Origin of the sequence: Arachnia rubra (assembly GCF_019973735.1) — a bacterium.
Taxonomy (GTDB): domain Bacteria; phylum Actinomycetota; class Actinomycetes; order Propionibacteriales; family Propionibacteriaceae; genus Arachnia; species Arachnia rubra.
On the sequence record NZ_AP024463.1, the window covers coordinates 1305080 to 1362750 of the forward strand.

49 protein-coding genes, 1 tRNA gene, 2 pseudogenes and 2 riboswitches (2 of these 54 running past the window's edge) are annotated in these 57671 nt (G+C 65.5%); of the genes and pseudogenes, 32 read left to right on the plus strand and 20 right to left on the minus strand.

Annotated elements, in window-relative coordinates; all coding sequences use genetic code 11:
• Nucleotides 1–1648, plus strand: the 3' portion of a protein-coding gene (locus tag SK1NUM_RS05925; protein ID WP_396020920.1) for a UPF0182 family membrane protein. It extends 878 nt beyond the left edge of the window; only the last 1648 of its 2526 coding nucleotides appear in the window; its start codon lies off the left edge, out of view; the stop codon is at nt 1646–1648.
• Between the two features lie 108 nt (nt 1649–1756).
• Here the strand turns inward: SK1NUM_RS05925 and SK1NUM_RS05930 are convergent, their stop codons facing one another.
• The 6 genes from SK1NUM_RS05930 to SK1NUM_RS05955 form a co-directional block, all read right to left on the minus strand.
• Nucleotides 1757–3097, minus strand: coding sequence for a M16 family metallopeptidase (locus tag SK1NUM_RS05930; RefSeq protein ID WP_212326578.1), 1341 nt, complete (start codon nt 3095–3097; stop codon nt 1757–1759).
• Nucleotides 3094–4362: a M16 family metallopeptidase gene (locus SK1NUM_RS05935; protein WP_212326580.1), complete on the minus strand. Its 1269-nt coding sequence runs from the start codon at nt 4360–4362 to the stop codon at nt 3094–3096. Before SK1NUM_RS05935 ends, SK1NUM_RS05930 begins: the two co-directional genes overlap by 4 nt.
• Before the next feature lie 3 nt (nt 4363–4365).
• Nucleotides 4366–4755 carry a DUF3040 domain-containing protein gene (locus SK1NUM_RS05940; RefSeq protein ID WP_212326582.1) on the minus strand — a complete coding sequence of 130 codons (390 nt, stop codon included), beginning with the start codon at nt 4753–4755 and terminating at the stop codon, nt 4366–4368.
• A 93-nt stretch (nt 4756–4848) separates the two neighbouring features.
• On the minus strand, nt 4849–7014 hold the full coding sequence (locus SK1NUM_RS05945; RefSeq protein WP_212326583.1) for a transglutaminase family protein: 2166 nt from the start codon (nt 7012–7014) through the stop codon (nt 4849–4851).
• The gene (locus SK1NUM_RS05950) at nt 7011–8261 is read right to left on the minus strand and encodes a DUF58 domain-containing protein (protein WP_212326585.1); all 1251 of its coding nucleotides are present in this window, start codon (nt 8259–8261) and stop codon (nt 7011–7013) included. Before SK1NUM_RS05950 ends, SK1NUM_RS05945 begins: the two co-directional genes overlap by 4 nt.
• Nucleotide 8262: 1 nt before the next feature.
• The gene (locus tag SK1NUM_RS05955; protein ID WP_212326587.1) at nt 8263–9234 is read right to left on the minus strand and encodes an AAA family ATPase; all 972 of its coding nucleotides are present in this window, start codon (nt 9232–9234) and stop codon (nt 8263–8265) included.
• A 173-nt stretch (nt 9235–9407) separates the two neighbouring features.
• On the opposite strand from SK1NUM_RS05955, the gene mraZ reads away from it, so the two are divergent.
• The 21 genes and pseudogenes from mraZ (at nt 9408) to pyk (ending at nt 29984) form a co-directional block, all read left to right on the plus strand.
• A complete protein-coding gene (mraZ, locus tag SK1NUM_RS05960) occupies nt 9408–9842 on the plus strand; it encodes a division/cell wall cluster transcriptional repressor MraZ (RefSeq protein ID WP_212326589.1) in 435 nt (144 codons plus the stop codon).
• Nucleotides 9843–9986: 144 nt separating this feature from the next.
• Complete coding sequence (gene rsmH, locus SK1NUM_RS05965) at nt 9987–10937, plus strand: 16S rRNA (cytosine(1402)-N(4))-methyltransferase RsmH (RefSeq protein ID WP_212326596.1); 951 nt, start codon at nt 9987–9989, stop codon at nt 10935–10937.
• 108 nt (nt 10938–11045) lie between these two features.
• Entirely contained in the window at nt 11046–11465 is a 420-nt protein-coding gene (locus SK1NUM_RS05970) for a hypothetical protein (RefSeq protein ID WP_223927854.1), read from the plus strand.
• Nucleotides 11462–12439: a penicillin-binding protein 2 gene (locus tag SK1NUM_RS05975; protein WP_223927856.1), complete on the plus strand. Its 978-nt coding sequence runs from the start codon at nt 11462–11464 to the stop codon at nt 12437–12439. The genes SK1NUM_RS05970 and SK1NUM_RS05975 overlap by 4 nt, the downstream gene beginning before the upstream one ends.
• Nucleotides 12378–13349, plus strand: a complete 972-nt coding sequence (locus SK1NUM_RS05980) for a peptidoglycan D,D-transpeptidase FtsI family protein (protein WP_223927950.1) — start codon at nt 12378–12380, stop codon at nt 13347–13349. The genes SK1NUM_RS05975 and SK1NUM_RS05980 overlap by 62 nt, the downstream gene beginning before the upstream one ends.
• The gene (locus SK1NUM_RS05985) at nt 13340–14863 is read left to right on the plus strand and encodes a UDP-N-acetylmuramoyl-L-alanyl-D-glutamate--2,6-diaminopimelate ligase (RefSeq protein WP_212326602.1); all 1524 of its coding nucleotides are present in this window, start codon (nt 13340–13342) and stop codon (nt 14861–14863) included. Before SK1NUM_RS05980 ends, SK1NUM_RS05985 begins: the two co-directional genes overlap by 10 nt.
• Nucleotides 14860–16296, plus strand: coding sequence for a UDP-N-acetylmuramoyl-tripeptide--D-alanyl-D-alanine ligase (locus SK1NUM_RS05990; RefSeq protein WP_212326603.1), 1437 nt, complete (start codon nt 14860–14862; stop codon nt 16294–16296). Before SK1NUM_RS05985 ends, SK1NUM_RS05990 begins: the two co-directional genes overlap by 4 nt.
• On the plus strand, nt 16293–17363 hold the full coding sequence (gene mraY, locus SK1NUM_RS05995; RefSeq protein WP_212326614.1) for a phospho-N-acetylmuramoyl-pentapeptide-transferase: 1071 nt from the start codon (nt 16293–16295) through the stop codon (nt 17361–17363). The genes SK1NUM_RS05990 and mraY overlap by 4 nt, the downstream gene beginning before the upstream one ends.
• Nucleotides 17345–18814 (plus strand): UDP-N-acetylmuramoyl-L-alanine--D-glutamate ligase, encoded by a 1470-nt coding sequence (gene murD / locus SK1NUM_RS06000; RefSeq protein WP_212326616.1) that lies wholly within the window; start codon nt 17345–17347, stop codon nt 18812–18814. Before mraY ends, murD begins: the two co-directional genes overlap by 19 nt.
• Before the next feature lie 8 nt (nt 18815–18822).
• A complete protein-coding gene (gene ftsW / locus SK1NUM_RS06005) occupies nt 18823–20052 on the plus strand; it encodes a putative lipid II flippase FtsW (protein ID WP_212326618.1) in 1230 nt (409 codons plus the stop codon).
• Nucleotides 20049–21146: an undecaprenyldiphospho-muramoylpentapeptide beta-N-acetylglucosaminyltransferase gene (gene murG, locus SK1NUM_RS06010; RefSeq protein ID WP_212326620.1), complete on the plus strand. Its 1098-nt coding sequence runs from the start codon at nt 20049–20051 to the stop codon at nt 21144–21146. The genes ftsW and murG overlap by 4 nt, the downstream gene beginning before the upstream one ends.
• The gene (gene murC / locus SK1NUM_RS06015) at nt 21143–22594 is read left to right on the plus strand and encodes a UDP-N-acetylmuramate--L-alanine ligase (RefSeq protein WP_212326622.1); all 1452 of its coding nucleotides are present in this window, start codon (nt 21143–21145) and stop codon (nt 22592–22594) included. Before murG ends, murC begins: the two co-directional genes overlap by 4 nt.
• Entirely contained in the window at nt 22591–23310 is a 720-nt protein-coding gene (locus tag SK1NUM_RS06020) for a cell division protein FtsQ/DivIB (protein WP_212326624.1), read from the plus strand. The genes murC and SK1NUM_RS06020 overlap by 4 nt, the downstream gene beginning before the upstream one ends.
• Nucleotides 23311–23431: 121 nt before the next feature.
• Nucleotides 23432–24404, plus strand: a pseudogene (gene ftsZ / locus SK1NUM_RS06025) (cell division protein FtsZ); the annotation flags it as partial.
• Nucleotides 24405–24720: 316 nt separating this feature from the next.
• A complete protein-coding gene (locus SK1NUM_RS06030; RefSeq protein ID WP_212327534.1) occupies nt 24721–25257 on the plus strand; it encodes a cell division protein SepF in 537 nt (178 codons plus the stop codon).
• 3 nt (nt 25258–25260) lie between these two features.
• Nucleotides 25261–25545 (plus strand): YggT family protein, encoded by a 285-nt coding sequence (locus tag SK1NUM_RS06035; RefSeq protein ID WP_212326640.1) that lies wholly within the window; start codon nt 25261–25263, stop codon nt 25543–25545.
• A gap of 119 nt (nt 25546–25664) precedes the next feature.
• Entirely contained in the window at nt 25665–26621 is a 957-nt protein-coding gene (locus SK1NUM_RS06040; RefSeq protein WP_212326642.1) for a DivIVA domain-containing protein, read from the plus strand.
• 82 nt (nt 26622–26703) lie between these two features.
• Complete coding sequence (locus SK1NUM_RS06045) at nt 26704–27123, plus strand: TraR/DksA family transcriptional regulator (protein WP_212326644.1); 420 nt, start codon at nt 26704–26706, stop codon at nt 27121–27123.
• Complete coding sequence (lspA, locus tag SK1NUM_RS06050) at nt 27087–27614, plus strand: signal peptidase II (protein ID WP_212326646.1); 528 nt, start codon at nt 27087–27089, stop codon at nt 27612–27614. Before SK1NUM_RS06045 ends, lspA begins: the two co-directional genes overlap by 37 nt.
• Nucleotides 27611–28531, plus strand: coding sequence for an RluA family pseudouridine synthase (locus tag SK1NUM_RS06055; RefSeq protein ID WP_212326649.1), 921 nt, complete (start codon nt 27611–27613; stop codon nt 28529–28531). The genes lspA and SK1NUM_RS06055 overlap by 4 nt, the downstream gene beginning before the upstream one ends.
• Nucleotides 28532–28553: 22 nt before the next feature.
• Nucleotides 28554–29984, plus strand: a complete 1431-nt coding sequence (gene pyk, locus SK1NUM_RS06060) for a pyruvate kinase (protein ID WP_212326656.1) — start codon at nt 28554–28556, stop codon at nt 29982–29984.
• Nucleotides 29985–30040: 56 nt separating this feature from the next.
• On the opposite strand, the gene SK1NUM_RS06065 is transcribed toward pyk, so the two are convergent.
• Nucleotides 30041–30125, minus strand: a tRNA-Leu gene (locus tag SK1NUM_RS06065).
• A gap of 127 nt (nt 30126–30252) precedes the next feature.
• Between SK1NUM_RS06065 and SK1NUM_RS06070 the strand changes: the two genes are divergently transcribed.
• Nucleotides 30253–30840: an ANTAR domain-containing response regulator gene (locus SK1NUM_RS06070; protein WP_212326658.1), complete on the plus strand. Its 588-nt coding sequence runs from the start codon at nt 30253–30255 to the stop codon at nt 30838–30840.
• A gap of 144 nt (nt 30841–30984) precedes the next feature.
• On the opposite strand, the gene SK1NUM_RS06075 is transcribed toward SK1NUM_RS06070, so the two are convergent.
• A complete protein-coding gene (locus SK1NUM_RS06075; protein WP_212326660.1) occupies nt 30985–31422 on the minus strand; it encodes a PaaI family thioesterase in 438 nt (145 codons plus the stop codon).
• Between the two features lie 31 nt (nt 31423–31453).
• Here SK1NUM_RS06075 and polA point away from each other — a divergent pair, with 31 nt between their 5' ends.
• The gene (polA, locus tag SK1NUM_RS06080; RefSeq protein ID WP_212326662.1) at nt 31454–34126 is read left to right on the plus strand and encodes a DNA polymerase I; all 2673 of its coding nucleotides are present in this window, start codon (nt 31454–31456) and stop codon (nt 34124–34126) included.
• A gap of 19 nt (nt 34127–34145) precedes the next feature.
• On the opposite strand, the gene SK1NUM_RS06085 is transcribed toward polA, so the two are convergent.
• Nucleotides 34146–34862: a class F sortase gene (locus SK1NUM_RS06085; protein WP_212326664.1), complete on the minus strand. Its 717-nt coding sequence runs from the start codon at nt 34860–34862 to the stop codon at nt 34146–34148.
• A gap of 245 nt (nt 34863–35107) precedes the next feature.
• On the opposite strand from SK1NUM_RS06085, the pseudogene rpsA reads away from it, so the two are divergent.
• Nucleotides 35108–36557 (plus strand): annotated as a pseudogene (rpsA, locus tag SK1NUM_RS06090) (30S ribosomal protein S1).
• A 102-nt stretch (nt 36558–36659) separates the two neighbouring features.
• Here the strand turns inward: rpsA and gcvP are convergent.
• Genes gcvP through gcvT form a run of 3 tightly spaced genes read right to left on the minus strand, consistent with a single transcriptional unit; the run spans nt 36660 to nt 40975 of the window.
• A complete protein-coding gene (gene gcvP, locus SK1NUM_RS06095) occupies nt 36660–39488 on the minus strand; it encodes an aminomethyl-transferring glycine dehydrogenase (protein WP_212326673.1) in 2829 nt (942 codons plus the stop codon).
• Nucleotides 39488–39847, minus strand: a complete 360-nt coding sequence (gene gcvH, locus SK1NUM_RS06100) for a glycine cleavage system protein GcvH (protein WP_212326675.1) — start codon at nt 39845–39847, stop codon at nt 39488–39490. Before gcvH ends, gcvP begins: the two co-directional genes overlap by 1 nt.
• 12 nt (nt 39848–39859) lie before the next feature.
• On the minus strand, nt 39860–40975 hold the full coding sequence (gcvT, locus tag SK1NUM_RS06105; RefSeq protein WP_212326677.1) for a glycine cleavage system aminomethyltransferase GcvT: 1116 nt from the start codon (nt 40973–40975) through the stop codon (nt 39860–39862).
• Nucleotides 40976–41023: 48 nt separating this feature from the next.
• Nucleotides 41024–41099: riboswitch (glycine riboswitch) on the minus strand.
• Nucleotides 41100–41185: riboswitch (glycine riboswitch) on the minus strand.
• A gap of 80 nt (nt 41186–41265) precedes the next feature.
• Between gcvT and SK1NUM_RS06110 the strand changes: the two genes are divergently transcribed.
• Nucleotides 41266–41556, plus strand: coding sequence for a putative quinol monooxygenase (locus SK1NUM_RS06110; protein WP_212326679.1), 291 nt, complete (start codon nt 41266–41268; stop codon nt 41554–41556).
• Between the two features lie 12 nt (nt 41557–41568).
• Nucleotides 41569–42177: a dephospho-CoA kinase gene (gene coaE, locus SK1NUM_RS06115; protein ID WP_212326681.1), complete on the plus strand. Its 609-nt coding sequence runs from the start codon at nt 41569–41571 to the stop codon at nt 42175–42177.
• Nucleotides 42178–42179: 2 nt separating this feature from the next.
• On the opposite strand, the gene uvrB is transcribed toward coaE, so the two are convergent.
• The 3 genes from uvrB to SK1NUM_RS06130 form a co-directional block, all read right to left on the minus strand.
• On the minus strand, nt 42180–44225 hold the full coding sequence (gene uvrB, locus SK1NUM_RS06120; protein WP_212326683.1) for an excinuclease ABC subunit UvrB: 2046 nt from the start codon (nt 44223–44225) through the stop codon (nt 42180–42182).
• A 14-nt stretch (nt 44226–44239) separates the two neighbouring features.
• Complete coding sequence (locus SK1NUM_RS06125) at nt 44240–44944, minus strand: LppU/SCO3897 family protein (protein WP_212326685.1); 705 nt, start codon at nt 44942–44944, stop codon at nt 44240–44242.
• Between the two features lie 140 nt (nt 44945–45084).
• Entirely contained in the window at nt 45085–45780 is a 696-nt protein-coding gene (locus SK1NUM_RS06130) for a maleylpyruvate isomerase family mycothiol-dependent enzyme (protein WP_212326687.1), read from the minus strand.
• A gap of 55 nt (nt 45781–45835) precedes the next feature.
• On the opposite strand from SK1NUM_RS06130, the gene uvrA reads away from it, so the two are divergent.
• A complete protein-coding gene (gene uvrA / locus SK1NUM_RS06135) occupies nt 45836–48691 on the plus strand; it encodes an excinuclease ABC subunit UvrA (protein ID WP_317988075.1) in 2856 nt (951 codons plus the stop codon).
• Between the two features lie 10 nt (nt 48692–48701).
• On the opposite strand, the gene SK1NUM_RS06140 is transcribed toward uvrA, so the two are convergent.
• Nucleotides 48702–49307: a response regulator gene (locus SK1NUM_RS06140; protein WP_317988076.1), complete on the minus strand. Its 606-nt coding sequence runs from the start codon at nt 49305–49307 to the stop codon at nt 48702–48704.
• A 50-nt stretch (nt 49308–49357) separates the two neighbouring features.
• Nucleotides 49358–50182 carry a sensor histidine kinase gene (locus SK1NUM_RS06145; protein ID WP_212326689.1) on the minus strand — a complete coding sequence of 275 codons (825 nt, stop codon included), beginning with the start codon at nt 50180–50182 and terminating at the stop codon, nt 49358–49360.
• A 131-nt stretch (nt 50183–50313) separates the two neighbouring features.
• On the opposite strand from SK1NUM_RS06145, the gene SK1NUM_RS06150 reads away from it, so the two are divergent.
• The 3 genes from SK1NUM_RS06150 to SK1NUM_RS06160 are packed head-to-tail and all read left to right on the plus strand — an operon-like array spanning nt 50314 to nt 52437.
• Complete coding sequence (locus tag SK1NUM_RS06150; RefSeq protein WP_212326691.1) at nt 50314–51015, plus strand: ATP-binding cassette domain-containing protein; 702 nt, start codon at nt 50314–50316, stop codon at nt 51013–51015.
• Entirely contained in the window at nt 51012–51788 is a 777-nt protein-coding gene (locus SK1NUM_RS06155) for a hypothetical protein (RefSeq protein ID WP_212326699.1), read from the plus strand. The genes SK1NUM_RS06150 and SK1NUM_RS06155 overlap by 4 nt, the downstream gene beginning before the upstream one ends.
• A 1-nt stretch (nt 51789) precedes the next feature.
• Nucleotides 51790–52437 (plus strand): hypothetical protein, encoded by a 648-nt coding sequence (locus SK1NUM_RS06160; RefSeq protein ID WP_212326701.1) that lies wholly within the window; start codon nt 51790–51792, stop codon nt 52435–52437.
• Between the two features lie 85 nt (nt 52438–52522).
• Here SK1NUM_RS06160 and SK1NUM_RS06165 read toward each other — a convergent pair whose 3' ends face one another.
• The 3 genes from SK1NUM_RS06165 to SK1NUM_RS06175 form a co-directional block, all read right to left on the minus strand.
• Nucleotides 52523–53761, minus strand: coding sequence for an ATP-binding protein (locus tag SK1NUM_RS06165; RefSeq protein WP_212326703.1), 1239 nt, complete (start codon nt 53759–53761; stop codon nt 52523–52525).
• 145 nt (nt 53762–53906) lie between these two features.
• Nucleotides 53907–56690: an FAD-binding and (Fe-S)-binding domain-containing protein gene (locus SK1NUM_RS06170; protein WP_212326705.1), complete on the minus strand. Its 2784-nt coding sequence runs from the start codon at nt 56688–56690 to the stop codon at nt 53907–53909.
• Nucleotides 56687–57151 carry a MarR family winged helix-turn-helix transcriptional regulator gene (locus SK1NUM_RS06175; protein WP_212326707.1) on the minus strand — a complete coding sequence of 155 codons (465 nt, stop codon included), beginning with the start codon at nt 57149–57151 and terminating at the stop codon, nt 56687–56689. Before SK1NUM_RS06175 ends, SK1NUM_RS06170 begins: the two co-directional genes overlap by 4 nt.
• 99 nt (nt 57152–57250) lie before the next feature.
• On the opposite strand from SK1NUM_RS06175, the gene SK1NUM_RS06180 reads away from it, so the two are divergent.
• Nucleotides 57251–57671, plus strand: partial view of an AMP-dependent synthetase/ligase gene (locus SK1NUM_RS06180; protein ID WP_212326709.1) — the 5' portion only. The gene runs 1409 nt beyond the window's last position; 421 of the gene's 1830 nt are visible here — the first part of the coding sequence; its start codon is at nt 57251–57253; the stop codon falls past the right edge of the window.

The window sequence follows — 57671 nt, forward strand, 5'->3', positions numbered from 1 at the left end:
GACGGACGCTGTCGTCGCCGCCCGCGAACTCGACCTGAACGCCGTTGAGGCGGGCAACACCTGGAACAACATGCACACGGTCTACACGCATGGCTACGGTCTGGTGGCGGCCTATGGGAACCGGCGTGAGTCGAATGGGGAGCCCAACTACTTCTCAGGTGGTATCCCGACCGAGGGATTGATCCAGCAGGAACAGCCCCGCATCTATTTCGGTGAGGAATCCAAGCACTGGGTTATCGCTGGCGCTCCTGAGGGAGCCGAGCCGGTTGAGCTCGATACCCCCGGCGGGGGCCAGGAACACACCGAGACGAAGTACACCTACCAGGGCAGTGGCGGCGTGCCCATCGGGGACTTCCTGAACAAGACGGCCTTCGCTGTCCGCTTTGGCGACATCAATCTGCTGCTCTCTGAGCGGGTGAACTCCAACTCACGGCTGCTGTTCAACCGGGTGCCCGCCGACCGGGTCAAGGAGGTGGCGCCCTTCCTGACGGTCGATTCCGACTCCTACCCGACCGTGGTCAACGGGCGTATCGTCTGGGTCATCGACGCCTACACCACCACCGCGGAATACCCGAACTCCACCCGGGCCGACTGGCCTCAGGCCACCAAGGACACCCGCACCACCTCTGAGCGAGCCACCGCTGGCGACCTGGTCAACTATGTCCGCAACTCGGTGAAGGCGACGGTGGATGCCTACGACGGCACCGTCACGCTGTATGGCTGGGATGAGTCTGATCCCATCCTCCAGACTTGGTCGAAGGTCTATCCAGGGCTCATCACCCCGAAGTCCGAGATCAGCCCTGAGCTCATGTCCCACCTGCGTTACCCGCAGGACCTGTTCAAGGTCCAGCGCCAGATGCTTGGGCTGTATCACACGACGAACCCCTACACCTTCTTCCAGCAGTCGGACATCTGGGAGGTTCCCTCCGATCCCGTCAACGGTGGGGAGAGCGGGACCAAGGAGCCGCCGTATTTCCTAACCATCAAATGGCCGGGGGAGGAGCAGGCGCATTACTCCAACACCACCGTCTTCGTCCCCAGGGGGCGTGAGAACCTCTCGGTCTACATGGCAGTGAATGCCGACGCCACCAGCCCGAACTATGGCCAGCTGCGCGCACTCAAGCTGTCAGATGCCAAGCAGATTCCCGGGCCAGGACAGACCTTCAACGCGATCTCGACGAATGAGGCCGTGGCGGAGCGGCTGCTTCCCTACAACCGGCAGGGCAATGCCAAGGCGATCTATGGGAACCTCCTCACACTGCCGGTGGGTGGGGGTCTGATGTACGTGCAGCCGATCTACAGCGCCACCAGCGGCGGCTATCCTGCGCTGCGGTTCGTCGTGGTGCGCTTTGGTGAGCACGTCGGGATCGGGGACACCCTGAAAGCGGCGCTGGACCAAGTCTTCAAGGGAGACGCGGGCGCCGAGACCGGCGAGAAGCCCGTCGAACAGAATCCCGAGGGGCAGCAGAAACCACCGGCTTCCGAAGGTGACGCCAAAGAGCAGGCGAAGGCGCTCCTCAAGGAGAGCATGGATCTTTTCGCCGCCGCCGACGAGGCTTTGAAATCCGGTGACCTGGCCACCTATCAGCAGAGGGTCAACGAGGCAAAGGCAAAGGCGGAGCAGGCCCTCGCGCTGTTTGACCAATAAGGATAAAGAGGCTTTCTCTAGGCGGGGAGCGCGCGGTTTGACATGCTCCCGCCCCTGATGCGCCCGCCGCACGTCCGGTGGGTCTTCCTCGCAGCCAGGCCAGCTGGCTCAGGCATCGTCTTCATCGGTGGGGCCGCCTGCGAGAACCTGTGCATCGATCCCGGCGGCCTGGAGCCGCGGCGCCAGCAGCGCTGCCGGGCCCCCGATTGCGATGGTGGTGTTATCGGGACGGATATGGGTGCGCCAGGCGGTGTTGACCTGTCCGGTCGTGGTGGTGCTCAGCGCCGCCTGGTAGCGGTTTACGAAACCCGTGTCGAGCCCGGCTGCGGTCAGGGCGGCTGTCTGAGCCGTGATGTCGGCTGCGGTCTCGTAGTGCAGCGGCGACACCTGCACTAGGTAGTGTGCAGCGTCCAGGATCTCGTTGTCGGAGAAGGGGGTCTCCAGTGCGAGTGCGTCCAGCAGGCGGGCCGTGGCATCGGCTGCTGACTCGTTGCTCAGAGCGGTTTCGATGCTGAGAGCACCTCCCCCACGGCGGGGTGAGACGCCTCCCGAGATGCCATAGGTGTAGCCGAGGCGTTCGCGGAGCTCCAGGTTCAGCCGGCTGGCGAAGGCCCCGCACATGGCGTGACCGCCAAGTTTCAGGGCTGTCCAGTCTGAGTGCTCCCGTCCGGGAGTCGGGATGAAGGCCTGCACCACGGTCTGTGCCGCCTGGGGCAGGTCAACCAGCACGATCCCGGGCGGCCCGGGAACCCCCTGCGGCGCTGGGGCGGGGGAACGGCTGCCGGACCAGACCTCGAAAGGCGCCGTCAGGTCGTCCTCGCGGTTCTCAGCCAGGTCTCCCGCGATGATCAGGGTCGCTCCTTCGGGAACCCAGGTGCGGGCATGCCAATCCTGGACGGCCTTCCTGGTGATGGCCGCCAGGGTCTCGGGCGTGCCCGCTATGGGGCGTCCCTCCCGCTGGTTCATGCCGAACAGTGAGGCTCTCAGAGAGTCCCGGGTCATGGCGCTGGGAGAGGCTCGCCGGGTCTTCCAGGCCGCGATCTGGTTCTCGATGTGGTGTGCCACGTCGGTTTCGTCGAAGGCCGGTTCCCTGATGACGGACGCGAAAAGCTCCAGCACCTGCGGCAGGCGGCGTGCTGGGGCGCTCAGCCCCAGCCGCGTGTGTCCCCAAGCCGCATGCCCGCTCAGCGCAGCCCCCTGGAGCTCCAGGCGTTCCACGATGTCAGGAATCGTCACCGTGGCCTCGTCGCAGGCGTGTAGACCCACGTTCGCGATGCCCTCCAGGTTCCGTGGTTCAGCTTCGAGGGGCGTGGGCAACACCAGCTCCACCGAGGCCAGGGCCTGTCCGGGCACCTGGATGAAAGCCAGCTCCAGACCTGAGCTGAGTGTGCTCTTCTCGGGTGTGGGGAAGAGCCAGGGCTGGGGCTCGGCTATGGCGGGACGTCTCACGAGGCATCCTTCGGGAGATAGTGCAGCTGGCTCAAGGATGGCTGGTTGGCTAGGACGCGCGACACATCGTCGGGGGTGACGGCCGCGAGGTCTGCCAGCCTACGGTTGACCAGCGCAGGGTCGCCCCAGGTAGCCCAGGCCTCGGCGGCAGCCTCGGCGCGATCTTCGACGGTGGCGAGTTCCGACAGCCAACTGCGCTCATACTGGGCCTTGGCGCGGTCGAGTTCCTGTTCGGATGGGGAATCCAGGACAGCTAGCTCATGCGCGAAGGCCTCGGCAAGGTCCCTGGTGTCCACCCCATCGGCAGGCCTGGCGCTGAGCGAAGCGATGGAGGGTGCACGCAGGTGTCCGAGCACCGTCCCATGTACCTCATGCGCGAGACCGCTTTCCCGCACCAGGCGGCGATGGAGTCGGGAGGCGTGGCCCTCAGACAGGATCGACAGGCCCAGCTCGAGTGCCAGCTGGTCCGGGTCACCCGCGGCCGGGGCCTGCCAGGAGCAGTACAGTAGGGGGTGGGGTACATCCCCGGTCAGGGTCAGGTCTCCACCGTCAAGGGTGGGAGTGGTGATGGTTTCCCGGGGGGGTGGTGAGGCATTCTCAAGGTCGCTGAAATGCTGTTCGACCAGGGCGATGGTCTTTTCGGCGTCGATGCCCCCGCAGATCACCAGCTTCGCATGGGAGGGGCGGTACCACGTCGCGTGGAAGGCCGCCACATCGTCCAGGCCTGCTGCGGCCAGATCCTCCATGGAGCCTATGGGCAGGTGCCCATAGGGGTGGTCAGGCCCAAAGTGCTGCCCCACCAACTCCGCCAGCAGATCCCCGTAGGGGCGGTTGTCGTAGCGTTGGCGTTTCTCCTGGGTGACCACGTCACGCTGGGCGTCGAGGTTCTCCTGGGTCACCGCGAGACTGCGCAGCCGGTCCGCTTCCAGCCAGAGCACCAGCTCCAGCGCTCCTATCGGCACGCACTCATGGTAGACGGTGCGGTCAGTGGAGGTGAAAGCGTTGACGTTACCGCCGGCGGCCTCAATCATGGACATGTGCTCGCCGGAGGCGACCTGGGCTGAGCCCTGGAACATCATGTGCTCGAAGAGATGGGCGAAACCCGTGCGGCCCGGTGTCTCGTCAACGGAGCCGACCTGGAAGCTGAGATTCACCGCGACGGCTGGGGTCTCGGGGGCTGGGAGCAGCGCCAGCTCCAAGCCATTGGTCAGGCGGTATCTGATGACGGTGAAACCGGAGGAGGCTGGAAGTCGTGATTCGGCCACGGCTCAGAGGTCGCCACCCTGCTGGCGCTTGCGCCAGCGTTCCTCCAGTTTGCTCATGAAGTCTTCTGCTCCGGATGACGAGGCCTGGCCCGAAGGCTTTGAGGGCCGCTTCGTCTCCTCCTGGCCCTCAATCCGCGACCAGGCGCTGATGCCGACGATGGCGGAAACAAGCATCATGACGAAACCCGCGATGGAGATCGCCGGCTGGATCTGCACCCCGATCACCAGCGCGGCGAGACCGGCCACGAAGGCCAGCCCGGCCAGGGCCGCTCGCCTGCGCTGAACCCGGAACTGGGAGTTCCCCCTCAGGGTGTCCGCGAATTTCGGGTCCTCAGCGAGCAGCGATGCCTCTAACTGTTCCAGGCGCTTCTGCTCCTGCTCAGACAAAGCCATCGTGGCCTCCTGTCGTGTTTCCTTGGGCACCCCGCCCTGAGAGGCCCATTGTAGGTGCCTTGCCAGATAGGTGGAAAACCACCTCCGAGGTGCTCAACGAGCTCGCCCGCCTCGCCGCCACAGGGACGCTGGAAGCATAGTTGCGAGGAGACGTTTCAGGCGTGGAATACCGAGTCTAAGTTCGCGGCTCAGCTGCTTGACCTGGGCAGGAAGCTGGTCTACGGCAGGGCTCTGCCTGGCGAACTGGCTGCGCTGCACGACCTCAGCCACCTCGATGAGGTGTCCTGCAGTTGCTGGAGGCAGGGTCTGACCCATGGCTTTGGCCGCCGCGACGGGGGATCCCGTGGCGAAGTCCAGTCCGAGGTCGGTGTACACGGCAGCCAGCTCCCGCCACGCGGCGGCGGGAGCCGCGACCGGCGGCTGGCCGGTGCGTAGGCGCCAGAGTCTGAGAGCCAGCCGGATCCCGGCGGGCGCAGCCAGCAGCAGCACCACGGGAAGCAGCCAGAGCAGTCCCGCCGCGTTTCTGGTTCCTCCGCTCCCAGGGGTTTGCGTCTCGGGTGACTTGGGTGAGGGCGAGGGCGCTGCTGGAGCCGACGAAGGTGGGGCCGGCTGAGTCTGGGACGCCTCGTCGCTGGGCTCCGGGATCGGCGATGTGCTGGGTGCGGAGCTCGGCGGAGCCGAGCTGGTTCCGCTGTCCGAAGAGGAGGCGCCGATGGACTTGGTGGGCTCGAAAGGCACCCACCCCAGGCCCTCGAAATACAGCTCGGGCCAGGCATGCATGTTGTCTGTGGTCACCTGGTAGCGATCCCCGGCAGGCGTGCCACTGGTGAATCCGATTGCGATACGCGACGGGATTCCCAGGATCCTGGCCATCACAGCCATGGAGGTGGCGTAGTGGATGCAGTAGCCAGCGCGGTCCTGCAACAGGAAGGTGCTGACGGCATCCGCCCCGGTCGATGTGGGGGCCTGCAGGGTGTAGGTGAACTCGTCGGAGTTCAGGTAGGCCTCGATGGCCTGCGCCTTGGCGCCGTCACTGGCCGCGTTCTGGGTGATTCTCTCCGTCAGGGAGCGCACGTCGTCGGAGAGGCCGTCGGGTACCTTCAAGGTCTCCCCGCCCCCTGGGTCGGTTCCCGCGCGGGCGCCCGCCACGGCTGACCCGGCCTCGGGCACCACCGATGTGACCTGGTAGTCGAGATTCGAGGTCTGCGCCGGGCCCTCGTTTCCCGTGGCGACGACGGAAAGGGTGTTCTGGTCGAATCCCCAGTTTCCCTGCGCGTCGAAACCTTCCACGGCGAATGGCGCCGGCAGGTATTGGGAGGGGAATCGCATCGAGACATCCACCTCGACCCTGGTCCCGGGCGAGTCGTAGGCCTCAGCGAGTCCTGAGGCGCGCAGCCTCATGGACTCCAGCTGGGCGCCCTCGGTGGTCAGGCGGGTCAGCGCGGTGGTTCGTAGGTAGTGGGGTTTCCCATCGTTGGCGCGGTAGCTGAGGACATCCACAGGTGTTGGGCGCTGGAGATTGCGGCTCAACTCAATGGTGGGGTCGCTGAGCTGAATTGGCTTGTCAGAGCCGTTGTTCAACCACGGCTGCTTCTGCCCCATGGGCAGGGCGGAGGTGACGCTGAGAGTCAGGGCCGCGGCCAGGGCGGCTGCGAGCAGGCCGGTGATTCCCCGGGCCGACTGGAACCCGGCTCCACCCCCGGTCAGTCCTGGGCCGCCAGCCGTGAGCAGGACCGCCGTGTAGCCGGCCGCGACCAGCAGGAATCCCGTGACGCTGAGATCCGCTGGATGGACGAGGGCGGCGATGCCGTAGGGCAGCGCTAGGGGGGCCAGCGTCCAGGCTGGCTGTTCCAGCGCATCGGCCAACAGGTAGGAGATCAGCCACAGGGTGAAAGCGAACAGCAGGAGCAGCCAGCTGAGCGCTGGGTTGTCGGGCATCGGCGGACGGGATTCCCGCAGGACCTGCACTCCGGTTGTGAAGAGGCCGGGGACAGCCCGTAGGGGGTCGGTGCTGCCGGCCGTGCTGCTCCCCAGCCAGCACAGCAGGCAGCCTCCGGCGATCAGGGGCAGAAGTATGGTCCAGCCGCGTCTCAGCTTCAGCAGCGAGGTCACAGCGGCGAGAAGGCCCGGCACGCCCACAGTCAGCATGAGGTTGGTTGTTAGGACAGGGGCCGTGAACAGGGGCGCTAGAGCCAGCATTCCCAGGGCCACGGCCACCGAGATCACCATGGGGAGCAGGGCCGGGGGTCTTCTGGTCATCGGGCCTCCTGGCGGGCGATGAGCTGGCCCCATCCTTGAGGAACTGTTGTGCCGGGGCCGAAGGCCGACACATTCCAGCCAGAGGCCACCAGCAGCTGGCAGGCCTCCTCATGGGCGGCTGTCACTGCCGTCGGGAGCTTAAAGGCCCGCGGATCGGGAACTAGGGCATCGAGTTCGGCTATCCGGGCGGTGGCGGCAACCAGCGACGCGGCGTCACGGGAGTTGAGCAGGCCGAGCCCGGCCACCACCGTCTGCGCAGTGCCGAGGGCATCCGGATCCGCCAGGCAGTCCTCCAGGGAGGCGCGGCCGGATGGCTCCACGTCGGTCACCGTGGCCAGCAGCCGGGTTGCCGCTCCCATGGACTCGCCGTGGATGGGGCGGAAGATCAGTCCGTCTGCGCTGAGGAGGCTGACCCGAAGCCGGTCGTTGAGCAGCTCGGTGGCCAGCGAGGCCGCAAGTGAGAGCACCCACTCGAGTGTGGATCCGGGGCCCTCCCCGATGTGGGCTGTGGAACGCGTGTCGACGATGATTGTCATGGCGGGGTCCCAGGGCTGTTCCTCCAGCCGCACCATGAGCTCGCCGCGTTTCGCGCTCATCCGCCAGTGCACGCGGCGCATCCCGTCGCCATGACGGTGCTCCCTCACTAGTACGTCATCCGTGCCGGCGTGCCCGATGCGCTGGGGAGTGGCGTCTCCGCTGGCGCCCGAGGTGCGGCCGCCCCGGGGCAGCGCCAGCGGCCATAGGCGTGGCGTGACGCGCAGTGATGTGGTGCGCCCGGTTGCCTGCCAGCTGCGCCAGGCGACGCCGAAGGCATCGAGGTTACGCACCCTGAGAGGTCCCAGCTGGAAATGGCCACGCTGCTGGGCGAACACGTCGTATCCGGCTGCCTGGTGCCACCGTCCCAGCCCCCGGATGAGCTCGAAGGTGGCGTCCCTGCCCAGCTGGGACGGCAACTGGTCCCGGAAGCTGAGCGCCGAGAAAGAGATAGTCCTCCGGCTGGCGACCAGGAGGTTCACACGCGCGGTCTCCCCCACCGGCAGGGACTCGGGCAGGACTGAGCGTTCGCAGGCCAGGCGGGGCGGCAGCGCCAGCACGGCGACAAGGCCCACTATGGGCAGGGCAGCGACGAAGACCCCCACCCATGCCAGGTCGGGCTCTCCGATGACTGATGCGCCTGCCGCCAGGAGGCTGCCGATGGTCAGCATGGCCAGGCCGCGTCCTGTCAGGCCGAAGCGGAACCCCCGCATCTCAGCTCCGGTGCGGCGGCTGGGTGGAGGCGACGATGTGCTCGATGACGGTCTCATTCGACTGCCGCGCGACCTGGGCATCGACTGTCAGCAGCACCCGGTGGGCCAGCACCGGGACAGCCAGATTGCCGACATCCTCTGGGATGACGTAGTCGCGTCCCTGGAGAGATGCCTCGACCCGTGCGGCGCGCATCAGATGAACGCAGCTGCGGGGACTTGCACCGAGGCGGAGCTCCGGGTGCCCGCGGGTGGCGGCCACCAGGCGCACGATGTAGTCGTTGATCACGGGAGCGACGTAGATCCTCTGTATCGCCGCGATGGCCCGCTCCACGTGGGCGACATCTGTAACGGGCTGGACGGTGGCGAGCTGATCGCCCTCGGCCTGTGCTGTGAGCATCGCCACCTCGGATTGGTGGCCGGGGTAGCCCATCTCGATCCTCGCCATGAAGCGGTCGCGCTGGGCCTCGGGCAGGGGATAGGTGCCCTCCATCTCGATGGGGTTCTGCGTGGCCACCACCATGAAGGGCCGCTTGAGCCGGTAGGTCTGGCCGTCTGCTGAGACCTGTCCCTCGGCCATCGCCTCCAGCAGAGCCGACTGGGTCTTGGGCGAGGCCCGGTTGATCTCGTCCCCCAGCACGATGTTGGCGAAGATGCCGCCGGGCTTGAACTCGAACTCGCGGGTCTGCTGGTTGAACACAGACACGCCGGTGACATCGCTCGGAAGCAGGTCGGGCGTGAACTGGATGCGGCTGACCGCGCCCGCGATGGAGCGGCCAAGAGCCCTGGCGAGGACTGTCTTGCCCACCCCCGGGACGTCTTCCAGCAGCAGGTGGCCTTCGGCAAGCAAGACCAGCACAGCCATGTGGATCTGGTGCGGTTTCCCCTCGATGACGATGCCGATTGACTGCTTAATCCGGTTTGCCAGGGCGCTTACCTCGGCCAGGGCCAAGGGGGCGGCAGCGGTCTGGGTCATGGGGCTCCTAGGGACTCGCGACGCTTTCTCGACGTGGATGAAGCCTAGGGCATTGATTCAACACGCCCAATGAGCATGACATGGCCGAGGTGGGGTCTGAGTGGAGGAAAGTGGGGTAATGTGGTGCTAAGTGGAGCGAAGTGGGGGCTTTGTGGAGGAGAGGGGGTTTCCGGTTGTTCCTGGGCACTCACACGCCGAAGCTGGACGAGAAGGGACGTCTGATCCTTCCTGCGAGGTTTCGGGAAGCCCTCGAAGGGGGGCTGGTCGTGACGCGCACCCAGGAACGGGCACTCGCCATCTACCCCAAAGACACTTTCGAGGCACTCATGGCCCCCGTGAGCGCTGCGCCTTCCACGCTGAAGCAGGTCCGTGACTATCAGCGCATGCTGACCGCAGGAGCCAGCTTCGAGGTCCCAGACCGGCAGGGCAGGATCACGATTCCCCCGATCTTGCGCGCCTATGCGGGTCTGGAACGCGACGTCGTGGTGATCGGTGCCATGAACCGGGCTGAGATCTGGGACGCCGAGCACTGGGCCGAATACCAGGCGGAGCAGGAGTCAGGTTTCGCCGAACTTGATGCCGAACTGCTGTCCCAGCTGGGGCAGTGAGCCCCCGAGGCGGTGGTCCATCACCGGGGCGACCCTGGCCTTTCTTCCCCGAGGCCAGGTGCGACTCCGGTGGAGGAACCTCCGCCCCGGGCACCGGACCGGCAACACCACTGGGCACACGAGACGAAGGGAGGGAAGCGGAGGATGAGCACGGACGTGCATGATCCGGTCATGATCGGCCGGGTCATCGAGCTGCTTTCCCCGGCCCTCGTCGCGCCCGGTGCCGTCTGTGTCGACTGCACCCTTGGGCTCGCCGGACACGCACGCGGCCTTCTAGAGGCAGCGCCCTCGGCCCGGTTCGTCGGCATCGACCGTGACCCTGATGCCTTGGCTGTCGCGCGAGAAAGGCTTGGGCCCCTCGCGCGGCGGGTGACCCTGGTCAAGGCCGTCTACGACGAGCTACCCGATGTGCTCGCCGGTCTCGGGATTGGTCAGGTCCAGGCAGTCCTGGCCGACCTTGGGCTCAGCTCCCTCCAGATCGACCGCCGGGACCGGGGCTTCGCCTACCGGGTGGACGCCCCCCTCGACATGCGCATGAGCGCCGGTGAGGGGCCCACCGCCGCCGACCTGCTCAACACCGCTCCCACGACAGAACTCACCCAGATCCTGCGCCGCTACGGCGAGGAGAGGTTCGCGGAACGCATTGCCACCGCGATCGTGCAGGCGCGGGGAAGCGAGCCCCTCACCTCGTCAGCTCAGCTCGTCGAGATCATCTCCAGCGCTATTCCCGCCGCTGCCAGGCAGGCTCCTGGACACCCTGCGAAACGCACCTTCCAAGCGCTCCGGATCGCGGTCAACGACGAGCTGGCCGTGCTGGGACGCTTCCTGCCCGCCGCCACGGGAGCCCTGGCAGTCGGTGGCCGGATCGCGGTCCTGGCCTATCACTCCCTGGAGGACCGGATGGTGAAGCAGCATTTCGCGGCCCTGGTTGCCGACGGGGCGCCGCGGGACATGCCGGTCGTCCCCGAACACCTCCAACCCAGGTTCAAGCTCCTGACGAGGGGGGCGGAACGGCCCGCTGAACAGGAAACCCAGTCCAACCCTCGTGCGGCATCCGCCAGGCTGCGCGCCGCAACCCGAATCAAGGAGGCATAGTGAGCGCCCTCGCCGCTGAAGCCGAGCACCACGACCGGGAACCGTCACGTCCCCGGCTGCGACTCGTCCCCCCCGGTCAAGGCAGGTGTCTCCACCTTCGGGTTTCTGGTGATTCTCGCGGTCCTGGTGGTGGTCGGGATGGGGGCCGTCATGGTGGTCACCACCCAGGTTGGTGCGCAGTCCCGTGACCTGACGAACCTCCGTAAGGAGGCCAACCAGCTCTCCTACAAGGCAGCTGCGCTCCGCACCGAGCTCCAGGGAGTCTCCAGCAGCGGGTCCCTGGCCCTGCGTGCCTCGGAACTCGGGATGGTGCCGAACCCGTTCCCGGCGTTCGTGGATCTGTCAAACGGCAGTGTCCTCGGAGAGCCCACACCGGTCAGCGGAAACGAGGCTCCTTATCTGACAGGGCGGTCCCCGTCCCGCCAGCCCGCGGCCACGGCAACCCCGGACCCCACCCCGCCGGCAGCCCAGCAGACGCAAGAGTCGGCAGGGCAGGCGACTGCGCAGACTGAGATGGGTGAACAGTGAGTCCGCGTCCACCGGGCCGCTCCCGGAGCGGGCCGGCAACCCGCAGGGCGTCGCATGGCCGGCGTTACCGCCGCGTGTGGCGGATGCCCCTGGGCCGTTCCGGCATGCGCATCCGCGCGTTCATGATGGCCCTGCTGCTGCTGGTGGTCGTCTGCGTTGGGCGTGCCGTCCAGCTGCAAGCCCTGGAGGCCCAGACATTCGCCGCGCAGGCGGCGGAGAAGATGCAGAACACGCGCGAGCTGCTGCCCGACCGGGGGATGATCGCCGACCGCAACGGAGTGGTACTCGCTGCCACCGAGCCGGCGATGCACATCACAGCCGACCCAGAGATGGTGCAGTCCAATGGTGCAGACAAGCGCTACGCGGTCAGTGCCAAGAAGCAGGAGGAGGCGGAAGCGGCGCCGCAGGCCGTCGCCAAGATCCTCGCCACGCATCTGGGGGGCAGCGAGTCGAAGTACCTTGAGATCCTGCTGACCAAGGATTCCAAGCATGCGGAGATCGCCAGGCATGTCCCGGCAGCCACCTGGACCGAGATCGAGAACGACATGCGCAAGGGAATCGACGGCGACGGCAAGCGTCGCTGGTATGGGTTGTTTGCCCAGCCCGACCCCATGCGCACCTACCCGAACCGGGCGCTGGCGAGCAACGTCGTCGGTTTCGTCAACGGCGAGGGAAAGGGCTCCGCGGGGCTTGAGGGCCTGCTCGACTCGCAGCTGGCGGGCACCCCTGGCCAGGAAGTCTATGAGCACTCCACCTACGGGCGTATCCCGCTGGGGACTAATGTTCTCACCCCCCCCGGTGAACGGCATCAACTACTCCCTGACGCTGGATGCGGACCTGCAGTGGTTCTCGGAGCAGGCGCTGGCCGATGGCATTGCGAAGGCCGGGGCGAAGACGGGATCCATCCTCGTGATGAACCCGAACAACGGCGAGATCCTCGCCCTGGCGACGGCGCCGTCCTTCGACTCTGCTAACCCTGGGGCCGCTGATCCAGGGAACCTGGGGAACCGCACCGTGACGGAGGCCTTCGAACCGGGATCCACCGAGAAAGTCCTGACCATGGCCGCTCTCGCCGACTCGGGCCTGGTCACGCCAGACACAAAAGTCGACATCCCGGCCCGGATCGCTTCCGGGGGTGGGTACGTCACCGACTCATTCGAGCACGGGCAGATCAAGCTGACCGCACGTGGCGTGATGGCGCAGTCCTCCAACATCGGCACCATCAAACTGACCCGCCAGATGGACAGGGAGAAGCTGCACGAGTACCTCACGTCCTTCGGTCTCGGTTCGGTCCCGGGGGTGGGACTGCCCGCCGAGAGCGCCGGGTCAGTGCCCGCAGCCGACATGGCCGACTATACGCGCGACCAGATCTCCTTTGGGCAGGGACTCTCGGTCACGACCGTCCAGATGGGGGCCGCGCTGTCAGCCGCTGTGAACGGAGGCACCTATCACCAGCCGCAGATCATCCGCTCGGCGACGAATCCCGACGGGACCCCGGTGTCACTGGCCGCTCCATCCTCACACCGCGTGATCTCCGAGGAGGCCTCTGGCATGGTGGTGAACATGATGGAGGCTGTCATCACGAGCGCCAGCTCAGAGCGGGCCATCCCCGGCTACCGTACGGCTGGCAAGTCGGGTACTGCCCAGCGGTATGACCCCAGCTGCAAGTGCTACAACGGCTACACCTCATCCTTCGTGGGTGTCGCCCCGGCGGACAAGCCGCAACTGCTCGTCTATGTTGTGCTCGACCAGCCCACCAACGGCAACCTCGGCAGCCAGCTGGCCCTTCCCGTGGTCAACAACGTGCTCCAGATGGCGCTGCCCAGGTATAACGTGGTGCCCTCCAGCACACCGGCCCCGAAAGAACCTCTGACATGGGAGTGAACACGCTCCGGCCCGCTGTGGTTCCCGCAGCCGGGCTCGGTGACGTCCTCGAGGGACTCGGCGTCTGCGGTGATGCCGGGGAGGTCCTCGTCACGGGGGTGTGCCTGGACTCACGCCTGGTGCGGCCTGGTGACCTCTACGTGGCGCTACCGGGGCTGCATGCCCATGGAGCGGGGTTCACCGGGCAGGCGGTGGGACGCGGGGCGGTCGCTGTCCTCACCGACCCTGAGGGGGCCAGTGCCGCTGGTGACCCGGGGGTTCCCATCCTGGTCAGCGAGAGGCTGCGCCCGGTGATGGCCGCGGTGAGTGCGCGGGTCTATGGTGAGCCGGCGCGGGGACTTGAGCTCTTCGGGGTCACCGGCACCAACGGCAAGACCACCACGGTTGCCCTGCTGGAGGCCACGCTCGCCGCTATGGGACGGCGGGTTGGCACCATCGGGACCCTGGGATTCCGCATCGGCGGCAGAGCCCTGGCCTCCGGCCGCGGGACAGTCACCACTCCGGACTCCCCGGACCTCCAGGGACTGCTGGCGGTGATGAGGGAGCAGGGCGCCGAGGCCGTGGCGATCGAGGTCTCCAGCCATGCCATGGCCATGGCCAGGGTCGACGCGATCAGGTTCGAGGTTGCTGCCTTCCTGAACCTGGGGCGAGACCATCTCGATTTCCACCACACCGTGGAGGAATACTTCGAGGCCAAGGCCTCGCTGTTCACCCCGGAACACACCAGGGCCGCCGTCGTCTGGATCGACGACGAGCATGGCCGCCAGGTGGCCGCCCAGGCCCGCGCAGCCGGTCTGCCGGTCGCGACAGCCGGAACCGGCGACGAGGCTGACTACCGCCTCACGGGCTACGAACCGGTTGCCCCGCTGGGTGGTCGTGCCCGGCTTCGCACCCCCTCCGAGGAGGTGACGGTGAGTCTCGGGCTGCCTGGCTGGCACAACATGGTCGATGCGGCGGTCGCCATCGCGATGCTGGAGCGGGCGGGGGTCCCCGCCGGCCTCGCATTGCCTGGCCTGGCCCAGGCTCAGGTGCCAGGACGGATGCAGGTGCTGCCGCTGCCCGGCAACGCGCCCACCGTGATCGTGGACTTCGCCCACACCCCGCAGGCGGTGGCGGCCACCCTAGAAGCCCTTCAGGGGTTCGCGCAGGTGATCACCGTCGTCGGATGCGGGGGGGACCGGGATCCGGACAAGCGCCCCATGATGGGACACGCGGCGAGCAGCCGCAGTGACATTCTGATCATTACCGATGACAATCCCCGGAGCGAGGATCCGGCCAGTATCCGGGCTGCGATGATTGCTGGAACCGCGGATTCCCGGGCGCGGGTCATCGAGGTGGGGGGACGGGGCCAGGCGATCGATTTGGCCCTTGCCACCGCTGGCCGCGATAGTGTTGTGGCGATTCTCGGGAAGGGCCATGAGCAGGGCCAGCAGATAGGAGACCGGATCGTGGCCTTCGACGATGCCGTAGTTGCTCTCGAGGCCTGGCGACGGATGGAAGGAAGTGGTCGATGAGGGCGAGGCGGCTCAGCGAGCTGGTGGATCTGATGCAGCCAGCCGCCGTCGAGGTTGTGGGCGAGGATGCCGTGGCCGGTCCCGATGTGGTGATCGACAATCGCGTGGCTACTCCCGGCAGTCTCTTCGTCGCCATCCCCGGGGCCCGGGTCGATGGTCATGCATACGCTCGTGAGGCTGCCGCCGCCGGGGCCGCAGCTGTGCTCGGCAACCATGTGACTGATGCCGGGGTGGCCCATGTCCTGGTGGAGGACTCTGTCCAGGGACTCTCGTGGCTGGCCCGGGGCCTGGTGCGGGAGGCGCGTGCCCGGGGGATGGTCAGTCTCGGTGTGACGGGATCGTCCGGGAAGACCTCCACCAAGGACCTCCTGGCGCAGGTGCTGGAGGCCAAGGGCCCGACGGTCGCTCCAGCGGGCAGCCAGAACAATGAGATCGGTGTTCCGCTGACGGCATGCCGGGTCGATGACTCCACCCGCTTCCTGGTCAGCGAGATGGGTTCCCGGGGGGTGGGGCACATCGAGTGGCTCACCTCGCTGGTGGGGCTCGACGTCGGGGTGGTGCTCAATATCGGGCGCGCTCACGTGGGGGAGTTCGGCGGGATCGAGCAGACAGCTCAGGCTAAATCCGAGATCATCGCTGGCCTGCAACCCAATGGCTGGGCGGTGTTGAATGCCGACGACCCGGCTTGCCGCGCCATGCGGGAGGCCACCGCCGCGCAAGTGGCCTGGTTCGGAGAGGGCGATCTGCCCTCCGGGGCTGATCTACTGGTGACGGCGCGTGACGTCGTATGTGACGAGTTCTCCCGGGCCGGTTTCACCCTGGTGGCCTCCCGTGATGGGGAGAGCCTGTCCGCGCCGGTTGCGCTGAGAGTCATCGGCCGTCATCAGGTCTCCAACGCCCTGGCAGCCGCAGCGGCTGCCCTGGCGGCAGGGATGACTGTGACGGAGGTGGCTGACGCACTCTCGGGCGCTGAGGCCCGGTCTGACTGGCGTATGGACTTGGTGCGCTGTAGTGAGGACAGGATCGTGTTGAACGACTCATACAACGCCAACCCCGACTCCATGGCTGCTGCGCTGCGCACTGCCGCTGACCTGGCCGCCAGGCAGCGGCTCCGTCGTCCGGGTGCTCGTGCGGTCGCGGTGCTGGGCGACATGCTGGAGCTTGGGCCCGACACTGACAGGCTGCATGCTGAGGCGGGTGCCCTCGCGGCCGAGCTAGGGATTGATGAGGTGATCGCGGTCGGGGAGTTCGCCGAGATCGTCGCGGAAGCGGCACGCGGCCGGGGCTGCCAGGGCCGGGCCGCCACCCGCGAGGAGGCTAGCCTGCTGGAACTTGGCCCGGGTGACCTGCTGCTGGTCAAGGGCTCGCGGAGCGTGGGTCTGGAGCTGGTAGCGGATGCTGTGGTTTCAAGGAGCGGGGGCGTTGCCCAGTGAGGACCATCCTGCTCGCAGGCGGCCTTTCCCTGCTCCTGACACTGCTGCTCACCCCGCAGTTCATCAAGTTCCTGACCCGCCGCCAGTATGGGCAGTTCATCCGTGACGACGGCCCTAAGGAGCACCTCACCAAACGCGGCACCCCCACCATGGGTGGGGTCGTGATCGTTGCCTCGGTGACTTTCGCCTATTTCGCCGCCCACCTCATCTTCTGGGAGCCGGTGACCATATCCGGGGTCCTGCTCGTCGGGGTGATGACCGCCCTCGGGCTCCTGGGTTTCCTTGACGACTGGGCGAAGATATCGAAGGAGCGTTCGCTGGGACTCACCCCCCGGGGCAAACTGATCGGGCAGTTCGCCATCGGCGGCGTCTTCGCAGTGCTGGCGCTCAATTTCCCCGACGGGCGGGGGCTGCGGCCCGCATCCGAGTTCGTCTCCTTCCTGCGGGACCTGCCCTGGCTGCACCTGCCGTTCTTTGTGGCCGTGATCTGGATCGTCTTCCTGCTGATGGCCTGGCCGAACGCGACCAATCTCACCGACGGCCTCGACGGCCTGCTCGCAGGCAGCGCGACCTTAGTATTCGCCACGTTCTCCCTGGTCAACATCTGGCAGTTCAATCAGTGGTGCGGGAGGGTCTCCAGCGTGGGGCCGCTGTGCTACGAGGTCCGCGACCCCTACGACCTGGCTGTCGTCTCTACCGCGCTGGCCGGGTCCTGCTTCGGGTTCCTGTGGTGGAACGCCAAGCCGGCGCGGATCTTCATGGGAGACACGGGCTCGATGGCAATCGGTGCCGCTCTCGCCGGGCTGTCCATCATGACCCGCACCGAGCTGCTGCTGGTGATCATGGGCTTCCTATTCGTCATGGAGGCCGGGTCCGTCGCACTGCAGGTTGGCTATTTCAAGGCGACGAAGGGCAAACGCATCTTCAAGATGTCCCCCATCCACCACCACTTCGAGCTCCTCGGCTGGCAGGAGGTCACGGTCGTGATCCGGTTCTGGATCATCTGCGGGCTCTGCGTTGCCATCGGTATCGGTATCTTCTACTCGGAATGGCTGGTCGGTCAGTGAATCAGTTCCTCTTGACGGCGAACCGGCTGAGCGACTGGAGCCAAGTGCACGCCGTGGTCGCGGGCCTTGGGGTCTCGGGATATGCGGCTGCCGACGGGCTGCTGTCGCTCGGCGCTCACGTCACGGTCCTTGACGAGTCGCCTTCTCATGCCCAGAAGGCAGCCATCCTCGAGACCCTTGGCGCCCAGGTGCGGCTCGGGCCGGGAGCCACCTCGGATCTGCCGCCCGACACCAGCCTGGTGGTCACGTCCCCTGGCTGGCGGCCCGACACTCTGCTGCTCACCCAGGCCTTGAGGCGTGGCATTCCCGTGTGGGGGGATGTGGAGCTGGCCTGGCGGATGCAGCAGCCAGACCGCGTCATCCCGTGGCTTGGGATCACCGGGACCAACGGCAAGACCACCACGACCCAGATGGCTGAGTCCATGCTCCGCGCCGCCGGCATGCGGGCGGCGGCGGTCGGGAACATCGGCCGTCCCATCGTGGAGGCCATCCTCGACGAGGAGCCCTATGACGCCCTGGTGGTCGAGTTGTCCAGCTTCCAGCTGCACTGGGTGCACACCGTCGCCCTCCACTCCGCCGTGGTGCTGAACCTCCACGAGGACCACCTGGAGTTCTACAACGGCCCCGGCGGCTATGAGCGCTACGTGGCGGACAAGGCGCGGATCTACGAGCGGGTCACGAACGCCTGCGTCTACAACGTGGCTGAGCCGGAGACCGAAAGGCTCGTGGAGGAGGCTGAGGTGACCGAGGGAGCCCGCGCCATCGGGTTCACCACCGGCATCCCTGCTATCTCGATGGTGGGGGTGGTGGATGAGCTGATCGTCGACCGTGCCTTCGTGCCGCAGCGGCGCAGTTCAGCACTGGAGCTGGCGAAGGTGTCCGACGTGCAGCCGTTCGCTCCTCACAACGTCGCCAATGCCTGTGCCGCCGCCGCACTCGTGCGGAGCCTGAGGGTCCCGCCCCAAGCCGTTGCCAGAGGCCTGCGTGATCTGCAGCTGGCTGGGCATCGTATTGCCGAGGTCGCTGAGATCGATGGTGTGCGCTGGATCGATGACTCGAAGGCCACGAACCCGCATGCGGCGGACTCTGCCATGCAGGCCTTCCCGTCATTCGTGTGGGTGGCGGGGGGGCAGACGAAGGGAACCAGCTTCGACGACCTGATCACCAGGCACCGCGACCGCATCCGGGCGGCCATCCTCGTGGGGGTTGACCGGCAGGTCATAGCGGATGCTTTGGCCCGACACGCGCCTGATGTGCCGGTGATCGTCCTGGACAGCAGCGACCATGGGGTGATGGACGAGGTGGTCTCCCAGGCGGCACGTCTCGCTCGCAGGGGGGATGCGGTGCTCTTGAGCCCCGGAAGCGCCTCGCTCGATATGTTCACAGGCTACGACGATCGCGGCGAGCGCTTCGCCACGGCGGTTCGGAGTCTTCAGGCACCGAGCAGTTAGGCACGCCAATGGCCAAAGCACCCTCAGCTGGGCGGCGGTCCGGCAACGTGGTGCAGGTGCTGACCCGGTCTCCGATGGCGGATCACCATCTGATCATCTTCGCGACGGTCATTCTCACGGCCATCGGGGCGATGATGGTGCTCTCGTCATCGTCGGTGATTGCCCTCTTCCAGGGGGAGTCCCCCTATTTTTTCGTGTCCCGGCAGCTCATCTTCCTGGTCGGTGGGCTGCTGCTGATGATTCCCGTGAGCCGGATGCAGCCGAGGACGCTGCGGCGCCTGGCGAGTCCCGTCTGGGCGGTTTCCCTGATCGGGCTGATCCTTGTCCAGACGCCGCTGGGTTTCGAGATCAACGGCAATCGCAACTGGATCCGGGTTGGTGGACTGTTGACTATTCAGCCCTCGGAGTTCGCGAAACTGGCCCTGGTGCTGTGGGCGGCGACCGTGTTCCACAACAAGCGCCGTCGGCTGGAAGAACCCGCCCAGCTATTGCTTCCCTACGTGCCCGGTGCCCTGGCGCTGCTGGCGTTGATCCTTGCCGGACGGGACCTCGGCACCGGTCTGGTCTTCGGTGCCTTGATCTTTGCGCTGCTCTTCTTCGTGGGAACGCCGCTTCGTATCCTGGTGCCAGCGCTGCTGGCGGCCCTCGGCGTGGTGGCCGTGCTCGTGATGGGGTCGGAGAACCGGATGGCACGGTTCCTGGTCTTCCTGGATCCGCAGGCGAATCCTGATCTCGCATCCCAGCCTCTCTCTGCGTTGTATGCGCTGGCTAGCGGCGGCTGGTGGGGGCTGGGGCTCGGGGCAGGCAAGCAGAAGTGGGGCGGTCTGAAGGACGGAGCGCACACGGACTTCGTGTTCGCCGTGCTCGGTGAGGAGCTCGGGCTGTTCGGGGTGCTGCTCGTGATCGGACTTTTCGCCCTGTTGATGCGCAGCGGTTTCCAAGTTGCCCTGAAATCTGACAAGCTTTTCAACCGCATCGCTGCATCCGGCATCACCGCATGGTTCCTGCTTCAGGCGATCGTCAACATCATGGTGGTCATGAACCTGCTGCCGGTCCTCGGTGTGCCGCTGCCCTTCATCTCGTCAGGAGGTTCTGCTCTGATGGCCAATCTGCTGGCTGTGGCTGTTCTGCTGGCCTGTGCCCGGGATACGCCCGACGCCCGTGCCTATCTCCGGAACCGGCGCCGCGGCGCAGGGCCGCGCATGACCAGTGTGCTCGCGGCGGGAGGCAATTCGTGACGCGCATCGTCCTGGCCGGTGGCGGTACCGCAGGCCATACCTCGCCCCTGATCGCCACTGCCCAAGCGATCACCAACCTCGACCCGGAGGCCGAGATCACTTGCATCGGCACCAGTAAGGGCCTGGAGACCAGGGTGATACCGCAGGCCGGGCTCAAGCTGGAGCTGATCCGTCCCGTCCCCATGCCGCGCAAACCAAACCTGGACCTGGTCAAGCTGCCCTGGAATCTGACGCAATCGGTGCGGGAGGCCCGCGCCATCCTGCGCCGTGCGAGGGCCCAGGCGCTGATCGGCTTCGGCGGCTACGTCGCCATCCCGGCCTACCTCGCGGCTCGCACCATGCGGGTACCCGTCCTCGTGCACGAGGCCAATCTCGTCGTCGGGATTGCGAACAAGGTGGCGGCCAGGTTCGCCGCCTTCACGGGCTACACCTTCCCTGACACCCAGATCCGCGGTGGCCGGCGGATCGGGATGCCCATGAACCGGAGCATCACTCAGCCCGCGATGACCCGCACAGAGGCCAGAGAGCGTTTCGGGCTGGACCCGGACCGGCCGACGCTGCTTGTCAGCGGGGGTTCTCAGGGAGCCCGGGCCATCAACCAGGCTCTGTCTGGCGCGTTGCCCGCGATCCTGGACGCCGGAATCCAAGTCCTGCATGTGCTGGGTGCCAAGAACTTCTCGGACGCGGACGTCGTGGTCGAGGCCGCCAGCGGGGCACGTTACGTCCCGGTCGCCTATGTCGACGCCATGATCGAGGCCTATCTCACGGCCGACCTCATGATCGGGCGGGCTGGGGCAGGTACGGTGATGGAGACGGCGGTCCTGGGGCTGCCAGTGGTGTTCATACCTCTGCCGTGGGGCAATGGCGAGCAGGCACGTAACGCGGCCGGCCTGGTCGCTGACGGGGCAGGCATCCTGCTTCCCGAGGCGGAGCTCAGTGCCGATAAGCTGTCAGGCCTGGTGATCCCCACCATCACAGACCAGGAGAAGCTGGCGCGCATGTCTGAGCTAGCCCGTCCGCACTCGCCAGCGGACGCCGCTGATGTCCTGGCGAGTGCGGCCGTGAATGTCGTTCGAGGAGAAGAGGCATCGTGAGCTTGCTCACCCCCGTTGAGGTTCAGCCCGCCGCAGAGGTCGGTCCCGTCCATTTCATAGCCATTGGCGGCTCCGGGATGAACGGTATCGCCCGGCTCTACGCGAAGCTCGGTGTCCCAGTCAGTGGCTCTGACCGGTCTGAGTCCGCGACCTTGGACGCGCTCCGGGAGGCAGGCATCACCTGCTATGCCGGCCACGAGGCATCCCAGCTCGGGGACGCCAGGACCGTGGTGATCTCCTCCGCCATCCGGGAGGACAACCCCGAACTCGCCGAGGCCCGCCGCCGGGGCCTGCGGGTCTGGCATCGCTCCGCCGCCCTGGCAGCTCTCATGCTGGGCAAGCGCGGGGTCTCGATAGCCGGCACCCACGGCAAGACCACCACCACCGCCATGACCGCGGTGATGCTGCACGAGGCAGGCGCGGATCCGAGCTACGTCATCGGAGGCAAGCTCGCGACCACCAAGGCCAGCTCGGACCTTGGCTCAGGCGATGCCTTCGTGATCGAGGCGGACGAGTCGGACGGATCCTTTCTGCAGTACCCGACGCAGATCGCGATCATCACGAGTCTCGAGCCCGACCACCTGGTCAACTGGGGGACCCCGGAGGCCTACACGGAGGGCTATCACACGTTCGCCACCCTCCCCTCAGTCGCCTGGGTGATCATCAACGTGGACGACCCCGGGTCTCGTGAGCTGGCTGACCGGCTGCGGGCCGAGGGAAGGCAGGTGATCCGCTACGGCTTCTCCGAGGACGCGGACGTGCGTGTCACGGATGCCCGCCCCACGGGAAACGGCATCGCCGGCATCCTCACATACGGGCAGGATTCAGGACCGCTGGAGCTCAGGGTCCCAGGTGATCACAACCTGTCCAACGCCTCGGCCGCTTACGCGGCGGGCCGCCTGCTGGGTCTCGGGCATCGGGAGGCCGTGGCTGCCTTGCAGCGTTTCGAGGGGACACTGCGGCGGTTCCAGCTCATCACCGATACAGCGGGCATCCGTGTCTACGACGACTATGCCCACCATCCGACGGAGATCCGGGCAGCGCTCTCGGCGGCACGGCACGCCACGGTGGCGGGCAATGAGGCGACCGGCTTGGAGGGCCGCCTGATCGCCTGCTTCCAGCCGCATCTGTACTCCCGCACCGCGGATTTCTACGAGGAATTCGGCGACGTCATGACCCTGGCTGACGTCGCAGTCATCAACGATGTCTGCGGGGACAGGGAGGACCCGGTCCCCGGGGTGACGGGCCAGCTGGTGGTGGACGCAGCACGGCGGCATGGCGCCCGCGAGGTGCACTACGTCGTGGACAAATACGATCTTCCCGCGGCCCTGAACCAGATCGCCCGTCCTGGTGACCTGATCATCACCCTCGGCTGTGGTGATGTGACGATCGTGGGCCCGCTGCTGGCGCCGCTACTGGCTCAGCGACCGGAGGCGCAGGTCAGTTGACTACCGCCCCTGGGGAGTTCAAGAAGGTGTTACGGGCCAAGCGCCACAGGAAGCGCCGGACCCGGTGGATCGTGCTTGGCTGTGCGCTCCTGTGCCTTGTATTGGCGGGAGTGGGCATCTGGCTGGTCAGCTTCTCCTCCGTGTTCGCCGCGACCGAGGTGAAGGTCAGCGGAGTCTCGCTGCTGAGCGAACAGCAGGTGATCGACACCGCGGCCGTCGAACTCGGCAAGCCCCTGGCAAACCAGGACACGGATGCCATCCGTGAGAGAGTGGCTGGGCTGGCCCCGGTCGCCGAGGTGAGCGTGGAACGCCGCTTTCCGCACACCATCGAGATCACAATCACCGAACGCACGCTGGCCTACGTGTGGCTGGATGGGGGTGTGCCTCGCTGGGTGGATGCGGACGGTGTGGTGTTTCATGAGGGGGAGAAGCCGGCGCAAGGGGCTGTCACGGCACAGGTCGCGACATCCGATCAGCGCCTTTTGAAAGATGTGGCCACGGTGGTCTCCGCCGTGGTTCCGTTGCTGGGGGAGCGCATCACGCTGCTTCAGGCCTCGGCCGTCGACCAGATCCAGGTCCAGTTGTCTGACGGGGACACCGTGGTCTGGGGTAGCGCCGAGCAATCCCAGCTCAAGGCTCAGGTGCTCTCGGTGCTGCTAAGCCAGGAGGCCAGCGTCTACGACGTCTCGGCCCCGCACGCTCCGACGACGCGCTGACGACTCCCAAAACCCTCAACCTTTGGTTGAGGTGATTTCTGGTAGTTGCGGCATGGCCGTTGGATAGTGCGCCCGTCTGCCCCTAGCCTTCTTTTCGACTACAAGGACAGGAATGGCGGTCATGGCAAGCGCATCTCAGAACTACCTGGCAGTTATAAAGGTCGTTGGCGTCGGCGGCGGCGGTGTGAACGCCGTCAATCGAATGATCGAGGCCGGGCTGCGCGGCGTCGAGTTCATCGCCGTCAATACCGATGCTCAGGCATTGCTCATGAGCGACGCCGACGTCAAGCTCGATGTTGGACGGGAGCTGACCCGTGGCCTGGGGGCTGGCGCGGACCCGTCCAAAGGACGTCAGGCCGCCGAAGACCACGCCGAGGACATCGAGGAGGCTCTGAAGGGGGCCGACATGGTCTTCGTGACTGCGGGTGAGGGGGGTGGCACCGGCACAGGAGCCGCTCCCATCGTCGCCAAGATTGCCCGTTCCCTGGGGGCGCTCACCATTGGTGTGGTGACTCGCCCCTTCTCCTTTGAGGGGCGCCGCCGGGCAACCCAGGCTGACTCTGGGATCGAGTCGCTGCGGGAGGAGGTGGACACCCTGATCGTCATCCCGAACGACAAACTGCTGCAGATGACCGACCACCAGGTGGCCATCCTTGACGCTTTCAAGCAGGCGGACCAGGTCCTGATGCAGGGCGTCTCGGGTATTACCGACCTGATCACCACCCCCGGCCTGATCAACCTGGACTTCGCGGACGTCAAGTCGATCATGAGCCAGGCAGGCTCGGCCCTGATGGGCATCGGGTCTGCGCGTGGCGAGGACCGGGCTCGTGCCGCCGCCGAGATGGCCATATCTTCGCCGCTGCTGGAGGCCAGCATCGATGGCGCCCATGGGGTGCTGCTGTCGATCGCAGGCGGTTCGGATCTCGGCCTGTTTGAGGTCTCGGCCGCGGCTCAGCTCATCGAGGAGGCAGCCCACGACGAGGCGAATATCATCTTCGGCACAGTCATCGACGACGCCCTCGGAGATGAGGTCAGGATCACCGTTATCGCGGCCGGCTTTGACGGTGGGCATCCGCAGCCTCGTCCCGCTCGTGTCGAGCACACCCGCAACCAGCCCCCGCGCGCCGCCGCTATGGGTGGCCTGGCAGGTGCGACGCCGCTCAACGGGCCCCGCCAGCCCCAGCAGCCACCAGCTGCACCTCCCGTCGCCCCCATGCCCATCTCCCGGCCAGAGCCGCCCCAGCCACGACCGCTGCGGGCCGACGACGATGACGATCTGGATGTTCCCGACTTCATGAAGTGACGGCGTGTCGGCTGCCATTGTCTCCGGTTCCGGGCAGCCTGTCTGTAGTCTCGTGCGAAAGCGTTTGAGGGAGGCGTGCCGTGGGTGTACGTAAGCTGGCCGAATGGATGGGCCTCGTTGAGGACGGTCGTTACAGCGACCCGAAAGATGAGCTGTCCGAGGAGTACTCAGTGGATGAGTACGTGGAGCCGGAACCCGAGCCCAAACCCGCCGCCAGTCCCAAGCCAGTGGCCAGGATCCACCGCCGCCCGCATGCCGTCAGGCCTGAGCCTGCCGCAGCGGCGGCTCCTGCGCCCAGCCCGGCACCTGCGCCAGCCCCAGCGCCCGTGCCCAGCCCGGCCCCCGAGCCCCGTCAGGTGACGGACCTCAGCCGGATCATCTACGTGCGGCCCAGGAGCTACAACGAGGCTCGCTCCATCGGAGAGAACTACCGTGACGGCATTCCCGTCATCATGAACCTCTCCGACATGGAGCGCGGCGAGGACAAACGGCTCGTGGACTTCGCGGCTGGGCTGATCTTCGGTCTGCGCGGCAATATCGAACGCATCTCCAGCCAAGTCTTCCTACTGTGCCCGCACAATCTTGTGGTCGGGCCGGAGGACAAGCAGAAGCTGGCCACCGGCGGTTTCTTCAACCAGAGCTGACCCGTGGTCGCCCTGGTACTGGTGTGGGTCCTGCGGACCTACCTGCTGATCCTGCTGGCGCGGGTCGTCCTGTCCTGGGTTCCCTTGGCTAATCCTGGGTGGACGCCCCGTGGGTTTTTCCTGGTGCTCGTGGAGGCCGTCTACTTCGTCACCGACCCGCCCCTGAGGCTGCTGAGATCGTTTATCAAGCCAGTGCGGCTCGGATCGGTCGCACTGGATCTCGCCGTGCTGGTGCTGTTCCTGCTGGTGCAGTTCCTCACGGTGTTTGTTCTCTGGATCCCGTTCTGATCTGGGCGTGTCGCGGTTTCATCGGCGTTGGATCTGGTGAAGTATTAGAGTAACCTTAACGTTGTGCCCAGAGTTTCTCAGGTTTGGGCACAGGATTCTTCAACCGTGTGGGAGTAAAGATGAGCCTGACCCTGGAAGAGGTTCGCCGAGTCCGGTTCCGGATGGCACGCCGCGGTGCCACCGGATACGAGGTCGGTGACGTCGACACTTTCATCGACAAGGTGGAGGAGTCGTTCGCTCAGTTCGAGAACGAGCGGGACCTGCTCCGCCGCGAGGTGGAAGCGGCCCGCACCACAGGGGACTCAGCCCCTGCGGGCAACGACGAGGCGCTGGCGGCCAAGGACCACGAGATAACCTCGCTCCGTACTGAGGTCGAGCGTCTACGCAACCAGGTCGCCCAGCAGGCCAAGCAGCAGCAGGCCCCCGTAGCCTCCCCCGGGCAGCTGGACGACAAGCGCGTGGCGCAGCTCACCCAGGACAACGAGCGCCTGCGTAGCGAGCTCGACCGCGCACGTCGTGAACTTGACGAGGCTCGCAGCAGCTCTCGTGTCAGCCACTTGTCCGGCAACACGGAGACCCTCCAGGTAGCCACCCGCGAGGAGGCCACCCCGGCGGTCGTACGCCTGGTCTCTCTTGCCACAGAGCAGGCCGAGCGTCTCGTGGACGAAGCCAACAACGAGGCTCAGCGCAAACTCAACGAGGCCAAACAGCAGGCCTACGAGATCACGACGGATGCCCGCACCCGAGCCGAGCGCATCGAGTCCGAGGCGCGTGTCACTGCGGAGCAGATGACTCGCGACGCCCAGAGCCGGGCGGATCGCGTCAACGGCGAGGTGGATCGACGTCGCACTGAGCTGTTCGCCGAGCTCGAACGGGAGAAGGGCGTTCTCACCCAGAAGGTCGCCGCACTGCGCGGATTCGAAGCCACGTACCGCGAAAACATGCGCGGCTACCTGTCTCGGCATCTTGAGACCCTTGACCAGAACCTACCGGAGCCCTTGGACATCCCTGAGCTCGCCGAGCGCTCCCGGACGCCGCGTCTTGATGCCCTAGCTGCTCAGGACCGCCTGGCCTGATAAGCACGCGAAAAGACGACTGGTTGATGGTCCGGCGAGGGTGTAATCTCGCCGGACCATCACTTAACCCCCAAGGAAAACAATGCCATCCACCAAACCTTCAGAGTCCGTGATTCTTCCCGTCCGCGGCGGTGAGGAGCCATGGACGGCGGAGGAGATCCAGGAGCAGCGAGAAGTCCTCGTCGAGGAGCTGGAGAGACTCGACAAGAAGGTGGCCGCCACCGACAGCGAACTCAGTGATCTTCTCCTGCAGGGCAATGACGGTGCGGGGCGTGACCCTGCCGATGTCGGTTCCTCCAACTTCGAACGGGACCAGGAGCTCTCCCTGGCGCAGAATGCCCGGGAGATGGCTGATCAGGCGAGGCTTGCCCTCCATCTATTCGACGAGGGGCAATACGGGCTCTGCGAAGTATGCGGTGAGCCGATCGGTAAGGGCAGGCTGCAGGTTTTCCCGCGGGCGACCATGTGCGTTGCCTGCAAGCAGCGCGAGGAACGGCGCTGAGCCGCAGGCTTCCTGCCCTGCTTGCTGTCGGTGTGGCGTTGCTGGGGCTGGGAGTAGATCAGGTTTCCAAGGGGGCGGTGCAGGCTAGTCTGACGCCTGGGCGCCCGGTCGACGTCGTCGGCACCTTCCTACGTTTCACGCTGACCTTCAATCCAGGGGCTGCCTTCAGTCTTGGCACCTCGATGACGCTGGTGCTCAGCATCTTCGCGATAACCGCCCTGCTGGCGTGTGTTTTCTTCGGCCTGGGCAGGATTCGCACGATGCCCCAGGCGGTCGCCCTCGGCCTGTTGATGGCAGGCATCTCGGGCAACCTGTATGACCGGCTTTTCCGGGCTCCCGGGCCTCTTCTCGGGCATGTGGTCGACTTCATCCAGCTTCCGCACTTCGCCATCTTCAACGTGGCGGACATCTGTATCACCACCGCGGCGGGCCTGATCATCCTGCTCAGCTTCCGCGGCCCCAACGAGAAGAAAAAATCCGAGACGATATGACTGTGTTTCTGGTGCCGGATGCCCTGGCGGGGGAGCGGATTGATGTAGCCGCAGCCCGTGTGACGGGACACAGCCGCTCCCGTATCGCCGAGCTGATCGCCTCCGGTGGGGTGCTGCTGGATGGTGAGGCCGTCGGGAGGGCTTCCCGGACCGTGGCCGGTGGATCGATGCTGGAGCTGGTCACAGACCCCCGGCCCACCCATGCCGTGACCCGGCCGCGCCTCGCTGATGGGCTGGAGATCATCCACGAGGACAGGGACATCGTGGTGGTGGATAAACCAGCCGGTGTCGCCGCTCACCCGAGCCTGGGATGGGAAGGGCCGTCGGTCACGGAGCATCTCGCCGCGGCAGGGGTGGCCATCGCCACCTCAGGTGCTCCCGAACGACAGGGCGTGGTCTCACGGCTTGACGTCGGCACATCCGGTTTGATGGTGCTGGCCCGTTCCGAGCGGGCCTACTCGGTGCTGAAACAGGCTTTCCGGGACAAGGCGGTGGACAAGACCTACCAGGCGCTGGTGCAGGGACATCCTGACCCGTTCTCAGGAACCATCGATGCGCCCATCGGGCGACATCCTGGGCACGAATGGAAGATGGCGATAGTCGAAGGCGGCCGGGAGTCAGTGACGCACTACGAAGCTCTTGAGGCGCACCGGGCAGCGACCCTCGTCGAAGTCAGCCTGGAGACAGGGCGTACTCATCAGATCCGGGTTCACTTCGCCGCCATCGGGCATCCCTGCTGCGGGGATCCGCTATACGGGTCGGACCCGGTGCTTGCGAGCCGGCTCGGCTTGGAGCGACAGTGGCTACACGCCACCCGCCTGGCCTTCGAGCACCCGGTGGATGGGGACCGTGTGGAGTTCGAGTCGAAGCCGCCGCAGGACCTCGAACACGCCTTGGGTGAGGTGAGGGCGGGCTGAGCTCGTGAGGTAGGGTGACGTCGTGCGTAAAGCAAAGATCGTTTGTACTCTTGGTCCGTCTGCCAATACGACTGACCGCCTCGTTGAACTCGTCAATGCCGGAATGAACGTTGCCCGCCTCAACATGAGCCATGGGGACTACGACGAGCACGAAGGCCGTCTTGCGGCTGTGAGGGAAGCCTCAAGGATCACCGGCCGCACCCTGGGTGTCCTGGCTGATCTCCAGGGCCCCAAGATCCGTCTCGGCAAGTTCGCCGATGACCAGAAACACTACCTCGAACGCGGGGATCGTTTCACCATCACCACTGAAGACATCCTCGGTATCAAGGAGCGCTGCTCCACCACATTCAAGGGACTTCCTGGGGACGTCAAGCCCGGGGACCAGATCCTGATCGACGATGGCAAGGTGGGGATGCGTGCCCTGGAGGTCACCTCCACCGATGTGCTCTGTGAAGTCGTCGTCCCCGGTGAGGTGTCGAACAACAAGGGAATCAACCTGCCGGGGGTCGCTGTCTCCGTCCCGGCCATGAGTGAGAAGGACGAGCGAGATCTGCGCTGGGCGCTCTCCAAGGACATCGACATGATCGCTTTGTCCTTCGTGCGTAGCGGCGATGACATCAAAAGGGTCCATGAGATCATGGACGAGGAGGGACGTCGGCTTCCGGTGATCGCGAAGCTGGAGAAGCCGCAGGCAATCGCGAACCTCCAGGAGATCGTCGATGCCTTCGATGCTTTTATGGTGGCCCGAGGCGACCTGGGTGTCGAGCTACCGCTCGAAGACGTTCCGCTAGTGCAGAAGCAGATCATCCGCGCTGCGCGCAAGTGGGCTAAACCGGTGATCGTCGCAACTCAGATGCTGGAGTCCATGATTTCCTCGCCGCGGCCCACTCGCGCGGAGGCGTCCGACGTCGCGAACGCGATCCTTGACGGGGCGGATGGCGTCATGCTCTCCGGTGAGACCTCGGTTGGCGACTACCCGGTGCAGGCCGTCCAGACCATGGCCCGGATCGTCGAGGCGACGGAGCACGATGGCCATGCCGAGATCCACACCATCGACTGGGATCCTCACACCACGGGGGGCGTCCTCGCGCATGCTGCCGTGGAGGTGACCCGGCGCGTCGGGGCACGTTACCTCGTGGCCTTCACCAAGTCCGGTGACACGGCCCGCCGACTGTCGAGGCTGCGCCCCTCACCGCCGTTGCTGGTGTTCACCCCCGAGGTGACCACCCGCCAGGCCATGACGCTGACCTGGGGGGTTGAGGCTCACATCACCCCGGACTTCACGGTCCAGGAGCAGATGGTGGAGACCGTCGATGCGTTCCTCCGGGAACGCGGCATGATCGAGGTCGGGGAGCGCATCGTCATCCTGTCCGGTTCTCCGATGGGGGTTCCCGGCAAGACGAACAACCTGCGCGTCCACAAGGTCAAGGCCAAGGGCGAGGCAGACGCCTGAACCGACCGGAATCCGAGACAGCGGGGAAGCCTATATCCAGGCTCCCCGCTGCTTTGTACCCGGCAGGGGATTCGAACCCCTACGGCCCGTCAAGGCCAACTGATTTTGAGTCAGCCGCGTCTACCATTCCGCCACCCGGGCAACAGGGACCATTGTGCCACAAATGCACGTTTCTTCGCCCAAACCCCTAGTGGCGCGCTAGAATGCCTGCTGAATCCATGTCTTGGAGACCTAATCGGTCCACTCGAAGGGGAATGGAGCTAGAAGCATGGGCCAGACGCGGCCAAAGAAGGTGCTCATCGCCGAGGATGAGGCGCTTATCCGCCTCGACTTGGTGGAGTTGCTGACCGACGAAGGTTTTGAAGTTGTGGGGCAGGCTATCAACGGTGAAGAAGCTGTGAAGCTTGCCCGGGAACTGGAGCCTGATCTGATCATCATGGACGTGAAGATGCCGGGAATGGACGGCATCACCGCGGCCGAGATCATTGGGGAGGAACGTATTGCTCCTATCCTGATGCTCACAGCTTTCAGCGAGCGTGAGCTGGTTGAGCGAGCGCGCGACGCGGGGGTGATGGGGTATCTCGTCAAGCCTTTCGGAGCCAATGAGGTGGTGCCTGCCATCGAAGTCGCCATCGGGCGCTTCGCCGAGCTCAGGGCCATCGAGGAGGAGCTGGCGAACCTAGAGGACCGTTTCGAGTCCCGGAAGATCATCGACCAGGCCAAGGGCATGCTGCAGGAGGGACTGGGACTCACCGAGCCTGAGGCGTTCCGCTGGATCCAGAAGACCGCCATGGACCTGCGCAAGTCGATGCGCGAGGTCGCCGAAGGGGTTATCTCCCACAAACGGAAGAAGTGACCGGCAGCTCCTGCCGGCACGAATGGGCGCAATTGCACACCATTACCTCTGGTCCCTGGGCTATCGCTGGTGAGCACCACCGGCTCCTGCTTACCTACTGGAAAACGATTGACTCTGGGGGCTGGCCGTCTCTGGGCGGTGGTCTCACCGTTCCTGGAGCCGTGGTCTGTCGCGGGCCAGGGAGTCCTGTCCGCGTGGCGCGATCAGCTGGCAGGTGAGGCGGCCGACGGCGATCAGCTCTCCGGTGGAGTCGTAGATCTCCACCGTGTGGACGGTGGTTCTCCTGCCGAGACGGACGGGTGTGGTCTTTCCCGTGACCTTGCCCGAAATCGCGGGTCGCAGATGCGTCACGTTCAGGTCGACTCCCACCGCGATGCGTTCCGGCTGCGCGTGCATCGAGGCGGCAATTGAGGCCAGTCCCTCCACCAGAGCGGCGGTCGCCCCGCCGTGCAGCACCCCGGCGGGCTGTGTGTTGCCCGGTACCGGCATGGTGCCGATCACCTCGTGGGAACTGGCCTGGATGATCTTGATTCCCAGTTTTTCATGCAGCGGGGAATGGGGCACCTCGGTGGCGTAGGTCATGACCGTCAGTTTCGCACAGTAGATTGGGGGCGTGAATCGCCTGCTGCTCATCGACGGACACTCCATGGCCTACCGGGCCTTCTTCGCCCTGCCAGCTGAGAATTTCCAGACCTCGACGGGGCAGCACACGAATGCGGTGCATGGCTTCGTCTCTATGCTGATCGGGCTGCTGGCTGCGGAGAAGCCGAGCCATGTGGCTGTGGCCTTCGATGCAGGGAGGGAATCTTTCCGCAATGAGTCCTACCCGGACTACAAGGCCACCAGGAGTGCGTCGCCTCAGGAGTTCAGGGGGCAGGTGGAGCTGATCAAGGAGGTGCTCGATGGTCTGCGGATAGCGCACACCGAGCTTCCCGGCTACGAGGCGGACGACATCATCGCCACCCTTGCGACGCGTGCGGAGGCCGACGGCTATGAGGTGCTGATCTCCACAGGGGACCGGGATGCCCTGCAACTGGTCACCGACCGCACCACTGTGCTGTATCCGCGGAAGGGGGTCAGCGACCTGGCGCGGATGACGCCGTCCGCTGTGGAGGAGAAATACCTGGTGTCGCCGCGGCGCTACCCTGAGCTGGCCGCGCTGGTGGGGGAGACCAGCGACAATCTGCCCGGGGTGCCCGGGGTCGGCCCCAAGACCGCGGCCAAATGGATCGCTGCCTACGACGGCCTCGAGAACATCATCGAGCGTGCCGGGCAGGTGCCGGGCAAAGCCGGGCAGTCGCTGCGAGAACATCTTGATGACGTGCGCCGCAACCGGCGCCTGAATCGCCTGCTGCGGGATCTTGAACTGCCTGTGGAGCTGCCACAGACCGAACGGCGTGACTGGGACCGGGAGGCCATCACGCAGTTGTTCGCTGCCCTGGAGTTCCGCACCCTGCGGGAACGGCTGTCCCAGCTCTACAGCGCCGGGGAAGAAGCGGGGGAGACCGGTGGGCATGAAACATTCAACGTGACCGGGAGAGCACTGAAAGCCGGTGAGGTGGCTGCCTGGCTGGAGGAACACGCCACCGGTGAGGTGGCGCTGGCCTTCGTCGGCGATTGGGGATCGGGCACAGGAGACCTCCGTGGCATCGGACTGGCTGCCGCCGATGGGCCGGAGGCCTTCATCGACCCCAGCATCCTGACCCCAGCCGACGATGCCGCGGTGGCGCAGTGGCTGGCCAATGCCGACCGCCCCAAGGTGGTCCACGACGCAAAGGGACCACGGCTCGCGGTCTGGGCCAGGGGTTGGGAGCTGCGTGGGGTCGTCCTCGACGTCGCGCTCGCAGCCTATCTCCTGCGTCCTGATGTGCGGGGTCAGGAACTGACCGATCTGGTGCAGCGGCACCTGCACCGCGAACTGGTTGCCACCGCCGCCGCGGATCCCCAGGACTCGTTGTTCGAGGTGGACGAGGGGGCCACCGCCAGGACCGCCATGCTGAATGCCCGCGCTATCGCCGAGCTTGCCCGGGTGCTGCGCCCTGAGCTTGGGTCCCAGCCTGCAGCCGAGCTTCTGGAACGGGTTGAGCTGCCGTTGCAGCAGACCCTCGCTAGCTGCGAATGGATCGGCATAGCTGTCGACCGGGATGTCCTTGAGGGCTTGCACTCGGAGTTTGACTCCGCTGTGGTTGCGGCCCAGCAGGCAGCATGGGAGGTGCTGGGGCATGAGGTGAACCTGGGATCTCCCAAACAGCTGCAGTCGGTACTATTCGACGAACTCGACATGCCGAAGACCCGCCGCACGAAATCCGGATACACTACCGACGCCGAGGCGCTCGAATGGCTCTTCGAACGCACCCACCATCCCTTCCTGGAGCACCTACTCGCGCACCGGGACCGGATCAGGCTAAGGCAGACCGTCGATGGCCTGCTGGCCGCTATCCAGCCAGATGGCCGCATCCACACCACCTACATGCAGACCATCGCAGCGACAGGCCGGTTGTCCTCTACGGACCCGAACCTGCAGAACATCCCCATCCGCACGGAGCTGGGGCGGCGTATCCGCAGCGCCTTCGTGGCCGGTGAGGGATTCGAGGCGCTCATGAGCGCCGACTACTCGCAGATCGAGATGCGGCTGATGGCGCATGTCTCGGGTGATGAGGGACTGATCGCGGCTTTCAAATCTGGGCGGGACTTCCATGCGGAGATGGCCGCCATCTTGTTCAGCGTCGATCCGGATGAAGTCACCGGGCAGATGCGGGCCCGGGTCAAGGCAATGAACTACGGACTCGCGTACGGGCTGAGCGCGTATGGGCTGAGCACCCGTCTAGGGATCTCAGCCACGGAGGCGAGGGAGCTGATGGAGATCTATCAGGCCCGCGTCGGTGGTGTTCAGCGGTACCTGGCGGATGTGGTCGCCGACGCCAGGAAGAGGGGGTACACGTCTACTCTGCTGGGGCGCCGCCGCTACCTGCCGGATCTGAGCTCCGGCAACCGGCAGCGCCGTGAGATGGCGGAACGTGCGGCGCTGAACTCTCCGATCCAGGGGTCGGCTGCCGACATCATCAAGCTGGCGATGCTCGGTGTTGAACGGGCGCTAGCGGCCGCCGGGCTGCGTAGCCGCATGCTGTTGCAGGTCCATGACGAGCTCGTCCTGGAACTGTTTCCGGAGGAACGGGATGTGGTGGAACAGCTGGTACGCAAGGAAATGGGCACCGCCATGGAACTGGCGGTGCCCCTGGAGGTCTCGGTCGGGGTTGGCGACTCGTGGTTCACGGCGGCCCACTGAGCCGCCAACCCCATCGGGATCAGGCCGTCGTGGGCTTGAACATGAAGAAGACCCGGGAATCCCACTCGTTGTTCGAGTCGTTGTGATCCCAGCAGACGATGATGGCGAGCGTAGGGTCGCCAGTGCGCCTTTCCAGCAGGTCCGAGTCCGGCTTGAAGTCGCTGACGGCGATCTTCTTGGCCTCGGTGTACTGGTAGCAGGCGACACGGCCGTCGGCCGCATACAGCTTCAGGACGTCGCCCTCCTGGAGCTGGCTGGTGCCACCTTCGTAGAGCTGGTTACCGACAGCGCCACCCTTCTGGTAGGTGTGGATCGACAGGACTACCTGGCCGGCATTGGTGGCGACCTTCGGTCCCTCGTTCCACCACGAAGCGGTCTTGGGTTCGTCCTTCGGAGGGGCTGCGATGGCGCCATCCTCCTCGTGGCCCAGCGAGACTACGTTCGCGTCGACGCCGAGGCGTTCGATCGAGTAGCGGACCGGTTCGAAACCGGCCTCATCCGGGGCGACGCAGGCCCCCGGGCTGGCGGAGGCCGATGGGTCGGACGAAGAGGTCGTGGCTGCCGTGCCATCGGCGCTGGTGCTGGGGGTGGCAGCGGTAGACGGGTTGGCGCTGGCGTCCGAGTTGTTCTTGGGCTGGAAGATCCAGACGAGGGTCAGGGCTGCGGCCAGAAGGATGGCAGCTGCGGCTATGCCGATCTGCACCTTCCGGTTTTTAAGAGCTTCGACGAGATTCACGTGGAACAGGTTAAACCCTGCCCAAGCCCGGGCCAACCGGCGCTACTGTTTTACAGGGCCCTTGACGTTGCCCCTAGAGTGTTCTTGACCGCTTCCCGGCTCGACGATAAGGTGAAGGGGCACTGTGGCCTGCTTGCCCTCGGACCTAGTGGGGTTGGCGCGTCCCATTCCCGAGTCCCTCTATATCCCGACCCGGGATGAAGGACAGGGCACAGGGCGAAACCTTATTGTGAAAGCCCTACTACATGTCCTCCTCCTCCACTGAGGCTTCGGCCGTAGCGGTCGACGATTTCGGCACCCCGGAAGCCTTCATGGCTGCCGTTGACGCCACAATCAAGTATTTCAACGACGGTGACATCGTCTCCGGCACCGTCGTGAAAGTCGACCGGGACGAAGTTCTCCTTGACATCGGTTACAAGACCGAAGGCGTCATTCCGTCCAAGGAACTCTCCATCAAACACGATGTCGACCCATTCGACGTGGTTCAAGTCGGCGATGAGATCGAGGCCCTGGTCCAGCAGAAGGAAGACAAGGAGGGGCGTCTCATCCTCTCCAAGAAGCGTGCCCAGTACGAGCGGGCTTGGGGCACGATCGAGAAGGTCAAGGAAGAGGACGGCGTCGTCTCCGGTTCTGTCATCGAGGTCGTCAAGGGCGGCCTGATCGTTGACATCGGCCTGCGCGGCTTCCTCCCCGCATCCCTGGTGGAGATGCGGCGTGTCCGTGACCTCCAGCCTTATGTCGGCATGGAGCTTGAGGCCAAGATCATCGAACTCGACAAGAACCGCAACAATGTGGTTCTGTCCCGTCGCGCCTGGCTGGAGCAGACCCAGTCCGAGGTGCGTCAGACATTCCTCAACCAGCTGCAGAAGGGCCAGATCCGCAAGGGCGTCGTCTCCTCCATCGTCAATTTCGGCGCCTTCGTCGATCTCGGCGGTGTCGACGGCCTGGTGCACGTCTCCGAGCTGAGTTGGAAGCACATCGATCATCCGAACGAGGTCGTCGAGGTCGGTACCCCCGGTCACCGTCGAGGTGCTGGAGGTGGACATGGACCGCGAGCGCGTCTCCCTGTCGCTGAAGGCCACCCAGGAGGATCCGTGGCAGACCTTCGCGCGGCTGCACCAAATCGGCCAGATCGTGCCCGGCAAGGTCACGAAGCTGGTCCCATTCGGTGCCTTCGTCCGCGTTGGCGACGGCATCGAGGGCCTGGTACACGTCTCTGAGCTCGCTGAGCGGCACGTCGAGATCCCGGAACAGGTCGTCTCCGTCGGCGACGATGTGATGGTCAAGGTCATCGACATCGACCTGGAACGCCGGCGCGTGTCCCTGTCGCTGAAGCAGGCGAACGAGGGCGTCGACGTTGCTGCCGATGAGTTCGACGCCTCCCTCTACGGCATGGCCGACAGCTATGACGAGCAGGGCAACTACATCTACCCCGAGGGCTTCGATCCGGAGACCAACGAGTGGAAGCCCGGATATGAGGAGCAGCAGGCCGCCTGGGAGCAGCAGTACGCCGAGGCCCAGGCCCGCTGGGAGGCCCACAAGCGCCAGGTGGCCGAGGCCGCCGAGGCCGAGCGCCAGGCAGCCACGGCCGCCGGTACCGGTTACGCCTCCACCTCCGATGAGCCCGTCGAGGGATCGCTTGCATCCGATGAGGCCCTGCAGGCTCTCCGCGAGAAGCTGACCGGTAGCAACTGACCCGCGGGACTTAGCCCTTTCCCAGGGCGGATCCGCAATGTGATGAGGGTCCCCGTCCTTCACAGGACAGGGACCCTTGTCTTTACTCACTCGTTTCTTTACTCACTCGGTGGCTGGTTCCCAGGGCGGGCAGGAACACACCAGGTGCCGGTCACCATAGGCGTTGTCCACGCGGCCCACCGGTGGCCAGTACTTGTCGATCCGGAACGCGCCAGGCGGGAAGCAGCCCTGCTCCCGGGAGTAGGGACGATCCCAGTCGGCGACGAGGTCCTCCACAGTGTGCGGAGCCCTGCGCAGCGGCGACTCGTTAGCCGCAACCCGTCCCGACGCCACCTCATCCGCCTCGCGGGCGATATCCAGCATCGCCGCCACGAAACGGTCGAGTTCAGCAAGCGTCTCGGACTCCGTCGGCTCCACCATCAGCGTCCCCGCCACAGGGAAGGACATGGTGGGGGCGTGGAAACCATGGTCGATGAGCCGTTTGGCGATGTCATCGACGGTGACCCCGTGCTTGGCGAAGATACGTGTGTCCACGATGCACTCGTGCGCCACACGGCCACCCTTCCCCTGGTACAGGACCGGGTAGGCCTCGGAAAGCCTGCTCGCCAGGTAGTTGGCGCTCAGAATCGCCACCCGGGTTGCCTGCGTCAGGCCCTGTCCGCCCATGAGACGCAGGTAGGCCCACGAGATTGGCAGGATCGAGGCGGACCCGAGCGGTGCAGCCGACACCGCGCCCTCCTCACCGCTGGACGGGTCGCCTGGCAGGTGCGCTCTCAGGTGCTCCTTCACACCGATGGGTCCCATGCCGGGGCCGCCACCGCCATGCGGGATGGCGAAGGTCTTGTGCAGGTTCACGTGGCTGACGTCGCCTCCCAGGTCGCCGGGACGTACCAGGCCCACCAGGGCATTCATGTTGGCGCCGTCGATGTACACCTGCCCGCCGTGGGCGTGCGTGATGTCGCAGACCTTCCGGATGGTGTCCTCGAAAACACCATGTGTGGACGGATAGGTGACCATGACGGCTGCCAACTGGTCACCGGCCCCCTCCGCCTTCGCTGCGAAGTCATCCAGGTCGATGTCCCCGTTATCCGCGGACTTCACCGCGACCACCTTCATGCCCGCCATGGTCGCCGAAGCCGGGTTCGTGCCATGGGCGGAGGTGGGGATCAGGCAGATGCTGCGGTCATCATCGTTGGCCCGGTGATATGCGGCGATTGCCTGCAGCCCGGCATATTCGCCCTGGGCGCCGCTGTTGGGCTGCATCGAGAATGCGTCATATCCCGTGATCTCGCAGAGCAGTGTCTCCAGATCCGCCGCCAGCTCCTGGTAGCCCTCCGCCTGGGCGGCGGGGGCGAATGGGTGCAGGCCTGCGAACTCCGGCCAGGTGATGGGCATCATCTCGACCGCGGCATTCAGCTTCATGGTGCAGGAACCCAGGGGAATCATCGCCCGGTCCAGCGCCAGGTCCCGGTCAGAGAGGCGGCGCATGTAGCGCATCATCTCCGACTCGGCCCGGTTCATGTGGAACACCGGATGGGTCAAGTACTCAGACGTACGCAGCAGCGAGTCTGGAATGGCCGGGTCCTGGCTGAGCTCCTGGGCGGGTTCGATGCCGAAAGCATCCAGTACCCGGGCGAGAGTCTCCAGGGTGGTGGTCTCATCGACTGAGATTCCCACCCTGTCACGGCCGACCCGCCGCAGATTGATTCCCCGCTGCTCGGCCGCGGCGATGATGCCGGCCTGGCCGACCCCCACCTGCACGGTGATCGTGTCGAAGAACTCGTCCGGCTCGACGATGGCGCCTCCCGCCCGTAGCTGCTCCGCCAGTGTCACGGCCATCAGATGGACCCGCTGCCCGATCGCCTTGAGCCCAGCCGGCCCGTGGAAGACCGCGTAGAAGGAGGCCATCACCGCCAGCAGGGCTTGGGCTGTGCAGACATTCGATGTCGCCTTCTCGCGGCGGATGTGTTGCTCCCGGGTCTGCAGCGCCAGCCGGTAGGCGCGATTGCCCGCGCTGTCCTTGGAGACACCCACGAGACGTCCCGGCATGGTGCGCTTAAGTGCATCGCGACAGGCCATGAACGCCGCATGCGGGCCGCCGAAGCCCATCGGGACGCCGAAACGCTGAGCCGAGCCCACCGCGATGTCGAAGCCCATCGCGCCCGGCTCCTTCAGCAGCGTCAGCGCCAGCAGGTCGGCTGCCACGATCGCCAGGGCGCCTGCCTCGTGCAGGGCTTCGCACCACCGGGTGTAATCCCGCAGCTGCCCGAACGTCCCGGGATAGCTAAAGATTGCGCCGAATAGTCCATCGGCCTCCAGCTCCTCGGCCTTGCCGATCACCAGCTCCATGCCCAGCGGCCGAGCCCGGGTAGCCAGGACACTGAGGATCTGCGGGTGCAGGTCATCGGCTGCGAAGAAGCGTGACCTTTTACGTTTCCCCGCTGCGAACGCCATGTTCATCGCCTCCGCGGCGGCGGTCGCCTCGTCCAGCAGGGATGCGTTTGCGATCTCCAGGCCGGTCAGGTCGCTGATCATGGTCTGGAAGTTCAGCAGCGCCTCGAGCCTGCCCTGCGAGATCTCCGGCTGGTACGGGGTGTAGGACGTGTACCACGCCGGATTCTCCAGGATGTTGCGCTGGATTGCCGGGGGAGTGATGGTGCCGTAGTAGCCCTGGCCGATCATCGAGGTCCGGACCTGGTTTCTGGCCGCCATCCTCCGCAGCTCGTCTATGACGGCGCCCTCCGTCAAAGGCTCCCAGCCCAGGGGCTCATCCTGACGCAGGCCAGCGGGCACTGTCTGGTCGATCAGCTCGTCGAGACTGCTCACCCCCACCGTGGAGAGCATGGCCTCCATCTCGGCTGGGCTCGGTCCGATGTGCCGGCGGTTGGCGAAGTCATCCGGGTCATAACTGGTTGGGTTCCAGCTGCTCATCAGTCGATCAACGCCTTGTACTCGGCCTCGTCGAGGTACTCGTCCAGGGCGGAGGGATCGCTGGGCTGGATCTTGAAGAACCACGACCCGGCAGGGTCTTCGTTGACGGTCTCGGGGGAGTCAGCCACCTTCTGGTTCACCTCGGTGATGACCCCGTCGAAGGGCGCGATGATCCCGGAGGTGGCCTTGGTGGACTCGATCACGACGATCTCATCCCCCTTCTCGACTTCGGCCCCGACCTCGGGAAGCTCCACGTAGACGACGTCCCCCAGCTCGCTGGTGGCATGGTCGGTCAGACCCACAGCAACTCCGTTGTCGCCGCTGTCGAGCCAGTCGTGGTCCTTGGTGTACTTGATCATGATGCTCTCTCCTTAGCGTTTGTAGGACGGTGTGATGAACGGTAGTGCGGTGACCGTCATGGGAAGGCGTTTACCGCGCACCTCGGCATAGATCGTGGCGCCGGGTTGGACCTCTGGCGGCAGCATCGCCATCGCGACGGGGCCGCCGACAGTGGCTCCGAAACCACCGGATGTGACCTCAGCCACCGGTTCGGTGTCCTCGGGTGACAGGAACAGCTTCGCGCCCTCCCGCACCGGAGCCCTGCCCTCGGCCCGCAGACCGGTTCGTTTGCGGGTGACCCCCTCGGCAAGCTGCTTCAAGATGATCTCAGCGCCGGGGAATCCGCCCTCGCGGGAACCGCCTAGGCGCCGTGCCTTCGGGATGGCCCAGCCCAGGTCAGCCTCAACCGGCGTGATTTGGGGGCTGAGGTCATGCCCGTACAGCGGCATGCCCGCTTCCAGCCGGAGCGAGTCGCGGGCCCCGAGACCGGCCGGCAGCACCCAGTCAGGCTCCAGCAGGGCACGGGCCAGGTTCTCTGCCTCGGGGCTCGGCACAGAGATCTCGAAGCCATCCTCGCCGGTGTACCCGGAGCGGGAGACCCAGACCTCGACGCCATCCCACGTGAGGATCTGGGAGTCCATGAACTTCAGCTGCGTAGCCTCTGGGACGAGCGCGGCCAGCGCCTCCTCAGCCCTGGGGCCCTGTAGCGCGAGCAGTGAGCGATCGGCTAGATGCTCGACCGTGACGTCTGCCAGCGTTCGCAGCAGTTCCAGATCGTGCCCGGACCGGGCGGCGTTCACGACCAGGAAGTAGCGGTCGCCATGATGGGCGAACATGAGGTCGTCCAGAACCCCGCCGTTGCTGTTGGTGAACAAGCCGTAGCGCTGGCGTCCCTGCGCCAGCCCGGCAACGCTGGCCGGTATCAGTGTCTCCAGGGCGGCTGCGGCATCCGTCAGATTCCCCGACCTGGGGCGGATCAGAACCTGCCCCATGTGGCTGACATCAAACAGCGATGCGGACTGCCTGGTGTGCTGGTGCTCAGCGATGATGCCGGTGAACTGCACCGGCAGCTCCCAGCCGGCGAAATCCACCAGTCGGCCGCCTAACTCTCTGTGTAATGCGTTCAATGCGGTAGTCGACAGTGACATGAGGCCCCTTTCCTGACGGCGTGCGACGTTGCTGGGTGGTGCCCACCCGTAGCCCCCTCTGTCGCTGCTGCCTGAGATCGTTTAATCCTTCGGCGGACCCTGCCGGGTCTCTCTCCAGAGTGTGCAAGTCGTCGCGGTCCTGGGGCCTGAGAGTTTCCGGGGCGGTTGCTCCTTCGGCACCGACTGGGTCGGTTCTCCCGCTACAGGAGAAAGCATAGCGAGAAGCGTCCCGGCCAGGAGGTAGCCTGGAGAAAACACAGACCTAGAACTTCAACGCGGAAGGAGCGGGCATGGCTGTGAACCTCATCGCAAGGTTCGAGTGCCGGGACGGGGCGCGCGACGTGGTGGCGGGCCTCATCGGCAGCTATGCGGAACACGTGAATGCTTCGCCGGGGACGGTGCGTTTCGCGGTGCATACGGAGCGGGACAACCCGAACCAGTTCGTCATCGTCGAGTGCTACGCGGATGAGGCAGCCTTCGAGGCCCACCTCGCCGACCCCGAGAACGCCACGTTCAACGAGAAACTCGGGCCGTTGATCGTTGGGGACGCCTCTGAGCTGACCTTCCTGGAGGTTCCGTAATACCCTGTACCCGTGCGCATCGGATTGACGGGTGGGATCGCATCGGGCAAATCCACGGTTGCCCGGGAACTGGAGCGGCTGGGCGCCTTCATCATCGACGCCGACGTCCTCGCCCGTGAGGTGGTGGCGCCGGGCACCGAGGGCTTCCAGAAGGTCCTCGACCGTTTCGGCGGCTCTGTGCTGGCGGCGGATGGCAGCCTGGACCGGCGCGCACTCGGCCGCGTTGTTTTCGCCGATCCCAAGGCGCTCGCCGACCTGAATGCCATCATCCATCCCCGCGTGCGTGCCCGGGCCGTCGAGCTGGAGAAGATAGCGCCCGAGGGGGCGCTCGTGGTGCATGTCATCCCGCTGCTGGTGGAGACCGGGCAGCAGGAGAATTTCGATGTGGTCGTGGTGGTGGACACCACCGTGGAGGAGCAGCTCCGCCGCCTATCACGCCGCGACGGCATGACGTCCACCGAGGCAAGGCAGCGTGTCGCTGCCCAGGCTGACCGCTGGGAACGCCTGGCCGCGGCCACACACGTGATCGACAGCTCCGGGCCTGTCGCCGAGACCATGAGGCAGGTCGCTGCGCTGTGGCGGGACATCTGCCGCATGGCCGACGAGACCACGAAGGCCTGAGCCTATCTGTTGGCCTCGATCATCTGCCGTAGCTCCTTCTTCAGATCCGCTATCTCGTCACGGTGGCGGGCCGCCAGCTCGAATTGGAGGTCGGCGGCAGCCTGGTGCATCTGCGCGGTGAGGTCATCGATCAGCTTCGCCAGTTCCTGCTCGGGAAGCTCCCTGACCTTCAGGCCCCTCTCACGGCGGCCCTCGAGCAGGACCTCGGTGTCGGCGTCCTCCCGGTTCAGCATGTCTGTGATGTCGGCGATCCTCTTCCGCAGCGGCTGAGGATCGATGCCGTGTTCGGTGTTGTAGGCCAGCTGCCGCGAACGTCTCCGGTTGGTCTCCCCGATGGCGGCTTCCATCGACGGCGTGACCGTGTCCGCGTACATGTGCACCTGCCCGGCGACATTGCGTGCCGCCCGGCCGATGGTCTGGATGAGGGAACGCTCCGAGCGGAGGAAACCCTCCTTGTCGGCATCGAGGATGGCCACGAGGGAAACCTCCGGCAGGTCCAGGCCCTCCCGGAGCAGGTTGATGCCCACCAGGACGTCGTATTCACCGAGCCGGAGCTCCCGCAACAGCTCGACCCGCTTCAGGGTGTCGATGTCGGAGTGCAGATACCGGGTCCGGATGCCCGCTGCCATCAGGTAGTCGGTGAGATCCTCGGCCATCTTCTTCGTCAGGGTGGTCACCAGGACCCGTTCATTGCGTTCCGCACGGGTCCGGATCTCCCCGATCAGATCGTCGATCTGTCCCTTCGTCGGTTTGAGGACGATCTCCGGATCCACCAGTCCGGTGGGCCGGATGATCTGCTCCACGAAGCCCCTGCTGCGCTCCAGTTCGTAGGGACCGGGGGTGGCTGAGAGATAAACGGTCTGCCCGATGCGCTCGCAGAACTCGTCGAACTTCAAAGGCCGGTTGTCCAGGGCACTCGGCAGGCGGAAGCCGTGTTCCACGAGAGTACGTTTCCGGGAGGCGTCGCCCTCATACATGGCCCCGATCTGCGGAATGGTGACGTGGGACTCGTCCACCACGAGGAGGAAGTCCTCGGGGAAATAGTCCAGCAAGCAGGCAGGCGCTGATCCGGCCTCGCGGCCGTCGATGTGGCGGGAATAGTTTTCAATCCCGGAGCAGGTGCCGATCTGGCGCATCATCTCGATGTCGTAGCTGGTGCGCATCCGGAGCCGCTGCTCCTCCAAAAGCTTGCCCTGGGCCTCCAGCTCCTGCAGGCGGGTCGTCAGCTCAGCCTCGATGCCGGCGATGGCGCGTTCCATGCGTTCGGGGCCCGCGGAGTAATGGGTGGCCGGGAAGACGTAGATCTCATCCTCATCACGCAGCACCTCGCCGGTCAGCGGCACGAGGGTGGAGATGCGCTCGATCTCGTCACCGAAGAACTCGACGCGCACGGCATTCTCCTCGTACATGGGGAAGATCTCCAGCACGTCGCCGCGTACCCGGAAATTACCGCGCTCCGAGGTGAGGTCATTCCGGTTGTATTGGATGTCCACCAGATGCCGTAGCAGAGCAGTACGTTCGTATTCCTCGCCGACGCGCAGGGTCAGGCGCTGATCAAGGTATTCCTGCGGCGTGCCCAGGCCGTAGATAGCCGACACTGTGGCGACCACGACGCAGTCGCGCCTCGTCAACAGCGAGCTCGTCGCAGAGTGCCTGAGCCGCTCCACCTCCTCATTCAGCGAGGAGTCCTTCTCGATATAGGTGTCCGTCTGCGGGACATAGGCCTCGGGCTGGTAGTAGTCGTAGTAGGAGACGAAATACTCGATGGCATTGTCAGGGAAGAACTGACGCAGCTCATTGGCGAACTGCGCGGCCAGGGTCTTGTTCGGCTGCATCACCAGGATGGGACGTTGCAGCCGCTCCGCCAGCCAGGCCACTGTCGCGGTCTTCCCCGTCCCGGTCGCGCCGAGGAGCACCACATCCTGCTCGCCCGAGCGGATGCGGCGCTCCAATTCCGCGATGGCGGCTGGCTGGTCCCCGGAGGGGGAAAAATCAGCCGCCACGTGAAGCGGCGCCACCTGGCGACGGACCTCGTCGATCGGTCTCATGAGCCGATTATGCGTCAGGAATCACTTGGGGGAGCCAAGCAGTACGTGCGGGCAGGCGTGTCGTAGGAGAGAGGCAATTCATCGCTTTCGCAGGACGCATTTGCCTGATCGACACGCTTTGTCACCTTGACGTCTGCCGATCCGCACTCCGTCACAGCGAGAGGTGCAGTTTGGTTGCTGGTGTCGACTTTGTAACACACGCCTTGGTGCAGATTCCTTATGAGACAGGCCACCTTCTGGGTTTTGGTGCTCCGACCTGACCTGTTTGTTACCTCGTAGCTCACCATGTCGGAGGGGCAGGCGTCAGAGTTGTCTACGGTCTTGGCCACCTCGAAGGAGAACTGCGTCTTGTCTGAGCAATCCACCTCTTTGTGATCGGCTTTGTCTGCCGTGCCTGAGACAACGATGCATTTGCCTACCTGGAGGGCCTGGCTAGATTGAAACTGGCTCCACAAACCCCAGGCACCCAGTCCAAGGAACACGGCGGCCACGATGACCTTGATGACCGCGGCTGCATTATTATTTTTCTTCTTCGGCTGGTCGAAGCCTCCCTGCGCCATGTACGGCTGCTGTGGCTGGTTGGGATCGTATGGCTGGCCGGGATTGTAGGGCTGTTGTGCCTGGTTGGGGTCGTAGGGCTGGCCGGGGGTGTAAGGCTGCTGGCTTTGCGGATTATACGCCTGGTTGGGATCGTATGGCTGATTCGGAGGTTGCGTCATCTTTGTCCTTTACCGGGGAGAATCCTCATGGTGGGGCGGCCCCTACCCAGCAGGCCGCGGATCTTATCGATGACGTATCGAACGGGCTTGCCACAAGCTTTGTCAAGTCAGCGTAGGCCTTAGTTATTAGTGGTTGGCCTCTATCCCTGTCCGGGCTCTACGGGCGAGGACTGCAGTTCTTCCAGCTCGATGCCGCGGGCCAGCCAGGTGAGCAGCGCTGGCGCGGGACCCACTAAGCGGCGTGGGGGATTGGGGCCGTCGATGTGCAGCACCTGCTCGCGGGTGGTCTCGATGTCCAGGGAACCGGTTCCCCGGGCAAGGTAGGTGGCCTCGAAAGCCAGCAGGGGGGCGGCCACCTCGTCTGTGACCTCAAGGCTGGAGGCGTCTGGTTCCAGGTCGAAGCTATGCAGCACCAGTTCGCGTAGCCGTACGAGGGGAAGGTCGCGGATTGCGACCTTAAGGCCAGGGCGCAACTGGACATGACCCTCCCGGCCAGCCAGCTGGGTCAGGAGAGGATCCAGTTCGCCTGCGCTCGTGTCGAGTTCGATCTGGAGATGGAGGCCGTCGGTGATGGCGAGAAGTTCGCAGTCACGTCCCAGCCCCGAGTCGTAATGGCTGCCGGACGAACCTGCCAGCAGTTCCCGGCACACCTGTGCGAGGCTGCGGGCACCTTTGATCAGGTGCGCCGCAACATGGCTTCGGGTCCATCCCTGCAGCCGGGTGGGAGCGGCCCAGGCCTCGGGGGAATAGGAGATGGTACGTCCCAGGAGTGCGTGGGTCTGGTCCCGCACTGCCTGCAGGATGGAGTCGAAATGCTTGCCAGGGGCGCTCGGCATGCCGTCAAACCTATCAAAGGTGAATTGTCAGCGTGGCGGCATACCATGTGTGACCGTGACTGCTCGACCTGCCCAACGCGGAATCCTCGTACGCGGTGCCCGTGTTCACAACCTCAAGAACGTCTCCCTGGACCTGCCTAGGGACTCCCTGATCGTGTTCACTGGGCTGAGTGGATCGGGTAAGTCGTCGCTGGCCTTCGACACGATCTTCGCGGAGGGGCAGCGGCGCTACGTCGAGTCCCTGTCGGCCTATGCCAGGCAGTTCCTGGGGCAGATGGACAAACCGGACTGCGACTTCATCGAGGGGCTTTCGCCCGCGGTGTCCATCGACCAGAAATCTACCTCCCGGAATCCCCGCTCGACGGTCGGCACCATTACGGAGGTCTACGACTACCTGCGGCTGCTGTTCGCCCGCATCGGCATCCCGCACTGCCCGGAATGCGGGGTCGCCATCGGGAAGCAGAGCCCGCAGCAGATCGTCGACCGCCTGATGGGCATGGCCGAGGGCACACGCTTCCAGGTGCTCGCCCCCATCGTGCGTGGCCGCAAGGGTGAGTTCCAGGAGACCTTCCGGCAGCTCGTCGCCGACGGCTACGCCCGGGTGCGTGTCGACGGGAGGCTGTATTCGCTCACCGAGCCTCCGTCGCTCGACAAGAAACGTAAGCACGACGTGGACGTGGTGGTTGACAGGGTGGTCGTGAAGGCCTCCGCCAAACAGCGGATCACCGAGTCGGTGGAGGCCGCCCTGCAGCTGGCCCATGGCGTGGTTGGCGTGGAGTTCGTGGATCTTGAGGCGGATGATCCTGAGCGCGAGAAGCGTTTCTCGGAGAAACTCGGCTGCCCCAACGAGCATGATGTGGCCATCGATGAGCTGGAGCCCAGGCAGTTCTCGTTCAACGGGCCTTGGGGGGCCTGCTCTGAGTGTTCCGGGCTCGGCACCATGCTGGAGCCCGATCCTGAGCTCATCATCCCCGACGAGACCCTCAGCCTCGCTGACGGCGCCATGGCTCCCTGGAACACCCCCCATCTGAAGGGGCATTTCGAGCACGTCCTGGAGGCCCTGTCTGCTGAGTATGGCTTCGACATGCGCACCCCGTGGCAGGATTTGGCGGCCAAGCACCGGAAGGTGCTGCTGCACGGCGTCCCTGGGGCCGTGGTGGTGAGTTTCCGCAACCGGTTCGGGCGGACCAGGTCCTTCTCCCAGAAGTACGAGGGCATCCTGCCGTTCGTGCGCCGCCGCTACGCTGAGGCCGAGACCGACTCGGCGCGTGATCGCTGGGGCGGGTACATGCGGGAGATCGACTGCCATTCCTGTGGCGGTACCCGGCTGCGGCCCGAGACCCTGGGCGTCACCGTGGCGGGCAAGAACATCGCGGAGGTGGCTGACCTGTCCATCGGGGAGGCCTTCGAGTACCTGGATGCCCTGTCGCTGAACGAGCGGGAGGTGCGGATCGCGGAACGGGTGGTCAAGGAGATCCGGGAGCGGCTACGTTTCCTGCTGGACGTGGGGCTGGACTACCTGACGTTGTCCCGCGCCGCCGGGTCGCTGTCGGGTGGTGAGGCGCAGCGCATCCGCCTGGCGACGCAGATCGGCTCGGGACTGGTCGGGGTGCTTTATGTCCTGGACGAGCCCAGCATCGGCCTGCACCAGCGTGACAACCTGCGGCTGATCGAAACCCTTGAGCGGCTGCGTGACCTGGGGAACACGCTGATCGTCGTGGAGCACGACGAGGACACCGTCCGCGCTGCCGACTGGGTGGTGGACATCGGCCCGGGCGCCGGGGAATACGGCGGCGAGGTCGTGGTTTCGGGGCCCGTCGAAGATCTGCTGGCCAGTGAGGAGTCGATGACGGGGCGCTACCTGTCGGGGCAGCTCGCCATCGACGTGCCCACACTCAGGCGTCCCGGGAACGGCAACGCGGTCACTGTCGTCGGTGCCTCGGAGAACAACCTGCGGGACGTGGACGTCACATTCCCGCTGGGGCGGTTCATCGCGGTGACGGGGGTGTCCGGGTCCGGCAAGTCGTCGCTGGTCAACTCGATCCTCTACACTGCGGCGGCGAAACAGATCTACGGGGCGAAGGCCGTTCCCGGGAAGCACCGGAGGTTGAGGGGCCTGGAGCATCTGGACAAGGTGATCCAGGTGGACCAGTCGCCCATCGGACGTACCCCGCGATCCAATCCGGCCACCTACACCGGGGTTTTCGACAAGATCCGAGGACTATTTGCCACCACGCCGGAGGCGAAGGTTCGTGGCTATCTGCCCGGCCGGTTCTCCTTCAACGTCAAGGGCGGCCGCTGCGAGAACTGCTCTGGTGACGGCACCATCAAGATCGAGATGAACTTTCTTCCCGATGTCTACGTGCCCTGCGAGGTATGCCACGGGGCGCGCTACAACCGCGAAACCCTTGAGGTGCACTACAAGGGCAAGTCCATCTCCGAGGTGCTGGAGATGTCCATCACCGAGGGGGTGCGGTTCTTCGAATCAATCCCCGCGATAGCCCGGCATCTGAGGACCCTCGAGGAAGTCGGCCTCGGATACGTGCGTCTCGGACAACCCGCCACCACTCTCTCCGGTGGTGAGGCCCAGCGTGTGAAGCTCGCCGCGGAGCTGCAGAAACGCTCCACGGGCCGCACCCTCTATGTGCTTGACGAGCCCACCACGGGCCTGCACTTCGAGGACATCCGCAAGCTGCTGGCCGTGCTGCATCGTCTCGTGGATGCGGGAAACACCGTGGTGGTAATCGAGCACAACCTCGACGTCATCAAGGCTGCCGACTGGATCATCGACATGGGGCCGGGCGGCGGTTCCCGGGGTGGCGAGGTGGTGGCCACCGGCACACCCGAGGAGATCGCCCGGGCAGAGGGGTCGGCGACGGGTGAGTTCCTGGCTCCGCTGCTGGCGCTTTGAGACGCCTGGTTCAGCTGGGCGAGCCGGGGCTCACCAGACCGTTCTCGTAGGCGGCGATCACCAGCTGGGCGCGGTCGCGGGCCTGCAGTCTGCTCAGTAGCGCCGAGATGTGGGTTTTGCAGGTGGCGTGGCTGATGTGCAGTTCCTGTTCTATCTGCTCGTTCGACAACCCGCGGGCCACGAGCCGCAGGATCTGGGTCTGCCGTGGTGTCAGGCCTGCCACGTTCCCGCGCGGGGTCTCGGTAGGAAGCCAGCGTTCCACGAGGGTGGTCACTGCCGACGGGGCCAGCAGCGACTGGCCCGCCGCGACCGTGCGGACCGCATTGATGAGTGCATCCGGGGTGGCGTCCTTCAACAGGAAACCGGAGGCACCCGCCCGCAGTGCTCCGAAGACATACTCGTCCAGGCCGAACATCGTCAGCACCAGCACCCGGGTTTCGGCCAGGCGCGGGTCACGGGCGATGGAACGGGTCGCAGCGATCCCGTCCAGCTGCGGCATGCGGATGTCCATCAGCACGACATCAGGTGCCAGCTCGCGGGTGACCGACACGGCCTCGACACCGGTGGCAGCCTCCGCGACGACCCGGATGCCGGGCTGGTGGTCTAGAAGGTGCACCAGGGACTTGGCGCAGCAGCTGCTGGTCGTCGGCGATCACGACGCGGATCTCAGGCATCGGTAGGCTCTGGGTCTGGGAGCTCAGCCACGAGGCGGAAACCCGCGGGGGAGGAGCTGTGGCTGAGCTCCCCGCCCAGGGCGGCGACGCGTTCCTGAAGGCCCAGCAGGCCATGGCCCGCGCCGGGACGCGCCCGCCACCCCGGAACCGGGCCCTCGTCCGCCATAGTGAGGCAGAGCGTGTCCCCGTTGCGGGTCAGATCGATGCGGACCTTCGTGGGACCGGCATGCCTGGTCACGTTCGCCAGCCCCTCCTGGAGGATGCGGTGGACGGCCAGCGCCACCCCGTTGCTGTTGACAGCCACACTGGTTCCTGCGGCCTCAACCGTTAGCCCTGCCCGTTCGGCGGCTGTGATGCTCTCCTGCCAGTTTGGCGCTCCCGGAGCTGGTGACAGCGGCGGTGACTGGCTGGCGCGCAAGACCTGGAGCATCCGGCGCAGCTCCAGGGTGGTGGCCCGGCTGGCCTGCTCGATGTCACCGAGCGCAGCCATCAGACGGTCCGGTGAGGTGGCGTCCACGCTACGGGCCACGGCGGCCCGCACCGTGATCAGACCGAGGCCGTGGGACACCAGGTCGTGGAGGTCGCGGGCTATCGTCAGCCGCTCCGCCGCCACCGCAGCTGCCACCTGCTGGGCCTGCAGCTGCCTGGCCTGGCGGCGCTCCATGACCCGGGCCAGCCGCCAGATCCAGAGGACCCCGGCGGCTGCGAACAGCAGCGGCAGCAGCGCCATGGCGCTGGGGACATCCATGAGCACCGTGATCGCTAGGAAGCCGAGCAGTGTCAGAATGACCATCACCCAGGTGGTCAGCGAACGCATGTGGTGATGCTAGCCGCCAGCATCCCATCCGTCTTCAGCCCAGGGGCTGAGATCCTCTGGTCCTAGAGGCCACGGGACAATCACCACCAGGCCCGATGGACGCTGCGACCTGGTGCAGCAGCATTGCCGCCATGATCAGATTCGACAAGGTCTCCAAAACCCGTGGCGGCCGCCGGATACTCGAAGCGGTGAGCTTCGAGGCGCGTCCCGGACGGGTGACAGGATTCGTGGGGCCGAACGGCGCCGGCAAGTCATCGAGCCTACGCATCCTCCTCGGCCTGGACCGGGCTGCGGCGGGCAAAGCCACCATCGACGGCCGCGCGTACCGGGACCTCCATCACCCTCTGCGGCACGTCGGCTCCATGCTGGGCGGGGCCGCGGCGCACCCATCGCGCACCGCACGGGCCCATCTGCGCTGGGTGGCGGCCAGCAACGGCATCCCGGCCTCACGGGTGCCGCAGGTCCTCCAGGAGGTTGGGTTGGCGGCCGACGCCAATCGGCGGGTGGGCACCTATTCGCTGGGCATGGGGCAGCGACTCGGATTGGCGACCGCCCTGCTGGGGAAACCGGAGCGGTTGGTCCTCGACGAACCGGTCAACGGCCTCGACCCACAGGGTGTCAGGTGGATCCGCCAGCTGCTTCGCGCCCATGCCGATGCGGGAGGCACAGTGCTGCTCTCCAGTCATCTCATCGGCGAGCTCGCGGAGATCGTTGATGACGTGGTGGTGATAGCGGAGGGCAGGATCCGGGCCCAGGGCAGCATCGAGGACGTCCAGGCCGGGTATCCCAGCCTGGAGGAGGCCTTCTTTGCGCACGTGGAGGGCCGGGCATGAGAGGGGCGTTGCGCGCCGAGGCGCTGAAGCTGTACACACTCCCCGGAAGCTGGCTTGCCGTGTTCCTGGCGATGGTGGTCCCGGCACTCCTGGCGTGGCTAGATGCTTTCCAGGTCCGTCATGCCGTGGAGACCGGTGACCTCGGACCGCTGATCGATACGTCCACCACCGACTCCGGTTTCGCTTCTCTCATCCTGGCCCAGATCGGGTTCGTGGTGCTCGGCGTGCTCGCCACCTCCAGCGAATACGCCCGTAATGCCCAGGCTGTCGGGAGGGGCAGGCAGCTCACCACCAGCATGACCGCCGTGCCCCAGGGGACGATGCGGATGGTTGCGAAACTCGTGGTGCTCTTGCTGTCTGCCACCGTTCTCGCCATCGCCTCCACAGCGTCGACGCTGGCGATCTCACGCTGGGCGCTGGGAGAGCTGGCGACCGATCTGGGTGGGGCCCTGTGGTCCCGGTGCGCGGGAGTGGTGATGCTCCTCGTGGTGATGACCATGGTGGCGGCTGCCCTGGCGGAGCTCCTGCGTGGCGGGGCTCTGGCGCTGACGCTGCTGATCGTCAACTCCTCGGCGGTCTCGTTCACGTTCCTGCTCTCTAAGATCACGCCGCTGGCCCGCTACGCACCCGATCTGGCGCTGACGTCGTCCTTCATGACCGACACCGACATCCCGGATCCCCTGGAACCAGCCACTGGAATGCTGGTGGGGGCTGCCTGGGTGGTCGGCGCCATTGTCTTGACAGTGCTGGTGCATGCTCGAAGGGAGGCCTGAGATGGGGGTGATCACAGCGGAGTGGCGCAAGCTATGGCTTCCTGGTCTCTGGCTGGTGGCTGCGGTCACCACGGGCTGCTCCTGGCTGCTGGCGGCGATGATGTCAGGCCCTCGGGGAGCCGAGCAGACGCTGCAGCTGGTGCCGAGGTTCGCGGCGCTGGGGCTCATCCTGCTAGGCGTGATGGCGGCCACAGGAGAGTACGCCGGACGCCAGGTGTTAACCACCTGCGCCGCGATGCCCTGCCGCGCCCAAGTGGGGGTGGCCAAGCTGGCGACGGCCGCGGGTGCCCTCCTGGCAGCCGCCCTGGTGGCCGTGCTGGGACTGTGGCTGCTGGCCGGCGCGGGGGAGTGGAGACTGCCCGGAGCGGCGGCCTACCTGGTGGCGATGGGACTGCTCGGCTACGCCATCGGGCTGGTACTGCGTCAGCTGGTGCCGGCCCTCACCACAGCGCTGGTCTTCCTTGTGGTCCTACCACCCATGCTGCTGCCCTACACCCGGCTGGCCAGCTGGCTCCCAGGGGCCGCCGGAGCCGACCTGTTCGCGGCCAGCCCAGAACATCCCGTCATGCAGTCCGCCACCGCCCTGGCCGGGTGGGTGGCGCTGCTATGGCTGACCGCCCTGGTGACCTGGGCGAGACGCGATGCCTGATCTCCCGCCGGCCTCTGACGTGAGTCACGAGGATTACCCGTAGAATCCCATGCCATACCTGCGCATTGGATTGCGGTGAATATTATCAGTGTTCCCAGAGAGCTGAGACTGGCATTCCCCAGAAACCAGGCCCCATGCCTACATTCTGGGGATATAGACTCAAGACAATGCCACCTCGGCAGCGGTCACCGAGTCTCTCCTTGAGCTTCTTCAGGTGCTTGAAATGGTCAGTGCGCAGCGTCTGTGTCGCCTTTACCTCGATTCCCCATACACTTTCATCCGACATTTCGACGATGATGTCGATCTCGCTTCCCAGGGAGTCGCGATAATGCCCCAGGGTGAAATCGGATTCCGACCACCCCTGTTGTTTCATCAGTTCGGTCGCCACGAAGCTCTCCAGCAATCCCCCTATGTGAGGACTTGTCGTGCTGGCGAGGCGCTCTGATGTCGTCCCCAGAAGGTGTGAGGCCAAGCCGACGTCCCTGATGCCTGCCTTTGGCTTTCCTGTGACCCGTTTCAAGGAGTTATTGGTCCAGGGGGGCAGGAGGTAAATCATGTAGAGACGTTGAAGCGCATCCAGGTAGAGGTTGGCGGTGGAGGCCGGAAGCTCGGCTTGTGAAGCCAGGTGAGACTTGACGAGTTCTCCTCCCTGGTTTGCGGCAATCACGTCGAGGATGCTGGCCAGGCGCTCAGGCTGGTTCGTTGCAATCGTGTCACGGGCGTCGCGTTGAACTATTTGACTCATATAGGAGCTAAACCACAGGCGGCGAGAGCGTGCGCTGAGATCCTGCACCTCTGGGAAACCTCCCCGGATAAGTATTCCAGCGTAGTCAGGCCTGCTTAATGCTGAGTTTTTGCTGTGTCCTGGGCCAACGGTTTCCAGATGTGTGATGAAATCATCCTGTTTGCGGCGCAGCTCGCCTTGTGAAAATCCCTCGAGATTCATCAGGATGGCCCGGCCAGCCAGGGAGTCGGGGGTCCTTTCCAGGCGTAACAGATCGGCGGAGCCGGTCAGGAGGAAACGACCTGGGCGACGGTCCCTATCGATGCTGGCCTTTATCTCCAGTAGAAGCTCTGGACATCTCTGCAGCTCATCGATCACCAGAGTTTCTGTTCCACCAGAGGTGATGAAGCCAACAGGATCTTCCAAGGCACTGTTCAGGGTGGCCGTATCGTCCAAGGTCATATACCTGGCCTGCGGCAGGTCCAGCAGGTGAGTGAGTGTTGACTTCCCGACCTGACGGGCGCCAAGCAGCATCATCGCTGGGAATGTGCCCATGACCTCGCCGGCGATTGGTCCCAGGTGACGATCTCGCAACTCCATGGGAAGATCCTAGCTGGAGCATTGTGATTCTGCAGCAATTTCATTGTGATTCTGCAGCAATTTCATTGTGGTTCTGCAGCAGTTTGGTTGTGATTCTGCAGCAGTTTGGTTGTGGTTTTGCACTACTTCCATTGTGGTTCTGCAGTCAGCGGGCGGCGGGTGGGTAGGTGGCGAATAGCTCGGCGAGGCTCATTGAGTCGCGGCCTGCCAGGCCTTTCAGCTGGGTCTGGCAGCTGAAGCCGTCGGCCAGCACGATGGCCTCCGGATGGGCCTCGACCGCGGGTCCCAGGTCGTGCTCGAAGACCTTGACGCTCACTTCGTGGTGTCCGATCTCGACGCCGAAGTTGCCAGCCAGGCCACAGCAGCCACCCACCTGCACCAGATCGGCCCCGGTCGCCTTCACCAGGGCCTGGTCGGCCTGCCAGCCGATCACGGAGGCGTGATGGCAGTGGGGCTGGGCGACGATGGTGTGCCCGCTCAGATCGGGGGGCTGGAGGTCCGGGTCCTGGGTCAGGAATTCCGCCAGCGTCAGGACCTTTCCCCTCAGCGCCTTCACATTCTCGTCCTGGGGCAGCAGCTCGGGGGCGTCGGAGCGCCACACGCTGGTGCAACTCGGCTCAACCCCGATGATGGGGATCCCGCCGGCAACGAACGGCGCCAGCACGGCGGCCGCGTGCCGGAGCTGGCGGCGGGCGCCGTCGAGCTGCCCCGTCGAGATCCACGTCAGGCCGCAGCATGCCCGTTCGTCCAGGACCTGGGGCTCGTAGCCGAGCCGGGCCAGGACCTGCACCATCGCCGCGAAGGACCCCGACTCGAAGCAGTCGCTGAACGAGTCCACCCAGATCAGGACAGGCCCCTTGGAGCCGCCCGTGGGCAGAGGAGTGCGGCGACGGGCCGACCGCGATGCGAACCGGGGGATCTGACGCCTGCCATCGACCCCGGCAGCCCATTTCATGACCGCCCCGAGCCCTGGTGCGGCGCCCACGATATTGATTAGCGGCCCGATGCCGGGGATCTTCGTGATGAGCCGTCCCCAGCGCGGCAGCCAGCCCAGCGAGTAGTGGTTGCGGGGCCGCAGCCGTCCCTTGAGACGCTCGTAGGTGACACGTGCTTTGTAGGCGGCCATGTCGATGCCGGTGGGGCAGTCGCGGGAGCATCCCTTGCACGACAGGCACAAGTCGAGAGCCTCGGCCACCTCCGGGGATCGCCATCCGCCGGTGATGAGGGAGCCGTTGACCATCTCCTGCAACGCTCTGGCTCGGCCCCGGGTGGAGTCCTTCTCGTCGCGGGTGGCCTGGTAGCTGGGGCACATCACGCCGCCGGCTGCGGTGGTGTTGGACAGGCATTTCCCGACCCCGGAGCACTGGTGCACCTGGGTCACGAACGCGGGATCTGCCACATTGAGCGGAGAGACGGTGGCAGCCACCATCCGGAGGTTCGCGTCCGTGGGAGCGGGGTCGACCAGCACCCCGGGGTTGAGGAGGTTCTCGGGGTCGAACAGATGCTTGACCTCGCCGAACAGCCTCAGCGCCTCGGGGGAGTACATCCTGGGGAGCAGCTCCGAGCGGGCGCGCCCGTCACCGTGCTCTCCGGACATCGACCCGCCGTGCGAGGCCACCAGCTCGGCCGCCTCCAGCATGAAGGCGCGGTACCGGGCCTGGCCGTCTGGGGCCTCGAAGGGAAAGTCGATGCGGGCATGGACGCAGCCGTCGCCGAAGTGGCCGTAGGGCATCGAGTGCAGGCCATGCCGCGCCAGGAGGGACTCGAAGTCGCGCAGGTAGTCGCCCAGGTGCTCTGGGGGAACCGCCGCATCCTCCCAGCTGCCGTAGGCGGGTTTGTCCAGCGACACCCCCGCCAGGCCGGCCCCGTCCGCTCGTAGTTTCCACAGCGACGTGGCCTGTGCCTGATCCTCGACGATCCATCCCGCGTCCGTGGCGGCCTCAGCCAGCAGGGCTTCGGCGCGGGCGTGGACCTCGGCCGGATCCTCGCCGGCCAGTTCGACGAACATCCAGCCTTCGCCGTCCGGCAGCCGCCCGACGGAACCGGTTCCGCGTTTGCGGATCACGACATCGACGATGCGGCGGTCCAGTCCCTCGCAGGCCGTGGGCCGGAATTTCAGCAGGCGGGAGATGTCGTCGCCGGCGCGGTCCATCGACGGATAGCCGAGCGCCACCATCAGGCGATGCGGCGGATCGGGGGTCAGGCGCACCGTGGCGCGGGTGATGATCCCGAGGGTGCCCTCGGTACCTGCGAAGAACTTCGCCACGTTGAAGCGTCTCTCGGGCAGCAGATGCTCCATGGAGTAGCCGGAGACCTGGCGTGAGAACCGGCCGAACTGGGTCCGGATCACACCCAGGTTCGCCATCACCAGGGAACGCAGCTCCGGGAAGTCGTCGTGGCCCAGGACCCGCAGCTGGCCGTGGCCGTCGATGATCTCCAGCTCCACCACGTTGTCAGACATGCGGCCATAGCCCAGCGCCCGCGGTCCACAGGCGTTGTTCCCGATCATCCCGCCGACGGTGCACCTCGACGAGGTGGACGGGTCGGGGCCGAGCCTCAGCCCATGGGGTGCAGCCGCCCGCTGCAATTTCTCCTGGACCACCCCAGGGTCGATCACAGCGGTGCGGGTTTCCTCGTCGATGACGTGGATGTGGTTCAGGTGTTTGGCGACGTCTATCACGAGGCCTTCCCCGACGGCGTTGCCTGCACAGGAAGTCCCCGCGCCACGCACCGTGACCGGTAGGCGGCAGGCCAGGGCAGCACGCGCCACCGCGATCAGCTGATCGCGGTCCTCGGGGTATGCCACCAGCAGAGGTGGCACCCGGTACAGGGAGGCGTCGGAGGAATAGATGGCGCGGGTGAGCGTCGAATCATCCAGTAAGCGGGTTAAGTCACCTAGTCGGTCACGAAACTGCTTGACTGGATTCACGAACGTTCATCGTAATCAGGGACAGCCAGGATGGCAGCGCAGGCCCGGCCCAGAGCCTCTAGATCATCGGGTTCAACAGCGTCAATCAGAATCCGCCGCACCGCGGCCACATGCCCGGGGGCGACCTGCGCCAGGAAATTTATGCCCGCGGATGTAAGCGAGGCTAATACTCCGCGACCGTCGTCGGCGCAGTTCGTGCGTTCTGCGTGCCCCCTGACTTCGAGACGTTTGACGGTGTGCGTTAAGCGGGAGCGAGACTGGCTGACTGCGTGTGCCAGCTCGCTCATACGTAATTGCTTCCCCGGCGCCTCGGAGAGGGTGACGAGTATCTCGTATTCAGCCAGATCAAGGCCATCAAGCCGAAGATCGGCATCGAGGTAGCTCTGTATGCGATGAGTAGCTCGCAGCCAGGAACGCCAGATTTGCTGTTGATCATCATCTAACCATTGGACCTCGGTCACTTCGCAATCCTAACCAGACAGGGGGTCCAGCGTCGCAAAATTGTGGAATAGACCCTGGTGTTCGGTTAGGCTCGCAGCGCCATGTCTCGAGGAGTATCGATGAGTCTTCAGGAAGAACTGCTCAGCTTCGCCAGCTCGGTGGGTGACATGTTCCGGCGTAGAGTTGCCAAGACGCCCAACAGCCTGGCTTTCCTTGATCCGGATCGCGCACCGCAGGGGCCCAACCAGTGGTCCCGCTACACGTGGGCGGAGTCTCGGGTTCTGGTGGACCAGCTGGCTGCGGGTCTGCTTGCCCGGGGACTGGCCCGGGAACAGCGGGTGGGCATCATCTCCAGCACGCGGCTCGAATGGATTCTGATGGATCTCGCGGTGGCCTGCGCAGCGGGCGCCACCACGACGGTCTACCCCAACACAGCTGCTGGGGATGTGGACTTCATCCTGGGCGATTCCGGGACCTGCATCGCCGTGGTCGAGGATGCTTCACAACTGGCGAAGGTGAACGCGAGCCCGTTCCTGGCCA

Coding starts and splice junctions, on each gene's coding strand:
- SK1NUM_RS05940 (WP_212326582.1), bottom strand. CDS start 4,755: ATGGCTTTGTCTGAGCAGGAGCAGAAGCGCCTGGAACAGTTAGAGGCA.
- SK1NUM_RS05945 (WP_212326583.1), bottom strand. CDS start 7,014: ATGACCAGAAGACCCCCGGCCCTGCTCCCCATGGTGATCTCGGTGGCC.
- SK1NUM_RS05950 (WP_212326585.1), bottom strand. CDS start 8,261: ATGCGGGGGTTCCGCTTCGGCCTGACAGGACGCGGCCTGGCCATGCTG.
- SK1NUM_RS05955 (WP_212326587.1), bottom strand. CDS start 9,234: ATGACCCAGACCGCTGCCGCCCCCTTGGCCCTGGCCGAGGTAAGCGCC.
- rsmH (WP_212326596.1), top strand. CDS start 9,987: ATGAGCACGGACGTGCATGATCCGGTCATGATCGGCCGGGTCATCGAG.
- SK1NUM_RS05980 (WP_223927950.1), top strand. CDS start 12,378: ATGAACCCGAACAACGGCGAGATCCTCGCCCTGGCGACGGCGCCGTCC.
- SK1NUM_RS05985 (WP_212326602.1), top strand. CDS start 13,340: ATGGGAGTGAACACGCTCCGGCCCGCTGTGGTTCCCGCAGCCGGGCTC.
- SK1NUM_RS05990 (WP_212326603.1), top strand. CDS start 14,860: ATGAGGGCGAGGCGGCTCAGCGAGCTGGTGGATCTGATGCAGCCAGCC.
- murD (WP_212326616.1), top strand. CDS start 17,345: ATGGCTGGTCGGTCAGTGAATCAGTTCCTCTTGACGGCGAACCGGCTG.
- ftsW (WP_212326618.1), top strand. CDS start 18,823: ATGGCCAAAGCACCCTCAGCTGGGCGGCGGTCCGGCAACGTGGTGCAG.
- SK1NUM_RS06030 (WP_212327534.1), top strand. CDS start 24,721: ATGGGCCTCGTTGAGGACGGTCGTTACAGCGACCCGAAAGATGAGCTG.
- SK1NUM_RS06040 (WP_212326642.1), top strand. CDS start 25,665: ATGAGCCTGACCCTGGAAGAGGTTCGCCGAGTCCGGTTCCGGATGGCA.
- SK1NUM_RS06045 (WP_212326644.1), top strand. CDS start 26,704: ATGCCATCCACCAAACCTTCAGAGTCCGTGATTCTTCCCGTCCGCGGC.
- SK1NUM_RS06055 (WP_212326649.1), top strand. CDS start 27,611: ATGACTGTGTTTCTGGTGCCGGATGCCCTGGCGGGGGAGCGGATTGAT.
- SK1NUM_RS06070 (WP_212326658.1), top strand. CDS start 30,253: ATGGGCCAGACGCGGCCAAAGAAGGTGCTCATCGCCGAGGATGAGGCG.
- SK1NUM_RS06075 (WP_212326660.1), bottom strand. CDS start 31,422: ATGACCTACGCCACCGAGGTGCCCCATTCCCCGCTGCATGAAAAACTG.
- gcvP (WP_212326673.1), bottom strand. CDS start 39,488: ATGAGCAGCTGGAACCCAACCAGTTATGACCCGGATGACTTCGCCAAC.
- gcvH (WP_212326675.1), bottom strand. CDS start 39,847: ATGATCAAGTACACCAAGGACCACGACTGGCTCGACAGCGGCGACAAC.
- gcvT (WP_212326677.1), bottom strand. CDS start 40,975: ATGTCACTGTCGACTACCGCATTGAACGCATTACACAGAGAGTTAGGC.
- SK1NUM_RS06110 (WP_212326679.1), top strand. CDS start 41,266: ATGGCTGTGAACCTCATCGCAAGGTTCGAGTGCCGGGACGGGGCGCGC.
- uvrB (WP_212326683.1), bottom strand. CDS start 44,225: ATGAGACCGATCGACGAGGTCCGTCGCCAGGTGGCGCCGCTTCACGTG.
- SK1NUM_RS06125 (WP_212326685.1), bottom strand. CDS start 44,944: ATGACGCAACCTCCGAATCAGCCATACGATCCCAACCAGGCGTATAAT.
- SK1NUM_RS06130 (WP_212326687.1), bottom strand. CDS start 45,780: ATGCCGAGCGCCCCTGGCAAGCATTTCGACTCCATCCTGCAGGCAGTG.
- SK1NUM_RS06145 (WP_212326689.1), bottom strand. CDS start 50,182: ATGCGTTCGCTGACCACCTGGGTGATGGTCATTCTGACACTGCTCGGC.
- SK1NUM_RS06150 (WP_212326691.1), top strand. CDS start 50,314: ATGATCAGATTCGACAAGGTCTCCAAAACCCGTGGCGGCCGCCGGATA.
- SK1NUM_RS06155 (WP_212326699.1), top strand. CDS start 51,012: ATGAGAGGGGCGTTGCGCGCCGAGGCGCTGAAGCTGTACACACTCCCC.
- SK1NUM_RS06160 (WP_212326701.1), top strand. CDS start 51,790: ATGGGGGTGATCACAGCGGAGTGGCGCAAGCTATGGCTTCCTGGTCTC.
- SK1NUM_RS06165 (WP_212326703.1), bottom strand. CDS start 53,761: ATGGAGTTGCGAGATCGTCACCTGGGACCAATCGCCGGCGAGGTCATG.